Source organism: Pandoraea sp. (assembly GCF_041919235.1).
Taxonomy (GTDB): domain Bacteria; phylum Pseudomonadota; class Gammaproteobacteria; order Burkholderiales; family Burkholderiaceae; genus Pandoraea.
Genome location: NZ_JAYRUC010000017.1, coordinates 1 through 57671 on the forward strand (window position 1 = coordinate 1; position 57671 = coordinate 57671).

Consider the following 57671-nt stretch of genomic DNA (forward strand, 5'->3'; position numbering starts at 1 on the left):
TGCTCTTTGCCATGCAGGAACTGGCCGATCTTGAGCGCGTGGCGGCGCTTCCCGGCTTCGAGGACGCCGGGCTAGATTGCGCCCAGGCCGTGCTCGACGAGGCGGCCCGCTTTAACGCCAACGTCATCGCGCCGCTGAACGTCGAGGGTGATATCAACCCCAGTCGTTTCAAGGACGGCGTTGTCACCGCGACGCCCGGCTTCAAGGAAGCCTTTTCTCAGTTCGTGAACGGCGGCTGGCAGGGCGTTGTCCACCCGGCCGAGTACGGCGGTCAGGGACTGCCCAAACTGATCGCGACCGCCTGCGTTGAAATGCTCAATGCCGCGAACCTGTCGCTAGCGTTGTGCCCGGTGCTGACCGACGGGGCCATTGAGGCGTTGCTCATTGCCGGCAGCCAGGCGCAGAAGGAACGCTACGTGCCGAAGCTGATTTCGGGTGAATGGACCGGCACGATGAACCTGACGGAGCCGCAGGCAGGTTCGGACCTCGCGCTGGTGCGCACGCGTGCCGAACCGATCGGCGACGGCAACTACCATATCTTCGGCACGAAGATCTTCATCTCGTGGGGCGAGCACGACATGGCCAGCAACATCGTGCATCTCGTACTCGCTCGCCTGCCCGGCGCCCCCGAGGGCGTAAAAGGCCTGTCGCTTTTCATTGTGCCGAAATACGTCGTCAATGAAGACGGCTCGCTGGGCGCCCGTAACGACGTGCATTGCGTGTCCATCGAGCACAAGATGGGCATCAAGGCGAGTCCGACGGCGGTGCTCCAGTTTGGCGATCACGGCGGAGCCACCGGCGCTCTGGTCGGGGAAGCCAACCGCGGCCTCGAATACATGTTCATCATGATGAATGCGGCACGTTTCGGTGTCGGTGTGCAGGGCATCGCCGTGGCCGACCGCGCATATCAGCGGGCCGTTGCCTATGCGAAAGACCGCGTGCAAGGACGCGCCGTAGACGGCTCGTCGAAAGCGCCACTGAGCATCATCAAACACCCTGACGTGCGCCGGATGCTCGCGACCATGCGCGCGCTCACGGAAGGCGCCCGGGCGCTCGCCTACGTTGCGGCAGCGCACAGTGACATCGGCCACCATCATGCCGATGCATCGGTGCGTGCCGACCATCAGGCAATCTACGAATACCTCGTGCCGGTGGTGAAGGGGTGGAGCACCGAGTTGGCAAACGAGGTCGCCAGCCTTGGCGTGCAGGTGCATGGCGGCATGGGCTATATCGAGGAAACGGGCGCCGCGCAGCATCTTCGCGACGCGCGAATCCTCGCCATTTATGAAGGCACAACGGCGATTCAGGCCAATGACCTCGTCGGCCGGAAGACGTTGCGTGACGGCGGTACTGTCGTCAAGGTGCTGCTCGCGAAAATCGACGAGACCCTCGCGGCATTGTGGGAGCACAAGTCGTACGAATCGAGCGCGGCGTTCCAGGCGCTCCACAAGCGGCTTGGGGCCGGGCGCGAATCGCTCGCAAACGTGGTCGACTACGTACTCACGCACGCCAAGGACGACCCCAACGCCGTGTTCGCAGGCAGCGTCGCGTATCTGAAGCTGGCTGGCATCGTGCTATCCGGATGGCAGTTTGCCCGCGCGTTGCTCGTCGCCACGGACAAGCGCAACGACGATCCCTCGTTCTATGACGCCAAGGCGGCAACCGCCCATTGCTTCGCGACGCAGATCCTGCCGCTCGCAACTGCACTGGAAGCCGCCATCGTTGGCGCCCACGACGGCAACGAAGGTGCGTTGGCGTTGACCGACGACCAGTTCTGACACAGGGGTTGGACATGCTCAGCACAGCAAGCCCGATCGAACAGGCTGGCGCACGCGAGTCGATGGATTATGACGTCGTGATTGTCGGCGGTGGCCCGGCCGGACTATCCGCAGCGATCCGCCTCAAGCAGTTGTCTGCCGAGAACGGCGTCGAGTTGTCCGTGTGCGTTCTGGAGAAGGGCTCGGAGATCGGGGCGCACATCCTGTCCGGCGCCGTCATGGACCCACGCGCCATGACCGAACTCATCCCCGACTGGAAGGAGAAAGGGGCGCCGCTATCGGTGGAGGTCACCGAGGACAAGTTCCTGTTTCTCACCGAAGCCGGTTCGACGGGGGTGCCCGCCTGGGCACTTCCGGACAACTTCAAGAATCACGGCAACTATGTCGTTTCGTTGGCGAACGTGACGCGGTGGCTGGGGCAACAGGCGGAAGGGCTCGGTGTCGAGATCTTCGCCGGCTTTGCGGCCGCCGAAGTGCTGTTCGATGACGACGGCGCAGTCAAAGGCGTTGCGACCGGCAATCTGGGCATCGGCAAGGACGGCAGGCCGACGGAGAACTTCCAGCTCGGCATGGAGTTACACGCGAAATACACGCTCTTCTGTGAGGGCGCGCGCGGGCAGTTGGGCCGTCAACTGAACGAGAAGTTCAAGCTGAGCGATAACGCTGATCCTCAGGTCTACGGCATCGGCATCAAGGAAGTGTGGGAGATCGAACCGTCGAAGCATACGCCGGGCCTGGTCATGCACACGGCCGGCTGGCCACTCGAGAACGACACGTACGGCGGCTCGTTTCTCTACCACATGGACGATCGTCAGGTGGTCGTCGGCTTCGTCGTGGGCCTGGGGTATTCGAATCCGTATCTGTCGCCATTCGAGGAGTTCCAGCGGTACAAGACGCATCCGGAAATCCGCAAGGTGCTCGAAGGCGGGAAGCGTCTGTCTTACGGCGCGCGCGCGATGACTGCGGGCGGCCTGATGTCCTTGCCGAAGCTGGTGTTCTCCGGGGGCGCACTGGTCGGTGACGACGCGGGCTTCCTGAACGCATCGCGTATCAAGGGTTCGCATGCGGCGATCAAGACGGGCATGTTGGCTGCCGAAGCGGCATTTGAAGCGTTGCAGGCGGGGCGTGAGGGCGATGAGCTTACGGCTTATCCCGAGGCGTTCAAGGATTCCTGGCTGTACGCCGAGTTGCACCGCGCCCGGAATTTCAAGCAATGGATGAGCAAGGGTTTATACGTGGGCACGCTAATGGTCGGCATCGAGCAAAAGGTGTTGCGCGGCAACGTCCCGTGGACGCTGCACCACCAGCATTCGGATCACGAGACGCTGAAACCGGCCTCGCAGTGCAAGCCGATCGAATACCCGAAACCTGACGGCAAGCTCACCTTCGACAGATTGTCCTCGGTGTTCATCTCCAACACCAATCACGAAGAGAATCAGCCGGCGCATCTGACGCTGAAGGATCCGGCGGTTGCACTGAACGTGAATTGGCGGACTTATGCGGGGCCCGAATCGCGCTACTGCCCTGCTGGCGTCTACGAGTATGTGAAGCAGGACAGCGGTGGCGAGCAGCTCGTCATCAACGCGCAGAACTGCCTCCACTGCAAAACATGCGACATCAAGGATCCAAGCCAGAACATCGTCTGGGTCGCACCTGAGGGGGGCGGTGGCCCCAACTATTCCAACATGTAATTGAACCCCGAGCGTGCTTCATAGCGTGAGGCACGTCCGGCGTCCATTGGGAGACACAAGAAATGCAAAGAGAAGTCGTTGTCGTCGGTGGCGTTCGCACGGCTATCGGTAAGTTCGGCGGTAGTCTGAAAGACCTCCCACCGACCGAACTGGGTGCGATCGTGGTGCGCGAGGTACTCGCGCGATCGAAAGTGGCGGGCGCCGACGTCGGCCACGTCGTGTTCGGCAACGTTGTCGCCACTGAGCCGAGAGACCTGTATCTGGCGCGCGTCGCGGCACTCGATGGCGGCGTTTCGGAAGCGACGCCTGCCTTCAATGTCAACCGCCTCTGCGGGTCCGGGCTGCAAGCCGTCGTCTGCGCTGCGCAGTCCATTCTGCTGGGTGACGCCGACATCGCAATCGGTGGCGGCGCCGAGAACATGAGCCGGGCGCCATACATTACGCCCGACACTCGCTTCGGCGCGCGCATGGGCAACGTGCAACTGATCGACATGATGTTGGGCGCGTTGCACGATCCGTTCCAACGGGTGCATATGGGAGTCACGGCGGAGAACGTCGCGCGAAAGTACAGCATCACGCGAGAGCAACAGGATGCCCTTGCGATCGAATCGCACCGCCGCGCCTCGCGTGCCATCGCCGAGGGCCGCTTCAAGGAGCAGATTGTTCCGGTGACCCGACGCGTGCGAGGCAAGGAAGTCGTATTCGATACCGATGAACACGTGCGCCAGGACGTCGAACAGACCGAGCTTGCGGAGCTGCGCCCGATATTCCAGAAGGAAAACGGGACGGTGACGGCTGGCAACGCCTCCGGCATCAACGACGCCGCTGCCGCCGTCCTGTTGATGGAGCGCAAAACGGCGGAGGCGCGAGGTCTGAAGCCGCTGGCGCGCCTGGTGTCCTACGCGCATGCCGGCGTCGACCCGCTCTACATGGGCATCGGCCCCGTACCCGCGACGCGCATCGCGCTCGAGCGTGCAGGACTCACCGTAGGCGATCTCGACGTGATCGAAGCCAACGAAGCCTTTGCTGCACAGGCCTGCGCGGTGGCACAGGCGCTTGGGTTCGACCCGGCGAAAGTGAATCCGAACGGCTCGGGCATCTCGCTGGGCCATCCGATCGGTGCGACGGGCGCGCTGATTACTGTCAAGGCACTGCATGAACTCAGGCGCGTGAGCGGACGCTATGCACTCGTCACGATGTGTATTGGCGGAGGCCAGGGCATCGCCGCAATCTTTGAGAATCTTCAATAAGTTGCGCACGAAACCGCAACCCCAGCCACTGAGAGCAATTATGGAAATTGGGACGATAGGAATTGTGGGTGCGGGTACGATGGGCAATGGCATCGCGCAGACCGCCGCTACCGCCGGATGGAATGTCATCGTGATCGATGTCGCCGAGGCGGCCTTGACGAACGGGCTCGCACTGCTGAAAAGCAATCTCGATCGGCTCGTCGCGAAAGACAAACTCAACTCGGAAGCACGGTGCGCTGCACTCGCGCGAGTCAGGTTCTCGACGGACTATCAGCAACTGTCGGATGCCGATCTCGTCATCGAAGCCGCAACGGAAAATGTCGCCCTGAAGCACCGAATTCTGGGGCAGATCGAATCGGTGGCGCGTCCGGGCGCCATCATCGCGACGAATACCTCGTCCATCTCGGTCACGGCGTTGGCGGCGAGTCTGAGCGACGCTTCGCGTTTCATCGGCATGCACTTCTTCAACCCGGCGCCGCTGATGCCGCTCGTCGAGATCATTCGCGGGCTGCAGACGAGCGACGCCACCGCAGACGCGATTAGCGAGTTGACAAAGCGTCTCGGAAAGACGCCGATTGTCGTCAGGAATTCACCGGGGTTCGTGGTGAACCGTATCCTGGTGCCGATGATCAACGAGGCCTTCTTCGTCCTTGCCGAAGGTGTTGCGAGCGCCGATGAAATCGACGCGGGAATGAAACTTGGCGCGAATCAGCCGATCGGCCCGCTCGCGCTCGCGGATCTGGTCGGACTCGACGTCTGCCTGTCCGTCATGGAAGTGTTTCTGAACGACTTCGGAGACCCGAAGTATCGGCCGGCGCCGCTGCTGCGCGAGTTCGTGGCGGCGGGACGGCTCGGGCGCAAGACAGGTCAGGGTGTCTATCGTTACGACTGAATATCGAGCGGGCCTCAGGAGGGTGCCCGCTCGATGGCAGGTCTGACGCCTTTGCCAAATGGGCAGCCAGGCGCGAATCGATCATCGCTGGCTTGGTAGACTGGGACGTGATGGGATAAAACCAACATCAGATTCAGGAGACAATGATGCAGGACGAGTTGACGAACGGCACCCCCTCGGCATACGCCTATCCCTTGCTGATCAAGCAGCTTTTGCATACGCCGCTGGCTCACGCACCGGAGCAGGAGATTGTTTACCGGGGGCAATTGCGAATGACGTACCGGACGATGAACGAGCGCATCTCCAGGCTCGCTAACGCGCTTGCCAGGCTTGGCGTGCGGCATGGCAGCACGGTCGGCGTCATGGACTGGGATAGCCATCGCTACCTGGAATGTTATTTTGCTATCCCGATGATGGGAGCGGTGCTGCAGACGGTCAATATACGACTGGCCAACGCGGAAATCGCCTTCACGATCAATCACGCGGGCGCCGAAGTGCTTCTGGTGCATACCGATTTCCTGCCGGTGATCAATGCGATCAGAGATCAATTGAAATCCGTCCACACATTCGTTCTCATCGACGAAGATGGCGCCGCCCCGACGACGCACACGATTCCGTTTGCGGCGGAGTACGAGCGCATGCTCGCGGCAAGCGATAGGCATTATTCGTTCCCGGATTTCGACGAAAACACGCGCGCCACCACGTTTTACACGACCGGAACCACAGGGCAGCCCAAGGGGGTGCATTTTTCTCATCGGCAACTGGTACTTCACACGATCAGCGTGATGGCCGGGTTGGCGAGTCCGGCCTCCGGTCAACGGCTTCATCGTGGCGATGTCTACATGCCGATCACTCCCATGTTCCATGTTCATGCGTGGGGCATTCCCTACATCGCAACGGTCATGGGGTTGAAGCAGGTCTACCCGGGGCGCTATGCGCCCGACCGGCTGGTGGGGCTTATCCGTGATGAGGGCGTGACTTTTTCGCACTGCGTCGGCACGATTCTGCACATGCTGCTGAACTGCCCCGAAGCGAAGGCGGTCGACTTCAGCCGCTGGAAAGTTATCATTGGCGGGAGTGCATTGACACAAGGTTTGGCGAGGGCCGCTTTCGAGCGTGGCATCGATGTCTTTACGGGCTACGGTATGTCGGAGACCGGCCCGATCCTCACGCTGGCGCAGATCAAGCCCGACCTTGGCGCGCTCGATGTTGACGAGGAGATACGCCTGCGCTGCAAAACGGGGCTTCCCGTTCCTCTGGTCGAGCTGCGGATTGTCGATGACGCGATGGCAGACGTTCCACACGATGGCAAAGCCTTCGGCGAAGTGGTTGTACGCGCGCCATGGCTGACGCAAAGTTACCTTCACAATCCGGAAGCATCGGAGCAGCTATGGGAGGGCGGGTATCTGCATACCCAGGATATCGCCAGCATCGACCCGGCTGGGTACCTGCAGATTACCGATCGACTGAAGGACGTGATCAAGTCAGGCGGTGAATGGGTGTCGTCGCTCGAAATCGAAAACCTGATCTCTCGACACCCTGCGGTCTCCGAGGTAGCGGTGTTCGGCATCAAGGACGAGAAGTGGGGCGAGCGGCCGGTCGCCCTGGTCGTATTGAAGAAGGACGCGGACCCCGTCGACGACGAAGCGATCAGGCGGCACCTGCTTGCGATTGCCGCGACTGGCGAAATTTCAAAATACGCGGTGCCGCAGATCGTCAGGTTCGTCGACTCGCTACAAAGAACCAGTGTCGGCAAGTTGAACAAGAAGGCGATGCGTGAACAGTTCGTCTGAACGATCATTGTGAGGTGAACGCCAGCCGGTCTCTGTATTCACGAGGCGAGCGCGTGATGATCCGCTTGCAAGGGTGGCTAACGCATTCTCCGAGTAAAAGCTGGGCTGCTGCCGGTCGGGCGGACACCGCCGTTCAAGTGCGAAGGTGAAATGAGGCTATCCTAAACTCGGTACCGATCCGAACTAGAAATTCCGACGCTTCGGGGCGGGCCGAATTGGTCCGGATGACGCACTGACAAGCGCGGTGAACAAGATAGGGCAAAAAATTCCCCACCGCACAAACAAAAATGCCCGCTAGGTTAGCGGGCACTTCTTTGCAAAGCCAGATGCTTGGCGGAGAGGGTGTCCGCCGATCATGTCCGTCTGACATGGTTTTCCGGCCTGCCTTCGCATCCCACCCACCAAACAACCCGCCATAGATTGGGCTGCCGAACATTTGATGCGGTCGAGGCAGTCGCCCATAAGGTCCGCAGAGCGTTTCTCTTGTCGACACGTTCGCTTCAAGCGATGAGTTGTGCACCTTGTAGCGGCGAGGGATGGCAGCGTGAGAAACGGTTGCGTGCCTACCCGTGCCGAAGCGCATATTCCATCAGCCTCCGATAGCGTGCGTCATCGACGGCATTAGGGAACGTTTGACTAATGGCATCCAAACAGACTTGCAACTCGGTTGGAGGCCAAGGTTGAGACTCTATGATGGCATCCAGAAACGCCAAGGCATCTTGTGGGTAGAGGACGCACAGGCGTGATTCCCTCAGGAGTTGGATCACGTAGTATGGATGCTCCAAGGGCTGAAGCCAATCGCCGACAGTGGTGAGGGCTTGCGGGAAGGCGTCGCCAGCGGCGATGGTTAGTCGCGCGACCTGCTCGGCTACCGCTTTCGAAGCGAATGCTAGGGACTTTGGCCATATCTTTTGCCAATAGGGGCGTACGCGGTTGGACCAGTACACTTCGCGCTGCTCGCCGGCACCTTCAAGGGCTTGGACAAGGGCCTGCGCCACTTCCTGTAAGCCCTCTCGTGGCAAGGCGTGCGTGGCTGCGCGCAGCTCGATGACCGTGAAGGTGTCAGCAGGATCAAGCGCGACGTAGGTGAGAACCGCAGCGTACTGGCTTCGGTGCTCGCCCAATTCGACGTAATGTCGAGCCGTCTCGAGAAACTCCGCTTTGAAAGCAGCAAATAGCGGCAGGTACAAACGCGGCGACCATAGGAAACCTTCCCAGGCACCACGCGCTTCATTGAGTGAACGATGCCAGTCGAACAGTGGTAACAGGTATTTCGTAGCCCAGTCGCGGTCTACGCGAAAAAGCGCGATCACATTGGCTGCCAGCAGAACGCGGGCATGGCGATAGTGAGCCACGTCTGGATCGCAAAGCGCAGTCAGGGTGGGCTTCAGGTCGTCGGGAAGCCCTTGGTTGTCTTCCGGGTTACGTCGGAACCACCAGTTCAACAAGGCCTGTGCGACTTGCCCGACTGGGTGATTGATCGCGTTGGTCACCGGTTGATCGCCCAGGGGGTCGGCCTGATAGTCCATTGCAAGAAACCGGCGACAGAGATCGAGGAACGCGGCTTCGTGCTCTTCGTACACCTTGGACGATGCCTGTAGCCACCAGGCGGCACTATGTGCGATCGCATTCAGTATGTCGTCGGGCATACGCTGGAGCGTGGGAGCCAAGTAGTGCCACGATCGGCGCAGGAGTCTTTCCCCACTCCAGGCTTGCAAAGCCTCCCGCCATCGCTCGGCAGGCCATATGCCGTCACTAGCGAGCGCATACAAAGCGCAAGCAGCAGTCGGAAATCTCTCAAGGCACATCTCGCGCCAATCATCTTCGTGCAGAGGGTGCGTGGAGGGCGAGCGCTGGAGCCAATTCATCAGATCGCGCCGCCGACGGGGCGCTCTGTCGAATTGACGCGGCGCTTGATAGTCCGGGTCGCCCGTGCCACTCATCCAGTGCGAGAACTCGTCGCGTTGGTTATTCGCGACCTGCCACTCCGGATGAGCAATAGAGAGCGCTTCCAGTCGTGCCCTTGCTTCCATGTCGAGAGCAGTATTACCGAAGGCAAGTTTGGCTAGGCGCAACCACACAGTGTGATCGACCAGATACTCCCAGCGCTCAGGCTCAATGTCATCCCGAAACATCCTCCGTGGTGGGCCTGCCAGAATGGCCGCTTCCAAGCGCACACGCGTATTGGACGGGAGGCTAGCGCCGCGCAATACTAAGAGGCGCATCGTCTCGCGCTGCGTCTCAACCGACCATAGCCACCAGCCGTCATCGGCCAGCAGCCAATCGACCCACTGGTCATCAGTGACCACGCCATCATGGGTCGCGGCGAATAGCGCCAGCCGCTTGAAGGTGGGGTAGCGTTGAACCACCCATCCCTCAACCACTCGGCGCGCTCGAGTCGGTTCGCTCTCCAGGGTGGCAAGCCACGCGTCGCGTAGGATTTCGATCAGCGACACCCAATCGCGAAAGCCGCGGTTTTGCCAGTGCGGGCTGATGGAAGGCAGATGCCAGTGGGCAAGATCACTCCGGTCGTCAGCCCCGCCCAACTCACGCATCAAGTCGAGTGCATCGCGCAGCAGGCTTTGCATGTCATCGAGGAGATCAGGTAGCGCCGCACGCCACCCTGGCGACTTCGCCAGATCGTTCAGCGTCGAATGAACGTAATCGGTGGATAGCACGATCTCCCAGTCGATCAGATCCTTGAGCTCCTGCGGCTCGCCCGCGTCTTCGCGTTCTTCTCCCCAGCGGAAGGGCTGGCGCAGCGAGACTCGCGGCGAGAGCATCTCACGGAGTTCCAGTCGCAGACTGGACGTCATACCCTCGCGAGTGAAGCGATCGCGCCAGCGAAAAAGGTTGAAGTCCTGCCGTGATGACTTCACTCGCCCCGTGAGTATCTGTCGCCAAAGGGTACGCATCATTGGGCGTGGAATTCCATTGGGTGCGCTGGCCCGAATGCGGTTCAACTCCTCGACGTTCCCTTCGCGTTCAAGCTTGGCGAGTTCGTCTAGTCGGTGTTCCACCAACAACACGAAACGGTCGTACAGTTGCGCACCTCGCTTAATTAGCCACCATACGAGAGCAGGGTCATCCAGATGACGTGTCAGCCACCGCGCCAGATGGAACATCACATCGTCCCACTGACTACCCACTTCACCCGCATAAGCCAGCATCATCCATGGCGCGTGTGTATATGGGCTGGGCCTGCGCGTCAGGCTGAATCTCAGCTTGTCGTCGTACTCCCGGCGGGGCGGCACGCCAAAGCGGGTCAAGTCGGCATGGTCGTAGCGGTCCTCGCATAGGGGGCCCAGCCAGTCCAGCGATGGTGCCGGGTCAAAGTCGGCGAAGCGCTTGGCGGCTAGTCCCATAGGGTCGCCCAGTGCCCAGAGCAAGCGACCCACGAAATCATCCTGCTTAGTACTTGCCAGGGGGCGGGCCATCGCACACTCGACGACAATGCGCTCCTTGCCGCGCACACCGTCGCGGTAGGTATCCGCCCACGCCCGCAAGGTCTTGTGCAGGTAACTGTGACGGTTGTGTTCGCGATAGAGAATAGGCGTGACGTTCTTCGCTCGCCATTCGTTGGCGCGTTCGCCCTCCTTGCCTGCTGAATGGCTGCCGAAAGCAAACATCTCCGGCGGCGATTCTCCTAGCAGACGATCGGCGGCCAGCGCATCCATCATGTAGCGCAGCACCGGATCGTTAATGCTGTAACCGACGAAGCAGACGGTGTAGTTGCGGAACAGTTCGCTGACGAAGCGTGCGGCCCAGCGTTCGGTCAGGTATGCGAGGCCGAAGTCACCACTGGAGACAACCAAGCGGTCCAACTCGCTCCCGGTTGGCGCGGACGACAAGAGGCCGTGCAGATACACAAGACCGTTCCATCGGTTTTTCGGGACGGGAAGTAAAGGTGCTTGAAATAGCTCGACGGCAAGCCGCGTGTTGGCGATCACCTCCTCGAACAAACGGTCGAAGTTGGTTGTAATGAGCCTGATTCGTCCATCGCGGCTCTTGCCGAGTGTCAGCAATGCCTCATGGGTGGTGGTCGCATTCTGCTTGCTAAGGTCGGGCGTAAGGACGCCTGCCATAGCCCTGCGCACCCTTTCCCGCCCCCCGACGATCTCGGCTTCCAGCAAGCCAATGGCTGTGTCGAACTGCCCTGCCTTAATCGCCGCCTGCTGCACGGCATTTGGGGTTTCGCCTAGTGCTTCAAAGAGCCGCCGCACCAAACCGGAAAAGCCGGGCAGACGGGCGGGATACGAAATGCCTGCTCCGCAGAAGAACACCACCCGGCCTTCTTCGTGCGCCTGTAGCAGGCGTTCCGGGATATCGGGACCGTTCTTGATGAACTGCATGGCTAAAGGGAAAAATGGTGGGCATGGCGTTCCTTGTGGATGCGTGAGCATCGCGCCTGGACTAAGACGTCCCTTGGCAGGTCCGTATCCTTGTCGCCAGTCGAGAGTTGCGCATTGCCGATACGTTGATTCATTGACGATTGCGAGGCGCTGAAAAATGAACCTGAATTTTAACAGGAGGGGATGGACGGGCGTGGTCGCCTTGCTCGGTTGTACCTGAGACGCTAGGGGAGGTCTCGATTCCGAAAATATCGATTGCCCGCCTGTGTTTTCACCTACCGCAGGCCAAGACTCGCATTGCCGGTGATTAACGTTCCGCAAAGTCGGCCTGAGGCTCGCCCAAGTCGGTCACTTGCTTGTGGACGTAAGCAGAGAGGGCCGTCGTGACTTTGTCTGCGTCGATGCCCAGGACGGCGGCGAGCATGGGGCCAATCCGGGTGGGCCAATCCAGCCACGCGTCGCGGGCGGCCCGGAACTCCTCAAAAAGGATCGTGCTGGCGGTTTCCATGTCGACGAGGGCGCCGGACTTTTGCTCGAACTCGAGGCGATTGAGACACACCAGATATACCTCCTTCAGGCGCCTCGCTTCGTCAAACGGCATGTCCATGTCGATGTCCCCGACCAGACGCTGGGCGGCGTCTTCAATGGTTTCCCCAGGTAGGATGGTGACCTCTCCAGCGCTCGTCTCTGAGCATCGCCCTGGAATCAACTTTGGGCTGGATTTGTTACCCTGACGGTTACCTGAGTCTGCGAGGGTAACAGTGGGGGTAACAGCCGCGGAGGAGCTTGGAGCACCTCCTTTGCGGTGCCGATCCATAAGCGAAAGCGACGCCTTGACATCGACTCGGTCGCCTTGCATGACAAGCCTTCCAGCCTTTTTCCATTTCGCTAACCGTCTTGCGAGATACGTTGCAACGCCGCGCGAAATCTGCCTGCGATTCGACGGTCATAGATTTCTCCTATCTGGCAACTTTGTTACCTTGTTACCCAAATTTGAAAAGTTTGTACCTAGACGAACATCGCGGCGCGCAGTGCCCGTGTGAATTAGTAGGGGGGAAGGACCCGCGATGGCATCACGGTGGCCGACCGCGGCGACCAAGTTCCCATTTTGCCTGCACGAAGGGGGCAACTTCCTTCCCGCGCGGCCTCTGGACAGCACTCAACTCGGCATAACCCCTGATAATGCAGCGGCCTAGCAATGGCGTGGGTTTATCCGGTGGTGTTCGCCACTTGCTCGCCACTCGCAAATAGGTGCAACCGGTGGATGGCGGCGGGGAATGTCAGGACGTTAGGTTAGGCCGTATTGCAAAGCGATCTTGTCTTGGGCTGCGGCGACACGCTGCATGTCCGGCTCCAGGTAGCCGATCGTAGTGAGTGGGCTCTTGTGTCGCATCACCTTCTGTATCGCCTGAATCGGCGTGCCGTTCTCGCTCAAGAGCGTGGCGAATGTGCCGCGAAGTCTATGAGGCGTAATATGCCCGATTCCGATGGCCTGACTGGCCGACATGATCGGCTGGCGGGTGAATCCGCGACCGTATGCCCGGCCGTCTGCCCGCGAGGCAATAAGCCCGGTGGCGCGTCGGAAGGGACGAAGGTAATCAACCAACCACGGCGGCATCGGGATTGGCTCTGCCTCACGCCCTTTGGTGATGCCAGGTGTATAGGTTTGTCGAGCCGCGTCGATCCACTCCCACCGCGCCGAGGCGGCTTCCGATTCGCGCAGTCCCATGGCCAGCATCAGCCGCACCGCGATTCGGACGGGCTCTGCGGCCTGGCGGTCTATCGCCTGGAGCCACGCAGCAGTGAGTGCAACTGGCAAGGTCGCGCGCACCTTTCTTTGTACCGTCAGCATTTTGACCTTAAACGGCACAGCGGGGATCGTGCCGCGATGCACAGCCCAATGACAGAGCAACCGCATGGTGCGCAGCCAATGATTCGCTGAAATAGGGGCATGAGTCGCCAGGTATTGGTTTCGCGCGGCCTCCACCGACGCGGTACTCAACTGATCGACCGGTACATCACAAAGCGCGAATAGATGCAGGCGCCCGAATGCCTCGACGCCTCGAAGGTGGGAGCGACTCGCGGTCAACTGATGTGCACGCAGCCACAACGCGACAAGCTCACGCAGGGTGGGTACGAGTCGGCCGCCTCGTGACCACAGCAACTGCTCGCGATAGGCATCTTCGGCCACACGACGCGCTCGAGTGCGCACGCGCTCCCCCGTCGTGCGCTGGACGCGCTTGCCGTCGATTTGGAAGCGGTAATGCAAAATACTGCCAACGCGGAAAAGGCTAATGGACATAAATGGGGCGGCAATGGAATTGATATGAGATACATCTTCGAGACATAACGCAAGCCGTGGTGACGACAGTGGGTTACTTCGAATCGGCTTTGAACGTCGATGGCATGAACGCAGGGTGAACGGGGTTGACCTGCGCTGTTAACTCGTCTGCGCGCGATGCGTCTCTATACAGGCGATGTGCCAGCGCCAGTACGGGCAAGCTGCCAGGGAGCGTATAAGTCTTGATTGAGGCCAATGCTGCGCCGCGTTGATTCAGGTCAACAATCACCGCGGCGCGCAACGAACACAGGGCTCCGTATGCGTCGTCTTCGCCTTGATCGCCGGCGACCGAGAGTTCGGCGTCTATCAGCGTCGTTACCCGATCGCGCATGCTCACCGCATCGTCGTGCGAGGATGGCAGATAACTCGCAGATGCGCGTGATATCGATCCAATCGCGGCGCGACGGAACAGCCTTCTCATTGCTTGACCCAAAGTCGCGGATGCTGCGCCGACGACAGAATCATCCGTCTGGCCATCGGCAGTGAAATCCACCATCGTCGAAAGCAGTCGCACTGCGTCAGCTGGTGTTGTAGTTGCCGCCAATACGCTTGCGCTCAGCGATTGGGTTGCGGTTGCAAAGGCTGCTACATTCGATTGATCGAGCGACTGCGCAGCGCTAACGAGTGTGGCTGCCGCAGATGCGACGGCAACTCGATTGTTCGTCGCACTTTCAGTAAGGCTGGCAGACGTAGCGGATACAGACGTTTTGTCAGAACCTGCAAACTTGCTAAACGATGGCGTTGCAGAGCTACCCAGAAACCGGCCGAAATCTCCCGGCAGATTCGTCAACACGTTAAACAAATTGCGTGCGTCGGTGACGACACCCGTAGCTGTGTTAGCCCATTCGAGTGCGGCGTTGAGCTTCTTCGTTGCATCGGAGGCGCTTGAGGCTAGCGCCGAAACCGCGTCCTTCGTGAATGACAGCTCCGCAGACAAATCGAGAGCGTCTGCCGCTCGCTCCACGAGTGACTTGGTCGCGGCAGCCACCGAAGGAAATACCTGCGATCCATTTTCGACGAAGACGAACTGAAACTCGAAATATCTGCCTTTCTCCCACCGTTCGACGCTGTGGAAATTCATCAGACTCACTCTACGCCGGCCAAGCGTCGGATGCACGAGTTCGCCGTCGCCAGCCGTCTCGCACGCTGCAATTAGTGCATCCCTTTGAGCGATCACATCATCGCCGACAACGAAACCAAACATCCTAAACTCGCGAAGTCCTCTTCCCAGATCCTCCACCCACTGCGTGTCTCGCTGAGGGTACTCGTGCACCTGCTTGCGTCGTCCGAATGAGTTGTCACTCCCCAGCGAGACGAAGTGGACACCCCGAAAAGAGGCATTGCGCAACTGGGAAAAATAGGAGGGCGCGGTACCGCCCAGGCGTGTGGCGAGAGAATTTGCGAGATTGGTGATGCCCGTTGACGCGCCCAGCAAGGCGCCAGCTCCACTACCGATGTCCATGTTCATTCCTCAAGATTCGAAAAAATTAGCAGGTAATTCCGAAGGGGCACCCAATCAACCCCGCGCCACAGGCCCACACACATCTCGTCTTCGCCGTGGATCAGAATCATGCGGCTGGCGCTCAGTAAGAGCTCATGTCGAGCGAGAAAAAGTTGCCGGCATACTCGCGCGTCACAGGTCCGACTCGATACCCTGCGCGCTTATCCTCCGGCGGAGCCGACGCATCGATTACGCGCGCAGAGGTGATACCCGGTTTGGGTTCGGGCATCTCGTCCTCGCCATGCACTGCTACCACACGTTTAGCCTGCAGATTCCGAGCGGTCGACTCGTCGAGATAGATGTCCTCGTCCGGGCCGAAGGTTTCGGCTAGCTTCGACGAGATGACCGTGTCCGTCCTGGCATCGCGCAGGACCTTGATTCCAGTGCTCACGGTTCCTCGCAAAATGCGAACTTTCAATTGCCGCTCAGCGACTCTCGCCAGCAGCGGGTCGGTGCATTCCACACCCGCCGTGCGCAGCATCTTCACGAAGTCACAGGTCTGCTGGTCAGAAAATCCTTCGGTTTTCGGGTCTGCCCATGTGGGCAAATACCAATAGTTCGGATAGTCGGGTGTGTACTCGGACGCGACCTTGGGGTCAGCGAGACGAGACGCCGTATGCGGCACCCGCAACCCTTTTTCGCGGATGTCGCTAAGGACTTGGATTCCTCGCGCGGGAAAATCCACCGCACCGATCGCTGGCCGGGCACAGTGCCATGCCCTCTCAGCGGCTACCATCCCGGCTACAGCCTCTTCGAGAGCCACGACAGCCGCTACATAACGGTCGCGCGCCGCATCGTGCTGTGCGACGATCTCATCGCAGATCGTGTCGCGCAGGCGCGTCTTCAGGTCCTCTAGTTCCACCTCAGCAATGCGTTGCCCTTCGGCGATTACCTCGAGCGTGTCGCGCGCAGTTGCTGCGGACTTCTGCGCGGACTCGTGCAGAGCCTCCTCGTTCGAGATCCGTGCATCGATCGTGCTGGTGTTCGCCGTTTTCTTGCTGATCAGCGCTTCGGCGAGCGCGCGGCGTCGCTGCTTCTTCAGTTCTTCGACAGCGGCGGCATGCGCGTTTGCGTTGTCGATCACCTGTTGAGTGGTTTCGTAGTCTTGCGCCAGGCGTTGAACCGACTTCCCTTGCGCCTCGATCTGGTCCTGCAGCTTCTTAATGGTCTTCACTCACAAACTCCTGGTTAGCGAACCGACGTGCGCCGGTTGTTGCCGTTGCCGGCGTCAGCATGCACAGCCGTCAGGACCGTCATCGCGCTCGCCGCGGATAAGCCGGTCTCGAAGGCAAGGGTATAAGCCAGACTCACGTGACCGAGTTCAACGCCGTGCGTCATGATTTGTTTGCAGCGCGTGCGCTCGGAGGCGGCGACTTCCTTGTCGTCGCGTCGCGCTTCGTAACTGTGGGGCTGCTCAATAGCGGAAATGGCAGTCATGAACGGCGTCGAGTCAGCGACGACTTGTTTGCGCTTCGGACTCGCCAGCTTTTTTATGACTTCCATCGATCGGGCGCTTGAAATTCGATGGACCGCATTGACCGCGTGTGACTTGATCGTCGGCAGGCCGAGAAAATGCGCGAATGACGCTATCGCGTGTCCTTTCTGCTTCATCGTGCTCTCACTGGTTTGATGGGGCTCAGGATGTCGAGCCGATGAGGAAAGTTTCAGTGAGCAATCCGGGCAGAACAATCAGCCAGTCGCACGCGGCATAAAGAAAGGCGGCGAAGGCCGCAATCCCTTGCCGCTTCAAGGGATTGCGGCCGAGACGCTTAGGTTTGTTGGGGCGTCGCTACACCGTTCCGTCTTGCGCAATTTGCGCAGACTGCGCCAGCACTGAAAAACGCCACTCTCTGAGGGAATGCCGGCGGATCGTGCGTGGAGACCAGTCCTGCGTGAATGTCGCGTTGAGGTCGCGCGCGATCCCTTTCGATACCGCATCTTCGGACGGAATCGAACCTGTCATATCGAAGCGCTCGCGGGCCCACGCATCGGCGAGACGCGACGCCGTCTCGCGGACCGCCGCATCGCCGGCCGCCTGACGCCGCGCGGGGGTCTCCGGTCGAAAGTCATCGGCGCAGACCTGAACGTCCGTACCGATGGACGAAAGCCACCGGTTTAGCTCCGTAACGGTGACGTCTCCGACGACGAGAGCAGTCATGACCGCGCCAGGCTGGTCCGGATAGATCGGGCGCCGATCGTCGGATCGGCGCAGCCGCAGATCACCTCGAATGAATCCTTGCAGAATTTCTTGCCGCCAGCGCGCGGAAACAACATCCCGCCGCGCTCGGCAGGTCGGCTCGATGACGCGCGCAATCGCAAGCGCAGCGTTCGACAGTCCATTCATGAAAGCCTCCCGCTAGACGTGGCACGTGCTTTGTCTAGGCGCTCGCGAAAGTGATAGAGATCCGGCTGCAGGGTGCTGACCGGCTGGCGCTCAACCAGGAACAGCACGCTCTCGAGCATCTGGTCTGGCCACTGCTCCAGCGCCGCCAGGTCCACGATGGAGGCATCCAGTTCGGCTTGCCATTGCTGCACCTGCTCCAGTGTTGCCGGCGGTATGTAAGGCGTAAACGGGCCGTCCTCGACCGGCAGGCCCACCAATTGGGACACGCAAGCAAACAGAGCATCCCGGTTCGCCCTCATGGCCGGCAGCATGGCCGCGATCGACTCCTCGGGGCCGGTGTACCGCAACTTGTCGCCGTTCATGGTCAACGTCAACGAGCGCCGCCGGCACTCATGCCACAGATTCAGGGCACTCATGGCGCCTCCCTTGCTGAGAGACTGGCGGCTCGGGCGATAGCGAGCATTCCCGTAAATGCCGAGACGAACAGGCGTCTCAGGCGGTGCGTAAGCGGGCATCCAAGTTCGATCAGCAAAAGATTGATCGCTTGGCGCAGCGCAGTTGCATCAGAGTTGATGCCAGGATCCGTGAGGTGCCCAATTGCCTCCAGTACCGCACGCTCGACCAAAATTTTCTCGACTCGATTATTGACAGAAATGGAGCCAATTACTGTCTCAGCGAGGTTGTCGATATATTCAGGGGAGATCACAGGTCGCCTCCCGTGTCGCTCGTCGCATTTTCCGGAAGTCCGCCAGTCTCTGTACGGTGGCGGTCTTCGCGGTCTTCGCGAAATTCCGCGTCAGAAACCTCCTCGGAAACCCCCGTATCTACCGAAGACCGCCAAGCATCCCGAAGGCCGCCACGGTATAGAGTCTGGCGTTCTTCGGTTTCTTCGTGGCGGACTTCGGCGGGGAGTGCCCATACCCAGCCTTCTTTCATGCTGACTTTGCGGGCCTCGACGCTGAGCTCACGCTTGGCTCTCTCCATCGTCCGCCACGAGTATCCCGCGCCAGTCGCGTCTGATCGGATCAACTTCACCGATAAAGGACCGGACGAGAGCAAAGCGCGCAGGAAATCGACCGCCTCACTACGGGCTGAGCGCTCGTCGTCGTCCGGCACGATTTCAACGTCGCCGATGATGTCGCGGGATGTGCCGTCGATGCGCTCCCCCCAGACAACCCGACTTGCCTCGATGCCGTTCGCATCAGCCTGTTCCAACGTATAGCTAATCCCGCCATCGTCGGGCGCGATGTTGCACTTAGCGCGAGCGAGAACGCGGCGTTCCTCGGACTCGTCTTTCGCAGCCACCAGCGTCATGCGGGCTAGGGCGACAAACGCCTGAGAGCCAATCACTCGCTCCGCAGGCGAACTGCCTTTGCTACCCTTGCTGAAGTGCGAGATGCCCAAGACCGCGCATCGATGCGCACTAGCGGTGTCGACGAGCGCCTGAAGGTCGCGTCGTACATCGTTCGCCTTATTGGAATCGCCAGCCACTGCCGACACGATTGGATCGATGATGAGCAGCGCGGCATTGCGGATTTCACCAATGCGCTCGGCGAGTAGAGGGACGTCGCGAGCCGGATCAAACGGCTGGATCGTGCCGTCTTCGTCAGTACGCCCGCTGATAATGTGGATCCTGTCTAGATCAGCACCCGCCGCCATCAGGCGCGGGACGATCGTGTCGGCCGGATTGTCTTCGCCGCTCCAGATCAATACATCACCCTTGCGGCTACAGGCCGTGCCATCCGGCCACTTTCCGCCGTGGGAGATCGTTGCAGCGAGTGCGAGAGCCAAAGTCGTCTTGCCAGTACCGGGCGAACCTGCAAGCAGGCTCAATTTGCCTTCCGGGAGCCAGTGCAGCCAGAGCCAGCGGATAGCCTCAGGGACAATGTCCGATGCGCGCGTGAGCAAGACGGTCGGACGTACTCCCTGTGCCGGCTTGGTGCTGCCGTGCGGTGCCGCTGTACGGTCGACACAGGCCCGCACGGCCGCCAGACCGTCCAGAGCGTGCAGGTCGTTAAAGTCGGTGGCACCCTCCGGCCGGCTTCCGCCGAAGCGAGGCACGGCGACGCCTGCGCCAATCGACTTGGCGGCTTCCGTCGCCTTGGTCAGGCCTGGATTACCGTCGGTCAGGTGGTCGTCGTCCGCGCAGATCACGAGCGGCACACCGGGCAACTTGGCGCGCAGCGATTTCGCCACCGCGAGCAGATTGCCTGCGTTCATCGCCGCAGCCACCGGATAGTCCGTGGCCTCATGCAGGCTGCATGCCGTCGCCCAGCCTTCGCAGATCAGCAGCGGCACAGTGGAACTCGGTTTGCCACCGATCGAGCAGTAATTGCCGGCGACCGTCGCCCCGCTCTTGAATCGCTTGGTGCCGTCTGGCTGGATGAATTGCAGGTTGCGCAACTCGCCCGAGGCATCACGCAGCGGAACCAGGAGCCCGTCGCGCATCTGCTTGGCGGCCGCCGGTTTTATCCGCTTCCGTTTTAGGTAGGCATGTTCGGCGTGGACCGTTCCTGCTCGATCCCAAAGGCGCTGACAGACAGCTTGAGCTTGAGCTGCAACCTCCGCTCGAGCCTTGGCCTCAGACTCCTTTGCCGCCAGGATCGTGGCACGGTGAGCCTGGCGTTCCTCCGGCGAGAGATTGCGCTCGGCCTTGGCGCACCACGTCTCGGACAGACCGGTGCGCCAATCACCAAACGAGCCGGCGGGCAGAGCATCACCATGCAGCACGTACCAGGCAGAGCGCTTACCGCGCTTCTCGTCCGGACCGTCGAAGCGGTGCAGCTTGCCGTCAGCGACGATTTCTGCCGGACACAGGCCGTGTTCGGCAAGCGCCGCCGCGAACCGCTGTTCGAAATTGATGGGGGCGTTCATGCGTGCACACCTCCCTGTCGACGAATGGCGGGGTACTGTTTGGCGAAATAGTCTTTCGCCTGCATCCAGAGCCACAGCGGGACGATTTCCCATCCGGTTTCGCCAGGGCTGGATCGCTCGGCGATCATCTGTCGGGCTTCTTCGGTCGACACTGGTGGAAAATAGGCAGTGCCGGTCGGTGCGACGACAACGAAATCCCGAGGGGAGAGGGCTTTGCGATAGCGCGTGTTACGCATGGCGCACCCCCTCGAACCATTCGCTTTCACCTTCAAAGCGTTCGGAGTACGCCCTGGATAGATCCGCTCCGACCTGGGCCAATGCGGCGATGTCGACAGAAGCGCCGCCGGCCACAGCGTGCTCGATCGCAGCAAACAATGCGCGAGCTTGCGTGAGAACGTCAGATGCTGCGCTCAATTCACGGGATGCGCGCTCCAATGCTTGAGTCGGCTTATGCATGGCGGGCCTCCAACATGGCTTTCGAGCGACGCTCAAAACGCGAGTCGACGTAGGTGCACCCGACTCCTTCCGCATTGGAGCTGATGGCGTCCTCGACGCTCTCGCTAATGCCCCAGATGGCCTCGAAAGCTCGAGCAAGGGTTTCCACGCTGTCCTGCCCGGCTGGCGTCTCAAGGGCCATGAGCGCGAGTTTTGCGATGGCTCGGATTTCCTCAAAGCCATATCGAGCCAATTCGCCGTTGTCGATGACCGTGGTACGCAGTTCCTGGATGGTGACCTCAGCCATGGCGGACCTCCGCTTGGGCGAGTTCAGCCAGGATACGAAGGGCTTCGCCGGTTGCGTCGAGCGCGTCGAAGACGGTCGGAGCAATAGCGGCTTCGCGCAATGCTGCGCGGATGATTTCGATAGGGGATTGCGTTTGCTCAGGACGAGCGAGGTCTTGGCGCATGGTGCGGCCTCCGTTTGTTGCGTTTTCACTCCCGCTCCCCATCGCCAAATGGGGTGGGCGGGCACAAGGCAGGGTTGGCGAACCGGTACAAACGGAAACCGGCCGACCCGAAGGTCGCCCCACCAAGGCCCGCCCATTGATAGTGAAGGCGCGCGAAGGCATACGGACGTAAAAAAACCGCACTGAGGCGGTCGTCCGCCGTTTGATTATCAGGTCGCCAAACCCGTTCGCTGTTGTTTCAGCGACGGCCCAAGAATAAAGCCGGCGGTTTACGAGCGTCAAGGGGTTTTTCATCAGACAACCCCCTTCGGATCGATAGCGCGGCCGGCGAGCATCAGGCCCTGGACGATCTCCGTGAGTTGATCGGGGCGCAATGTGACGCCGGCGCGGCCAGGCTTGAACTCACCGAGTTCGGTTGAGTACCAGGTGCGCAGGTCGATGAACGTGCGTCCGCGGTACTCGCTGATGGTTATGCGCAAGCGTTCGCTATCGCTCTTGCGGATGTCGAGGTAGGTGTTCTCCGTGGGCATTAGGCATCTCCAGTGCGCTTGATGGCGACCTGAAATCCATCCTTGCCGAGACACCTATCAAGCTTTCTCGCCAGCTCGATTACCCGGTCGGACACTTCACGGCGGGCCAGCATTGTCTCGAAGAGGTCACGGTTCTTGAAACCTCGGTCGGAGGCGACGGACAGAATCGCATCGGTCAGCGCCGCCGCACGGCAGCGACCTTCGGGCGTGCTTTCTTCCGCCGGACCGTAGATTGCATCGGCCACGACCAGCAACGTCCCCCCAGCGCTCATGAGGTATTCGTCGCCGTTTTTGACGAAAAGGTCGTTCATGCTGCACCTCCCACCAGGCCGATGATGCCCAGTGCTTCGCGGTGCTGTGCTATCTGCTCGAAGTCGCCTTGCGTGGACTTGCCCACCAGTAAGCGGCTAGCGAAGCCTGACGATTCCACCACTTGGGCACACGTCATCTCGCGAGCGTGAACGACGCCGGCAAACGTGTTGAGGGCCTCGTAAACTTTGCTGTACGAAAGGCGATGTCGGGCAACGATAGCGGCCGCTGCCGTTAGCAGCATTTCCCGATCACAGGTGGTGCTGGGCTCAGAGGCTGCCTTGTCCCAGATCGTCAGGCCGCCTCGGAGAATGTGGTCGATCTGCTGATCGCACCAGACAGCAAAGCGCACGTCGCACCAACGTGCGAACGCCACGCCCAGTTTTGGATGCAACCAGGTGCCACCATTGCGACCTTCCTGCGTTCGAACTAACTCCCTCACATCTGAGGAAGTTTCTGCTTCGACGAGCGCCGCCATGTACTCCTTCGTTTCGGCCAAGCGAAGCCAGTTGTCCACGCGCTTGTTGAAACGCTTTGCAGCCGCCGTCGCGTTGAACCACCCATCTCCCGTGAAGGTGATGGCGATGCCTTCGTACTCGACGACGTGCGTGTTGACCAGGTTCGTTGCGCGGGCCGGTAGATCCGCAGTAAACTTGCTCTGCTTGAGGGCGCTCGATTCGGCTTTGCTGGGTCGGGCGTTTTTCTTTTTGGTCATGCTGCGACACCCCCGTTGAGGATGGCTCGCAGCTTCCCGACATTCCAGCGTGTCGAGCGGCCGTTGCGGATGGGTTGAGGGAGAATGCCGCGCTTCGTGCGCAGCCAGACAGTGCTTTCCGAGCAGCCGAGTAGCGCCGCCACAGTGATGGCATCAACGCCCGCCGCATCCGGCAAGGCATCGAAGTTCTTCAGTTGATCGACCTGCTTCATTCCTATCGCTCCATGTAGAACCTCTTGCGAGGTGGCGATAGGAAATTTATGCCTCAGGAGCGCCGACTTGTAGATCGTCGGCTGGATAACGGAACATGGCGAGCCGACGACGTTTAACGCCAAGCCGCCAACGTTATATGTCAGCCGGTTGACGAGGTATAGCCGCCATCTTTGAGCCAGCCTGAAATAGTTGTAACCGCCTGATCAGGGCTCATTTTGATGCCTTTCTTATTGGCAAATTCGAGCACCGAGTCTTTAATGCCCATTGCGGCATTTCTTCTGCTCTTGTACCTACCCAGATTGGCTAACTCGACCGCATGTTTTTGAATCGGTTCGAAGCGAGCAGCTTGCGCCAACCCCCCAAGCGAGCCGAACTCTTTGCGGATAGCCGCAGGAGATATATCGTTTCCGGCGTTCGCTATCAAGTCAATTGCCCCCGCAATCTCGGTAAGTGCGATGCCGATACAAAGGCTGTCGTGCGGCGTCGACTCTTTACCGCGCAGAATACCCAAAGCATCGTCCAGTGCGTGCAGGAGGATCAGAAGCAACACGTTGAGACTGACCGTTGCTTCGTCATTCTTCGTGGCTTGTAGCGCCATACTGCACAGTGCAGACAGCGACGGACGCTGCTCGTTGTCGATGTGGCTGAGTTCCTTCTCCAAGTCTTCCGCGGCACGACGAAGAACGTCATCGACGATTTGGCGATTCTTTGTCACGATGGTTTTTCGCTGCGCACTGCGAATTCCCCAGCCGGGGTCATACCCCTCGACGTCTGCGGATAAACGGTCTATCACTCCGAACGTAAGTGATATCGCTCCTTGAAGTGGCCGATGTCGCTTGCCAAGTGCTATGGACCAATAGGGGTCCGCCAAGCGCAACGGGGAGATATTCTTGAAAGCGTGGAATTCCATGTTGCCCTCACGTTATGCTTTCTGGATGAGGCAAAATTCAGCCCAATCGGTCATCAACTGCCGCCGCTTCTCCAGCACATCCCCACGCCAATAGGCTGCCTCAGTGGCATCCCCGCGCACGTGAGCCAAAGCGACTTCGGCCAACTCCTTCGGATAGGCTGTATGCTCTCCGACCCAGTCCCGGAACGTGGATCGGAAGCCATGCGGTGTGGCGTCAAGCTTCATGCGCCGCATGATGGCCAGAAGCGTCATGTCCGATAACTTTGCGCCGGCGCGTGGGCTCGGAAATATCAAGTCGACGCCAGCTCGCGTCGGGACGGAACGGAGTAGATCAAGCGCCGACGGCGACAATGGCACGCGGTGCTCCTTCTTCGCCTTCATCTTCTCGGCCGGCACCGTCCATACCGCCTTGTCCAGGTCGATTTCGTTCCAAGTGACCGCCCGTGCCTCGCCAGACCGTGCGGCCGTCAGGACCGTAAATTCCAAGCACCTCGCGCCAATGCCTTCGGTTGATCGCAGCGCCGCCATAAAGGCTGGTATTTCATCGATCGGCAATGCTGGGTGGTTGCGGACGCGCTTGGCCTTGTTGGGGGCCGCAAGTATCTTATCCAGATTCCCACGCCAGGCGGCCGGGTTCGTCCCTTCGTCCCGGTAGCCTTTCACCCGCGCCCAATCGAGGATTGCCTCGATCCGGCCACGCAAACGAGACGCCGTTTCTGTCTTGGTTGTCCAGATGGGCTCAAGAATCTCTGTAATGTGGCCGCGGCTGACGTGGCGGACCATCATCGAGCCGATCAGAGGGTATGCGTATTTGGCGAGGGTGCTTCCCCACTGCGCACTGTGTTTCGTGTTTTGCCATTCGACGGATTTGGCAGCGATAAAACGCCGTGCGGCATCGAGAAAAGTGACTTCGAGGATTTGGCTTGCCCGCAGCGCGCTCGCCGCTTCTAGGCGGGCCATCACAGGATCAATACCGGCCTGAATATCAGCCTTGAGTGCGCGTGCCTTCTCTTGCGCCTGCGACAGCGTGACGTCTGGATAGCCGCCCAGGCCAATCTCGCGGCGTCGAGCGCCCACGGTTGCCCGGAGAATCCATGAACGACTTCCGGAGGGAGATATTTGAAGCGCAAGGCCAGAGACACCGCCGACGGCGTGCGTGCCTGGCTTGGATAGTTTGGATACCGCGAGCGCCTTGAGCTCCTTCGCGACTTTGGGCATTTCCGGGGCCTCCTAAACAACCCACCAATCAACCCGCCAAAAAATTTACGATTTCGTCGGAGTATATCAGAGGCTGTCGGAGCGAACTTTCGGCCCAAAAAACAAAAAAGCCCTGAAAATTCAGGGCTCTTTGCAACTTCTTCGGTCTTTATCAGACCGCTTCAAAGCAGGCTGCTGGCGGAGAGGGTGGGATTCGAACCCACGGTACGGTATAACCGTACACCGGATTTCGAGTCCGGCGCATTCGACCACTCTGCCACCTCTCCAAGCGTTCTTCCTGCTTTGGTACGCCGCCTGAGTGGCCTCAGGCGGCGAGAAAGAGATTATAGCCGAATTTGTTCCGCTGCCAACCCCTTTCCCGAATTTTTTTACGCGGCCGGCTCAAGCAACTCAACGCCCCCCATATACGGACGCAACACATCAGGCACCGTCACCGAACCATCCGCATTTTGATAGTTCTCCAGCACCGCAACCAACGCTCGTCCCACCGCCAGCCCCGAACCGTTGAGCGTATGCACCAGCTCCGGCTTGCCCTGCGCGTTCCGGTAACGCGCCTGCATCCGGCGCGCCTGGAAACTCTCCATGTTCGAACACGACGAAATCTCGCGATACGTATTCTGCGCCGGAATCCAGACCTCCATATCGTACGTCTTCGCACTCCCAAAGCCCATGTCGCCCGTACACAGCACAATTGTGCGGAACGGCAACTCAAGCTTCTTCAAGATCGCTTCCGCATGACCGACCAACTTCTCCAGCGTGTCGTACGATTCCTCCGGACGCACCACATGCACCAACTCGACCTTGTCAAATTGATGCTGACGAATCATGCCGCGCGTGTCCTTGCCATAGCTGCCCGCCTCCGACCGGAAACACGGCGTGTGCGCCACCATGTGCATCGGCAACGCATCGTTCGCCAGCAACTCGTCACGCACCAAGTTCGTCAACGACACTTCCGCCGTCGGAATCAGATAAAAATTCTCGATGCGCTCGCCATCCTCTCCGCCCACCTTGCGCGGCACCTTGAACAGGTCGTCCTCGAATTTCGGAAGCTGCCCCGTACCCCGCATCGACGCCGCATTCACGATGTACGGCACGTACATTTCCGTATATCCGTGCTCGCTCGTGTGCGTATCGAGCATGAACTGCGCCAACGCACGATGCAGACGGGCAATGCCACCCTTCATCACCGAAAAACGCGCACCCGCAAGCTTCGCCGCCGCGTCAAAGTCCAAGCCCAACGCCCCGCCGAGATCAACGTGATCGCGCACCGCAAAGTCGAAAACGCGCGGCGTGCCCCAGCGGCGCACTTCGACATTCTGCGTTTCATCCGAACCGACCGGCACACTCTCATGCGGCAAATTCGGCACCCCCAGCAACAAATCCGACAGCCGTGCCTGAATTTCCTCCAGACGCACCGACGATGCCTTGAGCGTGTCCGCAATGCCACCCACTTCAGCAATCTCTGCCGACGCGTCCTCGCCCTTGCCCTTCTTCATGCCAACCTGCTTCGAGAGCGCATTGCGGCGTGCCTGCAACTCTTCGGTTTGCGTCTGAATCTGCTTGCGCTCCGCCTCGAGTGCAGCAAATGCCGCCACGTCCAGCGCATAGCCGCGCGCCTTGAGTCGCGCAGCAACGCCGTCGAGATCCTTGCGAAGAAGTTGAATGTCGAGCATGGTGGGATGTCTGTCGTTAGCGGTCCACCATCGTGGACCATGAAATTCGCGAAATTCGTTCTCGCCGCCCCGCGCCCTCATGGCGCAAGAGGCAGCAGCAAACCCAGGATTTTACCAAACGCGCCCCGCCATTTCGCCATTTGGCGCGTTCTCAGTCGCAACAAAGCCCGCGTCAGGTCGACTCGTCGTCAGACGGCTCGCCCGCCGACGCCTTGCCAGATGGCGGGCTGCCCGCCCCCGTCGGCTTCGGGGAAGCGTCGGACTTGCGCGTCTTGGCGTTCGCACGACGCCACTCGGCATCGAGCGATTTCAGCCAATTGAGCTTCTCCCCAATCTTGCCCTCCAAACCCCGCGGCACCGGACGATACCAATTCTGAGCCCGCAGGTCGTCGGGGAAATACGTCTCGCCCGCCGCGTAGGCATCCGGCTCGTCGTGCGCATAACGATACTCGTGCCCATAGCCCAGCGACTTCATCAGCTTCGTGGGCGCATTGCGCAGATGGACCGGTACCGAGCGCGACTTGTCCTTGGCGACAAACGCACGCGCCTGATTGTAGGCGTTGTACCCCGCGTTCGACTTCGGCGCCGCCGCAAGATACAAAATGGCTTGCGCAAGCGCGAGTTCGCCTTCCGGCGTACCCAGACGTTCGTATGTCTGCGCCGCATCCAGCGCAATGCGCGCCGCACGCGGATCGGCCAGGCCGATATCCTCCCACGCCATGCGCACAATTCGGCGCGCGAGATATCGCGGATCGGCCCCACCATCGAGCATGCGGCAGAACCAGTAAAGCGCACCGTCCGGCGAGCTGCCACGCACCGACTTGTGCAGCGCGCTGATCTGGTCGTAGAACGCGTCGCCGCCTTTGTCGAAACGTCGCAGGTTCTCGGCAAGCACGCTGGCGAGCAACGCTTCATCGATCGTCTTGAGCGCCTGCCCCATTGCCGCCTGCGAGACGATCTCCACGTTGTTGAGCAGGCGGCGACCGTCGCCATCCGCCGAATCGATCAGCCCCTGCCGTGCCTCGCCAGTAAACTCGATATCGCCCAGCGCGTGTGCCGCACGCGTGATCATCTCGCCAAGCTCGTCGTCGCTCAGGCTCTTGAGAACATACACGGCCGCGCGCGATAGCAATGCGCCGTTCACCTCGAACGACGGATTCTCCGTCGTCGCGCCCACGAAGATGAAGAGCCCCGATTCGACGTGCGGCAGGAACGCGTCCTGCTGCGCCTTGTTGAAGCGATGCACCTCATCGACGAACACCAACGTCTGCTTGCCCTGCGCACGCTGGATCTGCGCGGCCTCGACCGCGTCGCGAATATCCTTGACGCCCGAGAGCACCGCCGACAGCGCGATGAAGTACGCCTTGAAAGCGTCCGCCATCAAACGCGCAAGCGTCGTCTTGCCCACCCCCGGCGGACCCCACAGAATCATCGAGTGCGGACGGCCCGACTCAAACGCCACGCGCAGCGGCTTCCCCTTGCCCAGCAAGTGGCGCTGGCCAATCACGTCGTCGATGGTATGGGGGCGCAGGCGCTCGGCCAAAGGCACCGAAGCCGACAAGGGAGCGTCGTCTGGCATGGTCTCAAGCAGTACGGCCGGGGAATCCCCGGCCGTATTCGGTTAATCAGATGCCCTCATTATGCCAGCCCAGCGAACCGCCCGCCCGCAATGCTCGTCGGGAACGCACGGGAACCCTCCCCTCAACCCTTGATCACGTCGGCGCCCTTGGGCACCGTGAACTTGAAGGTGTCTGCCGGCATGGGCGGATTCGTCTGCATCTTGCTGAACGTCAGCAACGTGACGTTGCCGAACGCGTCGTAAAGCTCCATGGCCGCCAGATTGCCGTCGCGAAAACCGATGCCCACCCGCTGGAACTGCGTGTCCTTTGCCTTCGGTTTGAGCTCCACCCAGTCGATGCCGTTCTTCACGCCGGCATCCTTGAGCGAGAAATTCTTCTCGATGTCGTTGCTGCCGAACAGAATCGCCGCCGGACTCGCGCCCAACGAAGTGCCCAGCTTGCGCTCGGTCACCTGGTTCAGATCCTTGTCATAGACGTAAAGCGTCTCGCCATCGGCCTGAAGCAGTTGATCGTAAGGCTTCACGTAACGCCAGATGAAGCGGCCGGGCCGCGCAAACTCAAACGTTCCCGACGCCATGTTCGTCACCTTGATGGCGCCGTCCTGCTGCCCCTTGACCTGCTTCTGCTCGAACTCGCCCCGCGCGGACTTCACCTGCGCCGCGAACGCCTTGAGCTGTGCCGTGCCGCTTGCATAAGCAGGGGCGACCAGCGCCGCCAGCGTCACGCCGACGGCTCCCGCAATAAGCGGCAAACCCCGCTTGAATCCCAACATGTTTCCTATTCTCCTTCGCGATTCGGCACCAGAATCTCCCGGTTGCCGTTGCTCGCCATCGCCGACACGACGCCGGACTGTTCCATCTGTTCGAGCAGCCGCGCCGCACGGTTATAACCGATGCGCAAATGCCGCTGCACCAACGAAATCGACGCACGGCGCTGCTTGAGGACCACAGCGACGGCCTGATCGTACAGAGGATCGGACTCGCCCCCGCCCTCGCCAGTTCCGCCGCCCGCCCCCTCGATTCCGCCCTCTTCGCCCTCAAGCGCGCCGTCGAGAAGGCCCTCGACGTAATTCGCCTCGCCCTGTTCCTTGAGCCGCTCGACCACGCGGTGCACTTCGTCATCGGCCACGAACGCCCCGTGCACACGCAGCGGCAATCCGGTACCCGGCGGCATGTAGAGCATGTCGCCCATGCCCAGCAACGTCTCGGCACCCTGCTGATCGAGAATGGTGCGCGAGTCGATCTTCGACGACACCTGGAACGCCACACGCGTGGGCACGTTGGCCTTGATCAACCCCGTGATGACATCGACCGACGGCCGTTGCGTCGCCAGAATCAAGTGAATCCCCGCCGCACGCGCCTTCTGCGCAATTCGCGCGATAAGCTCTTCGACCTTCTTGCCGACGACCATCATCAGATCGGCCAACTCGTCGATCACCACGACGATGTAAGGCAGCCGCTGCAGCGGCTCCGGGGCATCCGGCGTGAGCGAGAACGGATTCGGGATGTGCGCCTCGCGCTTCGCCGCGTCGTCGATCTTGTTGTTGTACCCGGCAAGGTTGCGCACGCCCAACTTGCTCATCAGCTTGTAGCGGCGCTCCATTTCGGCCACGACCCAGTTCAGCGCATGCCCCGCCTGACGCATGTCGGTCACCACCGGGCACAGCAAATGCTGAATGCCCTCGTACATGCTCATTTCGAGCATCTTCGGATCGATCAGAATGAGCCGGACCTGCTCGGCCGTCGCCTTGTAGAGCAACGACAGAATCATCGCGTTGATCCCCACCGACTTGCCCGAGCCCGTGGTGCCGGCCACCAGCAGGTGAGGCATCTTCGACAGATCGGCCACCACCGGTTTGCCGCCAATGTCCTTGCCAAGCGCCAGCGTCAGCAGCGACGAGGAATCGTTGTAGATCTCGGAGCCCAGAATCTCCGTCAGACGCACCGTCTGACGACGCGGATTCGGCAACTCCAGTCCCATGAAATTCTTGCCGGGAATGGTCTCGACCACACGGATCGATACGAGCGAGAGCGAACGCGCCAGATCCTTTGCGAGATTGACGATCTGGCTGCCCTTCACGCCCGTCGCCGGTTCGATTTCGTAACGCGTGATCACCGGCCCCGGATAGGCCGCCACGACGCTCACATCCACGCCGAAGTCCTTGAGCTTCTTCTCGATGAGGCGCGACGTGAATTCCAGCGTCTCGGCCGAGACCGTCTCCTGCGCGGCCGGGGCAGCGTCGAGCAACGCCAGCGGCGGAAGAATGGAATCGGGAAGATCGGCAAAGAGCGGCGCCTGCTTTTCCTTCTCGACACGCTCGCTCTTGGGCACGACCTTGACCGGCGGCACGATCTGCACCGGTTCGTGCACTTCGGCACGCACGCGGTTCTGCACGATGGCCCCTTCACGCGCGATCGCGGCCTCCTCGCCCAACCGGCGATCCTGGCGCGCCTCGCGACGACGACGGATCACGGTGCCGGTATCGAGAATCAGCGCGCCGAACTTTTCGGCAACGGAAAGCCACGAGAAATGGAAGAGCAGCGACAGACCGAAGGCAAAGATGAGCAGCAATGTCAGCGTGCCCCCGGTAAACCCAAGCGCGTGCTGGAAGAAACCACCGACGGTCTCGCCAATCACGCCGCCCGAGGCGCGAGGCAATTGGGCCTTTAGCCTGTAAAGCCGCAGCGATTCGATGCCGGCGCTCGAGAGCAACACCATCAGCGACGAGACGATCTCCACCCACCCGCCGCTGGCAAGCCGCTCGCGCAGCGGGGGCGCTTCGCGTCTGGCCGAAATCCGGCGGTAGCCCGAGACCACCCGCCGGGCGATGAACACCACCAGCCAGTAGGCGGACAGCCCCAGAATGAGCAGCAGCATATCCGCCACCCACGCACCGACGCGCCCCGCCCAATTGGCGATGCGCTCCACATGCGCCGCATGCGTCCAGCTGGGATCCAGACGGCTATACGAGAACAACGCCATCAACAGGAATACCATCAGCGCGACTTGCGCCATCCAGCGGATTTCATGGAAGAGGTGCGTCACCCGATTGGGTAACGACGATCCGGCACCAGCAGAATAGGAAGATTTCGTCGTCATCAAGCCATGCGGTTGGGCGGGCAGACGGGTGGCCTGCCGCGAGGCAAGGCTCCATTGTAAACAACTATTACACGGCTTAATGCACGAAAAGGTGACAAGCAGTAACGCCGGGCCTCCCATGGGGGTTCCGGAACGCCGCTGACGGTCTGCCCTCTCGCTCCCCGGTCGCCATCGCCTCGCCCAACTTTGAGAGACATCCCGCCGCCCCGGCCCCCCGGCCGCCGTATGCCCGCCGCCGGCGGATCGCGCGCCCGGCCCGCGCCCGCGCGGGCTATCGCGCCGATTGCAAGGCTCGATCAACGAAACGACGTCGCCCCCTTATAATGTCGCTTTGCACCAATCCCCGCCGCGTTGTCGCGGTGCAGGATCCGGCGCCAGCCCCCATTCCCTCTCCGGTGAGTTCCCGTCCATGTCCGTTGCCAAGCACGCCAAAGTCCTCATTCTCGGTTCCGGCCCCGCCGGCTACAGTGCCGCCGTCTATGCCGCACGCGCCAACCTCAAGCCCGTGCTGATTACGGGCATCGCCCAGGGCGGTCAACTGATGACCACCACGGACGTGGAGAACTGGCCCGGCGACCCGACCGGCGTGCAAGGCCCCGAGCTGATGGCCCGCATGCAGGCCCACGCCGAGCACTTCAACACCGAGATGATCTTCGATCATATCCATACCGTGCATCTGAACGAGCGCCCGCTGCGCCTGATCGGCGACGCCGGCGAATACACGGCAGACGCCCTCATCGTCGCCACCGGCGCCTCGGCGCAATATCTCGGCCTGCCGTCTGAAGAGGCCTTCTCGGGCCGCGGCGTGTCGGCCTGCGCCACCTGCGATGGATTCTTCTACAAAGGCAAGGAAGTCTGCGTCGTCGGCGGCGGCAATACGGCCGTCGAAGAAGCGCTCTACCTTGCCAACATCGCAAGCAAGGTCACCGTGATCCACCGCCGCGACAAGTTCCGCGCCGAACCGATCCTGATCGACCGGTTGCTGGAGAAGGCCAAGCAAGGCGTGGTCGAGCTCAAGTACGACAGCGTCCTCGACGAAGTCACGGGCGACGACTCAGGCGTCACGGGGGTGCGTATCAAGAACGTGAAAACCGGCGCCCACGAAGACATCACGCTGCATGGCGTGTTCATCGCAATCGGCCACAAGCCGAATACCGACATCTTCGCCGGTCAGCTCGAAATGAAGAACGGCTACATCGTCACGCACAGCGGCCTGAACGGCAACGCCACGGCCACCAGCGTGCCGGGCGTGTTCGCCGCGGGCGACGTGCAGGATCACGTCTACCGTCAGGCCATCACCAGCGCCGGCACGGGCTGCATGGCCGCGCTCGATGCCCAGCGTTACCTCGAGAACCTCGACCAGTAAGCACCCGAACGCCCAGACGCCCAAGCGCCCTGCCGCCGCGCCCGCGCCGTGTGACCTGTCATCTGGCCCGGGCGCCGTCGTCGTCAGACATTCCACTGTCCTTGTTCGCACGACCATGAGCAAGAAGCCCCCCAAACTCAGCCTCGGCGATCTTGCCAGCCTGCGCGACGCGCTCGCCAAGGAAACGGCCGCACGAGAAGCCGAGCGCGTCGCCGCCGCCAAACGCGCCGCGCAAGCCAAGCGCGATGCCAACGTGTTTCGCGACAGCATCGGCGACATCGCCCCGATCACCAGCAAGGGCGCGACCAATCGCGTCGAGCATCCACGCCTGCCGCCCGAGCCTGTGCCGCATCAGACGCAGGAAGACGAAGCGGCCGTCCTGTTCGAATCGCTGTCGGACGAGTTCGACCCCGAGGCCCTGCTCGACACCGACGATCGCCTGTCCTACCGCCGCCCCGGCATCAGCCACGACACCCTGCTCAAGCTGCAACGCGGCGAATGGGTGGTGCAAGCGCAGATCGACCTCCACGGCTTGCGGCGCGACGAAGCCCGGGAAGCGCTCTCCGCCTTCCTGCATGACGCCGTGAAACGCGGTCTGCGCTGCGTGCGCGTGATCCATGGCAAAGGCCTCGGCTCCGTGAACCGCGAACCGGTACTCAAGGACAAGGTGCGTGGCTGGCTGGCGCAGAAGGCAGAAGTGCTGGCGTGGGCGCAAGCGCAAGGACACGACGGCGGAGGCGGTGCACTGTTAGTATTGCTCCAGCCCGCGCAAACGAGAGCGCCACGCCGATAATCGACGCCTGCGCCTGCGCCTCCCCGCGCTTCGTCGGCGCGCCTTCACAACGCCGATCACACCGCCGATTACACCACCGATCACGACGTCTCACCGACAGGATTCGCCGATGATTCACGAGATGAGCGCCCAACTGCGTACGATTCTGGCCGTGATGGAGGCCATTGCCGTATTGTCGAGCGCCATTTCCGGCTTCGCCGAAGCCCGCAAGCAACATCTCGACCCGGTCGGCGCGTTCGTGCTGGCCTTTGCCACCGCCTTCGGCGGCGGCACGTTGCGCGATGTGTTGCTCGATCATCGTCCGTTCTACTGGGTGCAGCATCAGTGGTACACGGTCATCATTCTCGTGTTCTCACTGTCGACGGCCGGCGTGTTGCGGCTCGTCTCGCGCGTGGCCACCGAACGCGTGCTGCTGATTGCGGACGCGATCGGCCTCGGATTCTTCAGCGCGTCGGGCACCTCGCTCGCGTTGCAGACCGATATGTCGGCGCTCATGTCCGTGATGATGGGGGTGATCACGGGCGTTGGCGGTGGCATGATTCGCGACATTCTCTGCAACGAAGTGCCGCTGGTGCTGCGGGACACGCGGCCCTATGCCGTGTGCGCTTTCATTGGCGGCTGGATCTATATCGCCCTCACCTACGTCGACCTCGATCCCTTGTATGCGCTGTCGATCGGCGCGCTTTCCGTGATCGTCGTACGCCTGACGACCCTCGCGTTCGACGTTCGCCTCAAGTCCTGAGGCCGTAAACGCCGAAAGGCGACGCCGCTTGCGCAGCCATCGCCCTTTGCGGCTTCACGCCTCACGTCTCGCATCGCACGCCGCCGCAACCGTCCAAACCGTCGAAACCGTCGCAATCGTCGGTAGTGCTCGTTGCGGCGCCCGCGCCGGCCTCAGACGGCCTGTTCGCCCTCTTCGCCCGTACGAATGCGGATCACGCGTTCGACATCGGTCACGAAAATCTTGCCGTCGCCGATCTTGCCGGTGCGCGCCGCGCCCAGCACCGCGTCGATGACCTGCTCAGCCTGTACAGCGCCCACCACGACTTCGATCTTGATCTTCGGCAGAAAGTCGACCACATACTCGGCGCCGCGATACAGCTCGGTGTGGCCCTTCTGACGGCCGAAGCCTTTGACTTCCGTGACGGTCAAACCCGTCACGCCGACTTCGGCCAGCGCTTCGCGGACTTCGTCGAGTTTGAACGGTTTGATGATGGCAGTTACGCGTTTCATTGTCGCCTCGATATCTTGGTTGGATTGTGCTTTGAATTCGCCGGGCTATTGTACCGGTCCGGGGGTAGAGCGCCGAAGACCGCCCGCCGCCCCACCGCCCCACCGCCGCAACACGCTCTCAGGCGTGCGGGTCGTCCGGCACCGTGTCCAGATCTGCGAGCCACACGACCGACTCCGAATCGCTCGGAGCGCGCCAGTCGCCGCGCGGCGAGAGCGAGCCGCCCGTGCCGACCTTCGGCGCATTCGGAATGCACGACCGCTTGAACTGACTGGTGCGGAAGAACCGGTCAAGGAAAATGCGCAGGTTGCGCTTGATCGAGACCAGATCGTACGCGTGACGCGCGAGATGTCCTTCGTCAGGCCAGCGCCCCTGCGATGCGTCGTGCCAGGCGCTCCACGAGAGGAACGCCACCTTGCGCGGGGCATAGCCGAAGCGCAGCGTGTAGTAGAGGTTGAAGTCCTGAAGCTCGTACGGCCCGATGAAATGCTCGGTGCGCTGCTCCGGCGCGCCATTGGCCTTGCCCGGCACCAGTTCGGGGCTGATTTCCGTCTCGAGAATCTCGATCAGCACGTTGCGGCGCTGTCCGGTGTCCTTGGTGGCCCTCGCAGGCTTCGCCGACACCGTGCCGTCCAACTGTCCCGTCTCGGCCACCCATCGCACCAGGTGCATGATGAGCGTCTTGGGCACGCTGGCGTTCACGTTGTAGTGCGACATGTGATCGCCCACGCCGTAGGTGCACCAGCCCAGCGCCAGTTCGCTCAGGTCGCCCGTGCCGATCACGATCGCCCCCAGATGATTCGCGAGCCGGAACAGATGATTGGTGCGCTCGCCCGCCTGCACGTTCTCGAACGTGACATCGTAGACTTCCTCGCCCTGCGCGAACGGATGGTCGAGGTCCTTGAGCATCTGCATGCAGCTCGGGCGAATGTCGATCTCGCGCGCCGTGCACCCGACCGCCGCCATCAGTTCGCGCGCCTGACGCAGTGTCCGCTCGCTCGTGGCGAAGCCCGGCATCGTGTACGCGAGAATGTTCGTGCGCGGCAGCCCCAGCCGGTCCATGACCTTCGCACACACGAGCAACGCATGCGTCGAGTCGAGACCGCCCGACACGCCGATCACGACCTTTTGAATCTTCGACGACGCGAGACGCTGCATCAGCGCCTGCACCTGAATGTTGTAGACCTCGTGGCAACGCTCGTCCCGACGGCGCGGATCGGCCGGTACGTAGGGGAAACGCTCGATCGCACGCGCGAGCGGCAGCTCGGCGGTGCGCGGCATCGCGACGTCGACCTTGATCGTGCGGAACCGGGCGACCTCGTCCGCATGGCGGCGCACGGACACGCCGAACGTGGTCTGATGCATGCGCTCGCGCGCGAGCCGCTCCAGATCGACGTCCGCATAGATCAGATGCGATTCGCCGACGAAACGCGCCGACTCGGCGAGCAGGTCGCCATTCTCATAGATCAGCGCCTGCCCGTCCCAGGCCAGATCGGTGGTCGACTCGCCCTGCCCGGCCGACGTGTACAGATACGCCGCGAGGCATCGCGCCGACTGTTGCCCAACCAGTTGATGACGATAGGCCGACTTGCCGACGACGACATTCGATGCCGACAGGTTGACGAGCACCGTCGCACCGGCAAGCGCCGCGAACGACGACGGCGGCACCGGCACCCAGACGTCCTCGCAAATCTCGCAGTGAAAGCGCAGCAACGGCTGGTCGGTCGCCTCGAAGACCAGCGAGCCGAACGGCACTTCCTCGCCGAGCAGCGTTACGGTATCGACGCCTGCGTCATCGGCGGCGTTGAACTGACGCGCCTCGTAGAATTCGCTGTAGTTCGGCAGGTAAGTCTTGGGCACGACACCATGCAGGCGGCCACGCGCAACGACTACCGCGCAGTTGAACAGGCGTTGTTGCAAACGTACCGGCATGCCGACGATCAGCACGGCGCCCAGCTCACGGCTCGCGGCCACGATATCGGCCAGCGCCGCGTCGCAGGCATCGAGCAAGGCGCGCTGCTGAAACAAGTCTTCGCAGCTATAGGCGGGAATGCCCAGTTCGGGGAAGGCCACGAGCACCGCACCGGCGGCATCGGCCTGCTTCGCGAGCGCGATGGTCTGCGCAGCGTTATGGGCAGGATCGGCGACACGGCACTGCGGCACGCCAACGGCCACACGCGCGAAATCGTGATTGTAGAGATTGAGAAATCGGTTGGTCATGTGGGCGGCTACCATGCATCGTCCGTGCGCCGGTACGTCGGCGAGCGCTGCCGCCGTGGGCGGGCGCGCGCCCGGCGCAAGCGCGCGGACGTGAGAATCGCCAGTATATTACGTGGGGCCTCGCCATGCCCGGCCGCCGCAGCCGCCGCAGCAGCTATGGCAGCTGTGGCATGGCACTGCGGCCTCAGGCCGCTGGGCGCTTGAACGGCGTATGCGCCTCCAGCTCGCCGATATGTTCGTCCATCGCCGAGGTCTCGGCGTCGAGAAATTCGGCAATGGCGTCGGCGAAGCGTGCATCGGCAATCCAATGGGCCGACCACGTGGGCGTCGGGAGCAGACCTCGCGACATCTTGTGCACGCCCTGTGCGCCGCCCTCGAAACTGCGCAGCCCATGCGCGATGCAGTACTCGATGCCCTGCGCGTAGCACGTCTCGAAGTGCATGCCGGAGACGAAATCGGTCGCGCCCCAATACCGTCCGTACATCGTGTCGCCGCTTACCACGTTCAGCGCGCAGGCCAGCGGCTTGCCCTCGCGCTCGGCCACAACGAGCAACAGCGCGTCCGGCATCGCCGCATGCACCTGACCAAAAAAGGCGCGGGTCAGATAGGGCGCGTTCCAGTGCTCGCGATAGGTGTTCTCATAGCACTGATAGAAGAAATCGAGCGCAGCGTCGTCGATATCGGCACCGCGCAGCCACCGGTAGCTCACCCCGGCATCGCGCACGCGTCGACGATCCTGTTTGAGCTTCTTGCGCTTTTCATGATTCATCTGCGCGAGGAAATCGTCGAACGTCGCGAGGCCCGGGTTCTCCCAATGGAACTGCACGCCTTCGCGTAACAGATAACCCGCTTCGGTCAGCGCGGCCAAATCGTCGTCGTGGGCGAACAGTACGTGAATCGACGACAACTCAAGCTGCTTCGCGAACGCGATCGCGCCACGGGCGAGTGCCACCCGGTCGGCGTGAGTGCGCGCAAGCAGACGCGGTCCCGTCACCGGCGAGAACGGCACCGCACACAGCAGCTTCGGGTAGTACGTCAGGCCGTGGCGCGCGAACGCATCGGCCCACGCGTGATCGAAGACATACTCGCCCCGCGAATGCGATTTGACATAGAGCGGCATCGCGCCGGTGAGCACCTCGCCGGCGTGCATGAGCAGATAGGCCGGCTGCCAGCCGGTGCGCTTCGACGCGCATCCGCTCGTATGCAAGGCATGCAGGAACGCGTGCTGAACGAAGGGATTGCCGTGCGCGAGCGCATTCCACGCGTCGGCCGGCACGTCTTCGATCGATGACACTACTCGGATGACTACCTCGCTGCTCACGGCTCACCTCGTCTGCCAGCTTGCGCGCCGATACGGCCGCCGCCAGCGTTGAACGACCCAACGGGCTCCCATTGTCGCCGAACCTGGCACGGCTTTCAGGCGGACAACAAAAACCCGGCACTCGGCCGGGCTTTTCTGGCGTCGACGCGCGGCGCCGCAGGCGAAAATCGCTTACTTCTTGGCGTTGGCCACGCCGTCGACGATTTCCTTGTGGGCGGCTTCGACGCCTTCCCAGCCTTCGATCTTGACCCACTTGCCCGCCTCGAGCGCCTTGTAGTTCTCGAAAAAGTGCTTGATCTGGTCCTTCAGGTAGCCCGGCACGTCGTCGATCGACTTCATGTGCGCCGTCATCGGGCAGATCTTGTCGACCGGCACGACCACCAGCTTGGCGTCCACACCCGACTCGTCGGTCATGTTGAGCAGACCCAGGGCGCGGCAGCGCACGACTGCGCCAGCGAGCAGCGGGAACGGGGTGACGACCAGCGCGTCGACGGGGTCGCCGTCACCGGACAGCGTTTGCGGAATGAAACCGTAATTGGCCGGGTAGCGCATGCCCGTGCCGATGAAACGGTCGACAACCAGCAGGCCCAGTTCCTTGTCGGCCTCGTACTTCACCGGGTCGCTTTGCGCCGGGATCTCGATGATGACGTTGAAATCGTTGGGGATGTCCTTGCCGGCAGGCACGTGGTTGAAGCTCATGATGGCATTCCTGTGTATGAAAAGGGGCGTGCCGTCGCACGGCCTGCACGCCCGCCAACCCGCCGGACGCCACGCCGCCCGACGGCAATCGGGCGCGAAACATTATAGCGGGTTTGCCTGTAACGCCGGCAGCCGGGCGAGCCGCTGCGCCGTGAGTTCGCCGACGCGGGCGCAGCCCAGGAGTTGCATCGTCGTGCGCAACTCGTCGAGCAGCAGCGTCAGCACCCCGGCCGCGCCCTCCCCGCCGCGCGCCGCCACGCCATACAGCGGCGCACGCCCGAGCAGCACGCCCTTGGCCCCCAGCGCGACCGCCTTGGCCACGTCGGCACCGCGCCTCACGCCTCCGTCGACAAAAACCGCCATCTCGGCGCCGCCAGCGCCCAATGCGTCGACGATCGGGAGCAGGGCTTCGAGCGGCGCGAGTGTGCTGCCCAGTTGCCGCCCGCCATGATTGGACACGACGACGCCGTGCGCGCCATGCGCGTGCGCCAGCCGGGCGTCGTCCACCGTCTGGATGCCCTTGATGAGCACTTCACCCGGCCAGTGGCGCCGCACCCAGGCCAGATCGCCCCAACCGAGCGACAGATCCATCTGACGACTCAACATCGCCGCATGCCGCGCCAGATCGGCTCGCTCGCCAACGCTTTCGGCGATGTTGCGCAGTTGCGGCGCGCCGTGGGCCAGCATCTGCCAAGTCCAGTGCGGATGCCGCATGCAGTCGGCAATGAGTCGCGGCGTAACGCGCAGCGGCAGCCTGAAGCCATTGCGCGTATCGTGATCGCGCTTGCCGTGCACGGGTGTGTCGACGGTCAACAACAACGTACGGAAGCCGGCCTCGCGCGCACGATGCATCATGCGCTCGGCAATGCGCCGGTCCTGCTGCACGTATAGCTGGAGCCACAGCTCGCCATCGGGCACCGCCGCACGCACGTCCTCCAGCAGCGATGTCGACGCCGTCGACAACACGAATGGCAGCCCGGCATCGGCGGCCGCGCGCGCGAGCAACTCGTCGGCACCCGGCCAGAACAAACCGTTGAGTCCGGTCGGCCCCACCGCCATCGGGGCGGCCGCGTCCCGCCCCCAGAAAGTCGTGGCGCTCGAACATTGCGACGTATCGGTGAGCACGCGCGGGGCGAAACCCCACTGCGCAAATGCGTCGCGATTGCGACGCAACGCGCCGCCGTCTTCCGCGCCACCCTCGAGATAATCGAACGCCAGCTTCGTCAGGCGACGCCGGGCAGCCCGGCGATAATCTTCCACGCTGGAAAACGCGTGCATGGCTCCTCCTGTTCCCAGATTTCCAGGTTCCCAGATCGACTCGCAGCGCTCGCCACGAGGTCTCAATCGCTTCGTCCCCTGCCGTCGGGACAACTCGTCACTTGCGCACAAACAATTGCATTACAATCACAATCGTTACAATCCGAACATACTGATACCCTCCATGCCGCGCTTGCCCGCCCGGTCGTCCCGCTCTGCCGAAGACGTGCCTGCCACCCCGTCAGCCAAATCCACAGGCGCGACGGATTCCGCGCAATCGGCGCCACGCTCGTCGCTCTTCGTCGGCTCGACCGAAAAGACGTTCCAAGTGCTGCACGCCTTCGACGGCCCGGCGCGCTATATGACGCTCGTCGACATCGCCAAGGCGGCAGGGCTCGATCGCAGTGCGACACAGCGGCTCGTACACACGCTTGAAGCGCTCGGGTACCTCTTTCGCGTTCCCGATACCCGCACCTACGGTCTCACGACCAAGGTGCTGCAGTTCTCGTACAACTACATCCGCGCAAACGATCTCGTCGAAAAGGCCGCACCGTACCTGCTCGACATCTTCCGCCGCGTGGGCGAGACGACCAACCTCCAAGAACTCGACGGCCACGAGATCGTGTATATCGCGCGCTTTCCCGGCCAGCACCTCGTGAATATCGGCATCGTCGTCGGCGCGCGACTGCCCGCGATGTTCACGGCGTCCGGCATCGCAATGCTCTCGCGCCTGCCCGAGGCCCGCGTACGAGAGATTCTGGCGAACACCTCGCTCGAACCGATGACGCCGTACACGGTGACGGACGAGAAAAAGCTGCTCGAGCGTGTCCAGACGGCCGCGCGACACGGCTACGCCATCGTCGAGAGCGAGACCGTGATGGGGGACATTTCGGTTGCCGCCCCCATCACCGATCACGACGGCTGCGCCGTGGCGGCCATCAACATCTCCGTGCCGACCTCGCGCTGGACGCGCGAGCGTGTCGAAGCCGAACTCGCCCCCCACGTTCAGGTCGCCGCAACGTCGATCTCGAAGTCGCGGCTCTCCACGTTCCGGCGCTGAGCAGCGTCCCGCCCAACGCTCAGCGCTCACTGCTCAGCGCTCAGCGCCCTTCGAAAATCGCCAGTTGCCGCGTCAGTTCCTCGCGCAGCGCGGCCGACAGGGCCGGCGCCGGTGGCACCAGCGGTGCGAGCATCGCCGGAGCGTGCACGCCGATCAGATCCATCACCGACTTCATCGGCCCCGGGTTCGTCTCGGCGAACGCCAGGTTCATGAGCGGCATGAGCGAGCGATGCAGCGCCAGTGCGTCGGCCGTCTTGCCTTGCGATGCGAGTGTGAAGAGGCGTTGCCACGCCGTGGGCAGCAGCGACGCCGTCACCACGATGCCGCCGCGCGCGCCCGCCGCCACATGCAGCGGGAACAGCGTATCTTCGCCGCTCAGCACGGCAAAGGAATCGTCGACGCCGGCGACCGTGCGCAGAAAATGCCACATGTCGGTGTTGCAGGCTTTCATGCCGACGATGTTCTCGTGGCGCGAGAGTTCGTGCAGCACTTCCGGGGTGATCGCGATGCGCGTGCGATACGGAATCTCGTAGATCAGAATCGGCACCGGCGACTCGTCGGCGTAGCGCAGGAAGTAGTCGCGAATACCGGCTTGCGTCGGGTTGGTGTAGTACGGCGTGAGCACGAGCAGACCGTCGGCACCTGCCGCGGCGAAGTCGCGGCCGGCTTCGATGGCGTCGTGATACCCCGGGTCGAGCACCCCCGCGATCACCGGCACGTCGCGGCCGTGCGCCTTGACTTCCTGCGCGGTGAGTTCGGCCATGCGCACGCGCTCGGCGCGCGACAGGGCACCGTACTCGCCAGTGCCCCCCAGCGGCACCACGCCGTCGATGCCCTGCCCCAGCAGGTAGCGCATCAGTGCACGCGCGGCATCGGTGTGAATCGTGTCGTCGGCGTTCACCGGCGTGGGAATCGCCGGCAGAATGCCCTTGAGTTGTTCAGAGCGAAGCATGAATTAGACGTCCGTGAATCGTGGTTTCGGAGAAATCGGAGACCGCATCAGGTGGCGAGACTGCGCCGGCGCAGCCGTTCGGCCACCCAGATCAGTGCGGCAATGAAAAGAAACAGGCAGGTGGAGACCGCGGCGATCACTGGCGAGATCTGCATCGTGATCTCATCCCAGAATTGCTTGGGCAGCGTGGTCGAGAGCCCACCCGATGTGAACAGCGCAATCGTGAGTTCGTCGAACGACGTGGCGAACGCGAACAGGAACGACGACAGCAGGCCCGCGCCGAGAATCGGGAACGTGACGCGGCGCAGCGTCGCCCACGGGCGCGCCCCCAGGCTGTACGCCGCCAAGTCGAGTCGCGTGTCGTAGTTGCGCAGCACCGCCATCATCGTGATGACGACGTACGGCACAGCCACGACCGTATGCGCGAGGGTCAGCCCCACACTGGAGCCCACCAGCCCGACCTTGGCGAAGAAATAGAACACGCCGACGGCGAGAATCATGCGCGGCACCACGATGGGGGCGAGCACGAAGGCGAGCATCGCCGACTTGCCGCGCATGCCACCGCGCACCAGCAGGAACGCGGCCGGCGTGCCGATCAGCATCGACAACAACCCCGCACCGATCCCAACGAGCATCGAGCGCGTGACCGCCTGCATCCACAACGGCGAGTCCCAGACCTGCTGATACCACTGCAACGAGAAGCCCTTCGGCGGCCACGCAAGGCCCGACGCTGCGTCGAACGACATCGGAATCATCAGCAGCGCCGGTGCCGCAAGGAACATCACCAGCAGCACAACGATCATGCGCAATACGCGCCCATCGCCCTGCCCGCCCCGGTGGCGCGGCAGCGCACGCAGCAACAGATCGGTGGCATGACCCAGCGCCGCGAGCACGTTCTCACCCAGCACCCGGCTCCAGCCGCCACGTCGCTTGCCCGCCTTCATACTCGCCGAATCGCCAGCACCGCCGGCCATCGTCGACAGTCCGACCATGCGGTCGTAGACGAAGAACACAGCCAGCACCACGGCAAGCAGCAACACCGAGATCGCACCCGCGAAACCCCAGTTCAACGCCTGCATCACCTGATCGATGATGAGCTGGGTAATCATCGTTTCATGGCGCCCGCCCAGCAGCGTTGGCGTGATGAAGAAGCCGATCGACGTGACGAACACCATCAGCGCACCGGCCGCCACGCCCGGCAACGACAGGGGGAAATACACCCGCCAGAACACCGTGCCGGGGCGCGCCCCCAGCGTGGCGGCCGCGCTCGGCAGACGCCGATCGATGTTCTCCATGACGGAGAGCATCGTGAGCACCGCCAGCGGCATGAGCGCATGCACCATGCCAAGCACCACCGCCGGGAAGCTATAGAGCAGCGAGAGCGGCGCGTCGATGAGGCCCAGATCGAGCAAGGTCCGATTGACCACACCGTTACGGCCCAGCAGTACCACCCAGGCAAACGTGCGCACGAGAAAACTTGTCCAGAACGAAAGCAGGAGCCAGAAGAGCAGCCGCTGCTTGCGCGCGCCACTGAGCGTCGAGAGCCGGTAGGCAATCGGATACCCCGTGAGCACCGCGAAGAAGGTCGTGTAGAGCGAGACCTTGAGCGTGATGAGCAGCACCTCGATATACACCGGCGAGGCGAACAGACGCTGATATTCGGCGAGCGTGAAGCCGCTCTCGCCGCGAATGCTCAGCAACAGCAATTGGCCGACCGGATAGATCAGCATGACCGCCAGCAGAATGACGATGGGCGCAGCCATGAGCACCGGACGCAGGCGCGCACGCCAGCGGGGCCGGCGCGACGGCGCCTGGACGGGATGGGATGACGAAGGACGAACCACGGCAGATGCACTCATCGCTTACCCCGCGATCGCCACGGCGTCGTCGGCACGCCAGGCCAGACCCAGCGTCTGCCCGATCTCGAAGCGATTGCCCCGGCGATGCGTCGGGAACGCCGCCACGAGCGCCTTGCCCACATTGCCAGCATTGTCCACTTCGCTCACCCCGCCGCCCGTGACCGGCGAGCGCAGATACAGCTTTGTCATGCCGCCCGTGACCACGATGTCGGTGAGCGTTGCCGAGATCGTCGCCTGGTCGTGGCTGCCGCTCCCATCGCCGTCATCGACCCCATCGCCCCCATCGCGAACGTGCAGGTTCTGCGGGCGCAACAACAGCTTGACCGGACGGCCGCGCTCAATCTTCGGGTCGTAGACCATGGCCCCCGCGCCATTCGTCCCCTCGACGCCCGGCATCGCCACGCGGACCTGGTCGCCCGAGCGCTCGAGCACCGTGGCGTCGAGCAGGTTGGACTCACCGAGGAAGTCGGCAACGAACACACTGTTCGGACGGAAATACAGGTCGTCCGGTGTGCCCAGTTGCGCGATCTCCCCGGCGTTCATCAGACAAATGCGATCCGACATCGTCATCGCTTCTTCCTGATCGTGGGTCACGTACACGATGGTGGTGCCGAGTTCTCGGTGAATGCGCTTGATCTCGAGCTGCATGTGATCGCGCAGCTTCTTGTCGAGCGCGCCCAGCGGCTCATCCATCAGAATGATCGACGGCCGATAGACCATGCAGCGCGCGAGCGCAATGCGCTGCTGCTGCCCGCCCGAGAGTTCGCGTGGATAGCGCTCTGCCACATGCGGCAGGTGCACCATCTCCAACGCGTTCATGACCATCTTGCGAGCCGTCTGCGCGTCGGTGCGGCGCATTTGCAACGGGAACGCGATGTTCTCCGCCACGGTCATGTGCGGGAACAGCGCGTAGTTCTGGAACACCATACCGATGTCGCGCTCGTACGGCGCGCCGTACGTGACATCGACCCCGTTGATGCGAATCGCGCCCGCGTCGGGCTGCGACAGACCCGCGATGAGCGAGAGCAACGTGGTCTTGCCCGAGCCGCTTGGGCCGAGCAAGGTCAGAAATTCGCCCTGGGCGACATCGAGATCGGTCGGTGCAAGCGCGACGAAATCGCCGTAGCGCTTGGACAGGCCCGAGACTTGGAGGTTGGCAACGGTCATGAGATCAGCACTCGAAAAAGCATGAAACGGAACCGCAGGCGAGGATCAGGTCAGGATCCAACGGTTGAATCGCTCAAGCGCCACGCTCTGGTTCTGCTGCCAGAACTTCGCGTTGATCTGCACGCCGCTCTTCATGTTCTCGGGGAACGTGGGGCATTGTTTGGCGATCTCGGGTTTCACGTAGTTGAACGCTTCGGGTTGCGTCAGACCGGCGGGGAAAAATTTGACCAGTTCCGCCTGACGTTTCGGATCGCTCGCGAACTTGATGAACTCGCGGCAAGCCGCAGCGTTCGGCGTGCCCTTGAGGATCGACCAGTTATCGCAGCCCCAGATGTTCTGGTTCCACACGATCTGCACCGGCACGCCGTTGGCCTGCGCCGACTGCGCGCGCGAGGCCCACGTGGCGACCATGTCGACTTCGCCAGAACCGAGCATCTGCTCGACCTGCGCCCCTGTGGTCCACCACACGTCGACATGCTTGGCGATCTTGTCCAGACTCTTGAACGCGCGGTCGAAGTCGCACGGATAAACCGACCCCGGTGCCACACCGTCGGCCAGCAGCGATTCTTCGACGGTGTCGAACGGGTATTTGCGGATCGAGCGGCGGCCCGGGAAATCTTTCACGTTCCACAGATCGGCCCAGGACGCCGGCGCCTTGCGGCCCTTGAACGCGTCGGTGCGATACGCGAGCACCGTCGAATAAATGTTGGTCCCCACGCCGAACGGCGACATGTATTGCGGCGGAATCTTCGCGATGACCGGATCCGACTCAAGACCGTGGCGCTCCAGATACTCCTTGCCGCCCCCCGTCAACAGCAGGATCGCGGGCTGGCTGATCTTGGCCATGTCCCACGTATAGCTGCCCGCCTCGACCATGCTCTTGATCTGAGCGGTCGGCTCCGCGTTAGCCTGCACGCCGACCACCTCGATGCCGGACGCCTTGGCGAACGGCTTGTAGAACACGGCGTCGTACGCCTTGGTGTAGATGCCGCCATCGTCGCGCACGACGATGCGCTTGGTCGCGGCCCGCGAAGGCGTCCACACGAACGGAAATGCCACGGCGGCGGCACCGGCGAGCGCCGTCTTCATGGCCGTGCGACGGCCCGGCTGCGCGAGCGGTGCCGCGTGGTTGTCGGTGGTGTCGAGCGGGCTTGCGAAGGTCTTGCGTTTCATCATGATCTCCGGTCTTGTCTGGGAGGGTGGGCGCGGCGACGGACGGCTACTTCGGTACACCCGCCGCGCACGCAGTTATGGCAAAACAAACAGCAACACGTGAAATGACTCAGGGAACGAGACGTCCCGGATTGAATAACTGGTTGGGGTCGAGCGCCGCCTTCACGGCACGCATGAGAGCCAGCTCCGCCGGCGCCTTATATCGCTGCATGAGCGGCAGGCCCGTCTGCCCGACGCCATGCTCTGCGCTGAACGTGCCACACAGACGCGCGGCGATGTCGTTGATGCAGGCGCGCATGGCGTCGCCCATCGCCGCACTGTCGGGCAGCGCCGCCCACGCGGCAAACGAAAACATCGGGATGAAATGCACGTTGCCGTCGCCCATATGGCCGACGACGGCGATGTCGAGCCCCGGCACGACGGCGTGCACGGCGCGCGTGGCGGCATCGATGAATTCGGACACGCGCGACACCGGCACGGCGCAGTCCGTCGTGAGCCCAACGGCGGCCTTCTTGTTCGCTTCGCTCACGCTGTGGCGCACTTCCCAGAGATCGGCGCGCTGGCCTTCGCTCGCTGCGACGACTGCGTCGTCGACCAGTCCGCGCTCGATGGCCTCGCCCAACGTTTGCGTGAGTACGGCTTCGAGTCCTTGCGCGTCACGCGTGTCGCCCAACTCGACAAGCACATGCCAGTCATGCGCGCCCGCGAGCGGATTGCGGCGATTCGGTACATTGCCCAATACCAGATCGAGCTGGTGACGATTCATGATCTCGAACGCCGACAGACGCGAGCCGCAGGCGTTCTGGAACATGCCGAGAATCTGCTGCGCGGCGGCCGGATCGCGCGGCGCAAACCACGCGAGCGCGTGATGCGTGGGCAGCGGATGCAGCTTGAGCGCTGCAGCGGTGATGATGCCCAGCGTGCCCTCCGCGCCAATGAACAGTTGCTTGAGATCGAGCCCGGTATTGTCCTTGCGCAGCGCGCGCAGGCCGTCCCAAACGGTGCCATCGGCGAGCACGACTTCGAGACCAAGCACGTTCTCGCGCGTGTTGCCGTAACGCAGCACGCTCGTGCCGCCCGCATTGGTCGACAGCGTGCCACCGATCTGACACGAGCCCTCGGCGCCAAGACTCACGGGATACAAACGTCCGACCTCCGCCGCCGTGTCCTGCACCGTTTTCAAAATGCACCCGGCCTCGACGATCATCGAGCCGTTGGCCGCGTCGACCTGCCGGACGCGTCGCATGCGCGCCAGGTTCAGAACGACGGGGGCCGGGCCGTCGGTGGGCGGCACCGCCCCGCCGCACAGGCTCGTGTTGCCCCCCTGCGGGAGGATCGGCACACCGGCGGCCGCACACAGCTTCACGATATCGCTCACCTGCGTAGTGGACGACGGCAGCACCACGCACAACGCCTCGCCCCGGTAGCGGCCTCGCCAATCTTCCGTATATCCGGCGGTATCGGACTCATCGCTGAGCACGGCACCGGTACCGGTACCGAGCGCCGCTTGCAAGCGGTGGATCAGCGTCTCGCGCGTCACTGCGTCTTTCATTGCCTGCCTGCTCCCGAATGCTTTGTTTCAACAACCAAACCGCAGTGCCCGCGACAGCGAGCAGCGCACGGTGGTGCCCGGCCAGACGCCCGTCTGGCGATTCATTACGATCAAGGATAGGCGATAAAAAATTGCAATAAAATCTCTTTAATTGCAATGCACTCATTTTAGGTGTTTATGCGGATGTGCCTCATAGGACGGCCAACGTCCTCGCGAGTTAAGTGATAATGAGGCCCACCCCCACACGAGGTGCCCTCGACATGCCCGAAGCGACACACTTCATCGGCAATCAATGGGTCGCTCCCGCGAAGAGCCCCGCCATTCCCGTCCTTGACCCTTCCGACGGGCAACCCTTCGCCCAGATCGCCCGAGGCGACGCCGAAGACATCGATCGCGCCGTGAAGGCAGCGCGTGCGGCCTTCGACGGTGACTGGGGACACACCAGCGCTGCGGCGCGCGGCCGCGCGCTCTATGCGCTGGCGAACACGCTGGCGAAACATCACGAGGAACTCGCGCAACTCGAGGCGCGCGACACCGGCAAGCCGCTCAAGCAGGCGCGTGCAGATGCGGCGGCCATCGTGCGCTACTTCGAGTTTTACGCGGGCGCCGCCGATAAGCTGCACGGCGAAACCATTCCCTATCAGCAGGGCTTCACTGTCTTCACGCTGCGCGAGCCGCACGGCGTGACTGGCCACATCATTCCCTGGAACTACCCGCTGCAGATCTTCGGACGCAGCGTGGCTGCCGCCCTCGCGACCGGCAACGCCTGCGTCGTCAAGCCGGCCGAAGACGCGTGCCTCTCGCTTCTGCGCGTGGCCGAGTTGTCGCTGGAAGCGGGGCTGCCGCCGGGAGCGCTCAATGTCGTGACCGGCTACGGCGCCGAAGCCGGCGCGGCACTCGCCCGGCATCCGGGCATCGATCACATCTCGTTTACCGGCTCGCCCGCGACCGGCACGCTGATCGCTCAGATGGCGGCCGACAACCATACGCCGGTCACGCTGGAACTCGGCGGCAAATCGCCGCAGATCGTGTTCGCCGACGCCGACATGGACGCCGTGCTACCCGTTGTGGTGAACGCCATCGTGCAGAACGCCGGGCAAACGTGTTCCGCTGGCAGCCGTCTGCTCGTCGAGCGCGATGCCTACGAGAGCGTGCTCGCGCATTTGGCGGAGGCGTTCGCGCACTTGCGCGTGGGACCGTCGCAAGCCGATCTCGATCTCGGCCCACTGATCAACGCCCGCCAGCAGCAACGCGTTTGGGACTTCCTGTCCGAAGCGCAGCATGACGGCATCGCCGTGATGTCGCAGGGCGAAGTCATCGGCAGCGCCCCGCAGGCGGGGTTTTATCAAGCCCCGACGCTTTTGCGCGACGTACCTGCCACGCATCGCCTCGCCCGCGAGGAAGTGTTCGGCCCGGTGCTCGCCGCCATGCCGTTTACCGACGAGGCTGACGCCGTGCGATTGGCCAACGGTACGCTCTATGGGCTTGCCGCCGGCGTTTGGACACGCGACGGCGCACGCCAGATGCGATTGGCTCGCGACATTCGCGCCGGACAGGTGTTCATCAACAACTACGGCGCAGGTGGCGGTGTAGAGCTGCCGTTCGGCGGAATGAAACACTCCGGTCACGGACGCGAGAAGGGCTTTGAAGCGCTCTACGGCTTCACCACCCTCAAGACCGTCGCCATCAGGCACGGGTGATTTGCAGCACCCCGCAGCACGCAACCTGACTTAGATCGAGGCGAAGCACGCAACGCACACCCTGCGTGCGGCGCTTTGCCATCACAAGGCAACTCAGGAGACAAGGCATGCGTTTGCAAGAGAAAGTCGCCATCGTCACGGGCGCCGGCTCCGGCTTCGGCGAGGGCATCGCCAAAACGTTCGCACGCGAAGGCGCGGCTGTCATCGTGAACGATCTGAACCGTGAGGCCGGCGAGCGCGTGGCCGGCGACATCGTCGCGGCGGGCGGACGCGCCGCGTTCGTGTATGGCGACGTATCGCGCGAAGACGACCACGTCACCTTGCTCGACGAAGCCGTCACGCGCTTCGGCCATCTCGACATCGTGGTCAACAACGCGGGCACCACGCATCGCAACAAGCCGCTGCTCGAAGTCACGGAGGCCGAGTTCGACCGCGTCTATGCGGTCAACGTCAAAGGCATCTTCTGGAGCGCACGCGCCGTCATGCCGTATTTCGTGCAACGTGGCGCTGGCGTGATGATCAACATCGCGTCGACGGCCGGCGTGCGTCCCCGCCCAGGGCTGGTCTGGTACAACGGCAGCAAAGGAGCCGTGATTACCGCGAGCAAGGCCATGGCCGCCGAGTTCGGCCCGCACAACATCCGCGTGAATTGCGTCAACCCGGTCATCGGCGACACGGGACTCACGGCCGAGTTCATGGGCGTGCCCAATACCCTCGAGAACCGCGCCAAGTTCGTCGCCGGAATTCCGCTCGGGCGCTTCTCCAAACCTCAGGACATCGCCAACGCCTGCCTCTATCTCGCCAGCGACGAAGCCGCCTTCATCACCGGCGTCTGCCTGGAGGTCGACGGCGGGCGCTGCATCTGATCGGCCCACGATTTTTCAGTCGGTAGCACCCCTAGTTGTCGCACTCACACCATAACGACAGACAACACAACGTCAAACCGGAGGAGATTCTGTATGAACAGCGTTCCGACGCCCCCCTCACACCTTTCCGACGCGCCGTCGGCGGACTTTGAAGCGGCCACCTATCGCAAGGTCGGCTGGCGGCTGATTCCTTTCCTGCTGCTGTGTTATGTGGTCGCGTATCTCGACCGCGTGAACATCGGCTTCGCCAAATTGCAGATGGTCGGCGACCTGAAATTCTCCGAGACCGTGTTCGGTCTCGGCGCTGGCATCTTCTTCCTCGGCTACTTCATCTTCGAGGTACCGAGCAACGTGATCCTGCACCGCGTGGGCGCGCGCGTGTGGATCGCGCGCATCATGATCACGTGGGGCATCATCTCTGGCGCGACGATGTTCGTCACCACGCCAGAGATGTTCTACATCATGCGATTCCTGCTCGGCGTGGCCGAAGCGGGCTTCTTCCCCGGCATCATTCTCTACATCACCTACTGGTACCCGGCGTCGCGGCGAGGACGCATGACCGCGTGGTTCATGACCGCCGTGGCATTGTCGGGCCTCATCGGCGGGCCGATCTCCGGCTGGATCCTCAAGGACATGAGCGGCGTGAACGGACTCGCCGGCTGGCAGTGGATGTTCCTGATCGAGGCTATTCCGTCGGTGGTGATCGGACTCGCCGTGCTGTTCGTGCTCGACGACCGGATTCGCGACGCCAAATGGCTCAGCGATGCCGAAAAGTCGATGCTCGAGCGCAATATCAGCGCCGATGTGCTGAACAAGGAAGATCTGCCGTTGCGCCAGGTGTTCTGCAGCCCGCGGGTGTGGATGTTGAGCCTGATCTATTTCTCGTTCGTGATCGGCCTGTACGGCGTGGGTTTCTGGCTGCCGACGATCATCAAGACCACGGGCGTGACCGATCCACTGCAGATCGGCCTGCTCACGGCGATTCCGTATTTCTTCTCGGTGATCGCGATGGTCCTGGTCGGGCGTCGCTCCGATCTGCGCGGCGAGCGCCGCTGGCATATCGCGATTCCCGCCTTCGTTGGCGCCATCGGCCTGTTCCTGTCCACGACGTGGAGCCACAACACACAACTCGCCATGTTCGCCCTGACCCTCGCCACGATGGGCATCATGATCGTGCTGCCCCTGTTCTGGAGCCTGCCCACGGCGTTTCTGGGCGGCACCGCCGCTGCGGCAGGTATCGCGATGATCAACGCACTGGGCAATCTGGCCGGCTTCGTGGGCCCTTACCTGATCGGCTTTCTCAAAGACGCCACCCAGAGCACCAATAGCGGCATGTTCCTGCTCACCGCTTTCATGATTCTTGGCGCGCTGCTCACGCTCGCCGTGCCCGCGCGGCTCGTCAACAAGTAACGGCCAGTCGGAGCGTGTGACGAAACTTCGTCGCGACCGCCCCGACTGCCCCGAGCGCCTCAACCGGCGCGCCACGCGGCCGCTGACTGGGTAGCCGCCCGAAAGTGACGGCTGAACATGAATAGGGCCTTCCTCATGAACTGACCCCAGAAAGTTGGACAGTTTTCGGCTAGGGCCGTAGGGGCTGTGTTCTGCACATCACAGGACTCAGCCCTTTTAGTTTTGACTTGATGCGTTCGTGTTTGTAAGTCCACATCCAGTCGGCCGCTGCCTGCCGAACCTGCTCCAGGTCTTCCCACAGATATTGCGAGAGCCATTCGTATCGAGCGCTCCGATTGAACCGTTCGATGTACGCGTTCTGCTGCGCTTACTTGCCCGGCTCGGTGTATTCCAGCCGGATGCCCTGCTTCTGCGTCCACGTCACAATGGCGGCACGCAGGTATTCCGGGCCGTTGTCACAGCGTATTGCCTTCGGTTTGCCGCGCCATTCGATATGCTGCTTCAGCGTGCGAATCACCCGCTCGGACGGCAACGAGAAATCCACCGCGATGCCCAGCGCCTCGCGGTTGAAATCATCAATCACGTTTAGCGTTCGGATACTACGACCGTCAACCAACGGGGCGAGTTAATGTCAAGTCTGGTGTATGCGAGCGGAGCATGATCAAGCAGCAAGCGGTTGCTGAGCCGGTGTGCTTTCGATCACCGGGATGCCGTCCTCGAAGGGAATGCCCGTCAGAAGCTGTTCGATTCTCTCGGCGCCGCGAATGCGATGCCACGACTGCTCGGCCGACTCGATGAGCTTAAACGCCACGCAGACGAACGTCGCGCGCGACAGGCAATTGCGTGCACGGCTGGTGCGATGACGCACGGTGGCGAACGTCGATTCGATCGGATTGGTTGTTCGCAGGGGCTGCCAGTGCTTTGCCGGGAAGTCGTAGAACGCAAGCAGTTCGTTGCGGTCCTTGGTAAGCTTCGCGACGGCCTTCGGATACTTGGCGCCATACGTCGCCACGAATCGCTCGAAGGCGGCGAGCGATTCGGCTCGCGTGGCAGCATTCCAATCTGTGCCAGGTCCGTCTTTACACGGCCATGCTGCGCCTTGGGCAACGCGTTAAGCAAGTTGCCTATCTTGCGAAACCAGCAGCGTTGTTGCTTGGTCTGCGGGACCACTTCCTCAAGCGCCGCCCACAAGCCCATCGCGCGTGCTTCAGATCGCGCTTGTTCCACTGCTCAAACTCTTCTGCCCATTGTGCCTTCAGCCGCACCACGACGTTCGGCGAAAGCCCTTTGGCATCGTCGCCCACACCAGCACGCTCAACGCTTCGCTCATGTCGCCTGCGGACACGCCGCGCAGGTACAGCCACGGCAACGCGGCCGACACCCGCGGCGAGCGGCGCACATATGGCGGCACGAGGTTCGAATTGAACTTCACGCCCGAACCCGGGCGATCGCGCACCTTCGGTACTTGAACCGGCACCGGGCCGATAGCCGTGACGATCTCGCGCTCGGGCAAGTAGCCGTTACGCATGACGGCGCGCCGACCCTCCGGCGTCGTCACGTTCGAATACCGTTCGAGCATTCCCGCCAATTCCGCCTCGATGGCCTGTTGGATAATTTGCCGCGCGCCTTGTTCGATCAGATCGTCCAGGCCCAGCAGCCCCTTCATTTCCGTTGCTGCTGTTTGACTGCTGCTCTCTTCCTGCGCACGTTTCGCCACCGTGGTGGAACTCGGTTGCGGGGTTTGTTACCGTGAGAAAGCAACATTCTCCGTCAACCGCCACCGCCCTCCTCATACTCCCCGCTTGCCGCTGTATACCAGTTCTGAGATTAGCCCCCGATACACTGAAGATACCCGACAGTGGGGAGCGAGAATGATCGAAGCACTACAGCAACTCGGTAGAGCGTAATGAAGGTTGTCTACTACACGGCAAACGCGCCTTGGGCCGGTTCAATGAAGTGTCCGTCACGCACACGATTGACGCCTGCATGGCAGTCCAGTGGCATGAGCGAGAGTTTCCCTCACTTTCATTGCGATACCTGCTCAACCGTTGTCCACCGCGAACAAGACAAGGCGCTCGTGTACCCATCAAAGCCTTCGCAAGAACTGCATGACCGCATTGCAGTCACTTTGCAGAAGTGCCCTTGCGGGGGAGATTTTGTCCGGGTGAAAATCCGAAGTGTCCGCACTGTCATGCCGAATTCACTCACCACTGGAATTCTGTTCAGCGCTTGGTAGCCAGCCAAATGGCTTTGCTTGATGGGGCTTGCCTTATTCGAGATCGACTGTATTCATATCAAATTTCTATCGGTTCCAGGCCGAAATGCTGGCTCCGGATACTGCGAAACACCGTGGCGTCTCATTGTGGCAGCCGGTGAATTCAATCATCGACTGGCCGTTTTTCGGCGAGCCCCAGGGCGGCGACCGACCGTTCAGGGTCGGAAGTCGTCGTCCCCACGTGGCGGAAATCTGGACCGGCCAACTACGGACGTTTGCGTCACGTTGGAGGAAAACGGTGTGAATCAGGCGCGAGCCAGATCGACCAGACGCTGCGCACGGCGCACCACCGGACGGTCGACCATTCTGCCGTCGATCGAGATCGCCGCTCCGTTGGCTTTCTCCGATGCATCGAGCACGCGCCTCGCCCACGCGAGCTCCGACTCGGACGGTGCATAGCATTGATTCACGGTGGCGACCTGCTTTGGATGAATGCACAACTTTCCGCCGAATCCTCGCCGCTTGCCATTCCTTGTCTCGGTGGCCAGGCGCTCGACATCGTCGATGGCGGGTGTAACCCCGTCGATGGGCGGATGGATGCCCGCGACTCGAGAAATCATGACGAGTTGGGCGCGGAAGGGATCGAGTTCACCGCCATCGGATTCGATCCCCATGTCTGCGATGAAATCCAGCGTGCCAAACATAAGCTGGTGAACAAAGGGCGCGTTTGCGATCGCCATCGCGTTCCACATCCCCTCGGCCGATTCGATCAACGGAAAGATCGGTAGCTTCGTTTTCGTCAGCGAGACCAAGGCGACCACGTCGGACGCACTCTCTGCCTTCGGCAGCACAATGCCCGTAACACCGCGCAGCCTGGCGAGTTGCGCATCCTCAGTGAACCACGGCGTTCCATTCGCGTTGACCCGTAACAAGACCTGCCGGTCAGGCGCGGCCCATGCAGCGACGGCGCGACGTGCGTCGTCCTTCGCGTCGGGCTTTACCGCATCCTCCAAATCGATAATTACGGTATCCGCGCCGCTGTTGAGCGCTTTATTGAAGCGATCCGGCTGACTGCCCGGGACAAACAGAAGCGATCGGGGCTGCGACATGCTGAGATGTGACATCTGAATTCTCAAGTGGCAAGTTAGGCCGACCGGGCGTCAGAGCGCCGCAATCAGTTCAGGCACAACCGCAAACAAGTCACCGACGACGCCGTAATCGGCGACGCCGAAGATCGGTGCTTCCGCGTCCTTATTTATTGCGACAATCACTTTGCTATCCTTCATACCGGCCAGATGCTGGATCGCTCCCGAGATGCCGACCGCCACGTACAACTGCGGCGCGACGATCTTGCCGGTCTGGCCGACTTGGTAATCGTTCGGGACGAAGCCCGCGTCGACGGCGGCGCGGGATGCACCCAGCGCTGCGCCGAGTTTGTCCGCCAGCGGCTCGAGAACTGTCGTGTAGTTCTCACCGCTGCCGAGCCCACGACCACCCGACACGATGATCGATGCCGACGTCAGTTCCGGACGATCCAGTTTCGTCAACTCGCGGCTCACGAATTGCGAGATACCGGCATCCGCAGCGGCCTCGATCGTCTCGACCGCCGCGCTGCCGCCTTCCGCTGCGACCGGGTCGAAGCCGGTTGAACGCACTGTGATCACCTTGATCGGATCCTGGGATTGCACGGTCGCGATCGCGTTGCCGGCGTAGATCGGGCGCTCGAACGTGTCGGCGGTGGCGACTGCGGTGATGTCGCTGATTTGCGCGACGTCCAGATGCGCGGCGAGACGCGGTGCTATGTTTTTGCCGTAAGCCGTCGCCGGCGCTAGAATGTGCGAGTAATTCTGCGCGATGTTCAGCACTGTTCTGTCGACGTTCTCCGCCAGTCCTTCGGCGAGTTGTGGCGCATCGGCGAGCAGCACCTTGGAAACGCACGGGATCTTCCCCGCAGCATCGGCAGCGCCTCGCGCGTTTGAACCTGCGACAAGTACGTGAATGTCTCCACCGACGAGTTTGCCGACTTCGTGCGCGGCCGCGACCGTATTCAGCGTCGCAGCCCTGATCGATGCGCTGTCATGTTCTGCAATCACCAAAATTGACATTTTCGTTCGTCTCCTTACAGAACCTTGGCTTCGTTTTTCAATTTTTCGACCAGCGTTTTCACGTCAGGCACCATCACGCCCGCGGACCGCTTCGGCGGCTCAGCCACTTTCAGCGTCTTCAGACGCGGCGTCACATCGACACCAAGGTCCGCCGGCTTTAACGTCTCGAGCGGCTTCTTCTTCGCCTTCATTAGGTTTGGCAACGTCACATAGCGCGGCTCGTTCAAGCGCAGATCGGTGGTGATCACGGCGGGCAATTTGAGTGACAGCTTTTCTGCGCCGCCATCGATTTCCCGCGACACCGTGGCTTTGCCGTCGGCTACAACGACCTTGTATGCAAACGTCGCCTGCGGCATGGCCGCCAAAGCAGCGAGCATCTGACCGGTTTGGTTGGAATCATCGTCAATGGCTTGCTTGCCGAGAATGACAAGCGAAGGCTGCTCCTTGTCTACCAGCGCCTTCAGGATCTTCGCCACCGCAAGCGGCTGCAATTCCTCTGTCGATTCAACGAGGATCGCGCGGTCCGCGCCAATTGCCATCGCTGTGCGTAGCGTCTCCTGACATTGCGTCACGCCGCACGACACCGCGATGACCTCAGTCGCAATCCCCGCCTCGCGCAAGCGTACTGCTTCCTCAACGGCAATTTCATCGAACGGGTTCACCGACATCTTCATGCTTGCGATATCGACGCCGCTGCCATTCGATTTCACGCGCACCTTAACGTTGTAGTCGGCGACGCGTTTGACAGGCACTAGAA

Annotated in this window: 49 protein-coding genes, 1 tRNA gene and 2 pseudogenes (1 of these 52 running past the window's edge); 12 read left to right on the forward strand and 40 right to left on the reverse strand. The window is 62.0% G+C overall.

Annotation, left to right across the window (positions count from 1 at the left end):
• The 5 genes from ACE3UG_RS14550 to ACE3UG_RS14570 all read left to right on the forward strand — a co-directional run.
• Positions 1-1778: acyl-CoA dehydrogenase (locus tag ACE3UG_RS14550; RefSeq protein ID WP_374625048.1), on the forward strand; the 1778-nt coding region annotated here is incomplete at its 5' end.
• A 14-nt stretch (positions 1779-1792) separates the two neighbouring features.
• Positions 1793-3469, forward strand: coding sequence for a 4Fe-4S dicluster domain-containing protein (locus ACE3UG_RS14555; protein ID WP_374625050.1), 1677 nt, complete (start codon positions 1793-1795; stop codon positions 3467-3469).
• A 62-nt stretch (positions 3470-3531) separates the two neighbouring features.
• Entirely contained in the window at positions 3532-4719 is a 1188-nt protein-coding gene (bktB, locus tag ACE3UG_RS14560; RefSeq protein ID WP_374625052.1) for a beta-ketothiolase BktB, read from the forward strand.
• A gap of 40 nt (positions 4720-4759) precedes the next feature.
• Positions 4760-5611, forward strand: coding sequence for a 3-hydroxybutyryl-CoA dehydrogenase (locus tag ACE3UG_RS14565; protein ID WP_374625054.1), 852 nt, complete (start codon positions 4760-4762; stop codon positions 5609-5611).
• Positions 5612-5757: 146 nt separating this feature from the next.
• Positions 5758-7404 carry a fatty acid--CoA ligase gene (locus ACE3UG_RS14570; RefSeq protein WP_374625245.1) on the forward strand — a complete coding sequence of 549 codons (1647 nt, stop codon included), beginning with the start codon at positions 5758-5760 and terminating at the stop codon, positions 7402-7404.
• Between the two features lie 563 nt (positions 7405-7967).
• Here ACE3UG_RS14570 and dsr1 read toward each other — a convergent pair.
• The 25 genes from dsr1 to ACE3UG_RS14695 all read right to left on the reverse strand — a co-directional run bounded on the left by dsr1 (position 7968) and on the right by ACE3UG_RS14695 (position 31968).
• The gene (dsr1, locus tag ACE3UG_RS14575; RefSeq protein WP_374625056.1) at positions 7968-11756 is read right to left on the reverse strand and encodes an anti-phage defense-associated sirtuin Dsr1; all 3789 of its coding nucleotides are present in this window, start codon (positions 11754-11756) and stop codon (positions 7968-7970) included.
• Positions 11757-12063: 307 nt separating this feature from the next.
• Positions 12064-12363: a hypothetical protein gene (locus ACE3UG_RS14580; RefSeq protein WP_374625058.1), complete on the reverse strand. Its 300-nt coding sequence runs from the start codon at positions 12361-12363 to the stop codon at positions 12064-12066.
• A gap of 681 nt (positions 12364-13044) precedes the next feature.
• On the reverse strand, positions 13045-14058 hold the full coding sequence (locus ACE3UG_RS14585; protein ID WP_374625060.1) for a tyrosine-type recombinase/integrase: 1014 nt from the start codon (positions 14056-14058) through the stop codon (positions 13045-13047).
• Positions 14059-14131: 73 nt separating this feature from the next.
• The gene (locus ACE3UG_RS14590; protein WP_374625062.1) at positions 14132-15559 is read right to left on the reverse strand and encodes a DNA circularization protein; all 1428 of its coding nucleotides are present in this window, start codon (positions 15557-15559) and stop codon (positions 14132-14134) included.
• 121 nt (positions 15560-15680) lie between these two features.
• Positions 15681-16772: a hypothetical protein gene (locus tag ACE3UG_RS14595; protein WP_374625064.1), complete on the reverse strand. Its 1092-nt coding sequence runs from the start codon at positions 16770-16772 to the stop codon at positions 15681-15683.
• Between the two features lie 14 nt (positions 16773-16786).
• Complete coding sequence (locus ACE3UG_RS14600) at positions 16787-17287, reverse strand: hypothetical protein (protein WP_374625066.1); 501 nt, start codon at positions 17285-17287, stop codon at positions 16787-16789.
• Between the two features lie 100 nt (positions 17288-17387).
• Positions 17388-17942, reverse strand: coding sequence for a hypothetical protein (locus ACE3UG_RS14605; protein ID WP_374625068.1), 555 nt, complete (start codon positions 17940-17942; stop codon positions 17388-17390).
• A complete protein-coding gene (locus ACE3UG_RS14610; protein WP_374625070.1) occupies positions 17939-18358 on the reverse strand; it encodes a hypothetical protein in 420 nt (139 codons plus the stop codon). Before ACE3UG_RS14610 ends, ACE3UG_RS14605 begins: the two co-directional genes overlap by 4 nt.
• Complete coding sequence (locus tag ACE3UG_RS14615) at positions 18355-18648, reverse strand: hypothetical protein (RefSeq protein ID WP_374625072.1); 294 nt, start codon at positions 18646-18648, stop codon at positions 18355-18357. Before ACE3UG_RS14615 ends, ACE3UG_RS14610 begins: the two co-directional genes overlap by 4 nt.
• Complete coding sequence (locus ACE3UG_RS14620; protein ID WP_374625074.1) at positions 18645-20816, reverse strand: AAA family ATPase; 2172 nt, start codon at positions 20814-20816, stop codon at positions 18645-18647. The genes ACE3UG_RS14615 and ACE3UG_RS14620 overlap by 4 nt, the downstream gene beginning before the upstream one ends.
• Positions 20813-21052 (reverse strand): hypothetical protein, encoded by a 240-nt coding sequence (locus tag ACE3UG_RS14625; protein ID WP_374625076.1) that lies wholly within the window; start codon positions 21050-21052, stop codon positions 20813-20815. Before ACE3UG_RS14625 ends, ACE3UG_RS14620 begins: the two co-directional genes overlap by 4 nt.
• A complete protein-coding gene (locus tag ACE3UG_RS14630; RefSeq protein WP_374625078.1) occupies positions 21045-21272 on the reverse strand; it encodes a hypothetical protein in 228 nt (75 codons plus the stop codon). The genes ACE3UG_RS14625 and ACE3UG_RS14630 overlap by 8 nt, the downstream gene beginning before the upstream one ends.
• Complete coding sequence (locus ACE3UG_RS14635; protein WP_374625080.1) at positions 21265-21558, reverse strand: hypothetical protein; 294 nt, start codon at positions 21556-21558, stop codon at positions 21265-21267. The genes ACE3UG_RS14630 and ACE3UG_RS14635 overlap by 8 nt, the downstream gene beginning before the upstream one ends.
• On the reverse strand, positions 21551-21721 hold the full coding sequence (locus ACE3UG_RS14640) for a hypothetical protein (protein ID WP_374625082.1): 171 nt from the start codon (positions 21719-21721) through the stop codon (positions 21551-21553). Before ACE3UG_RS14640 ends, ACE3UG_RS14635 begins: the two co-directional genes overlap by 8 nt.
• A gap of 293 nt (positions 21722-22014) precedes the next feature.
• Complete coding sequence (locus ACE3UG_RS14645; RefSeq protein WP_374625084.1) at positions 22015-22251, reverse strand: transcriptional coactivator p15/PC4 family protein; 237 nt, start codon at positions 22249-22251, stop codon at positions 22015-22017.
• Positions 22251-22562 (reverse strand): hypothetical protein, encoded by a 312-nt coding sequence (locus ACE3UG_RS14650; protein WP_374625086.1) that lies wholly within the window; start codon positions 22560-22562, stop codon positions 22251-22253. Before ACE3UG_RS14650 ends, ACE3UG_RS14645 begins: the two co-directional genes overlap by 1 nt.
• Entirely contained in the window at positions 22559-23275 is a 717-nt protein-coding gene (locus tag ACE3UG_RS14655) for a KilA-N domain-containing protein (protein ID WP_374625088.1), read from the reverse strand. The genes ACE3UG_RS14650 and ACE3UG_RS14655 overlap by 4 nt, the downstream gene beginning before the upstream one ends.
• A complete protein-coding gene (locus tag ACE3UG_RS14660; RefSeq protein WP_374625090.1) occupies positions 23272-23487 on the reverse strand; it encodes a helix-turn-helix transcriptional regulator in 216 nt (71 codons plus the stop codon). Before ACE3UG_RS14660 ends, ACE3UG_RS14655 begins: the two co-directional genes overlap by 4 nt.
• Before the next feature lie 140 nt (positions 23488-23627).
• Entirely contained in the window at positions 23628-24398 is a 771-nt protein-coding gene (locus ACE3UG_RS14665; RefSeq protein WP_374625092.1) for a hypothetical protein, read from the reverse strand.
• A 12-nt stretch (positions 24399-24410) separates the two neighbouring features.
• Positions 24411-25616, reverse strand: a complete 1206-nt coding sequence (locus ACE3UG_RS14670) for a tyrosine-type recombinase/integrase (RefSeq protein WP_374625094.1) — start codon at positions 25614-25616, stop codon at positions 24411-24413.
• A 175-nt stretch (positions 25617-25791) separates the two neighbouring features.
• Positions 25792-25882 (reverse strand) — tRNA-Ser (locus ACE3UG_RS14675).
• Positions 25883-25984: 102 nt separating this feature from the next.
• Positions 25985-27289, reverse strand: a complete 1305-nt coding sequence (gene serS, locus ACE3UG_RS14680; RefSeq protein ID WP_374625096.1) for a serine--tRNA ligase — start codon at positions 27287-27289, stop codon at positions 25985-25987.
• Between the two features lie 172 nt (positions 27290-27461).
• Positions 27462-28868, reverse strand: coding sequence for a replication-associated recombination protein A (locus ACE3UG_RS14685; RefSeq protein WP_374625098.1), 1407 nt, complete (start codon positions 28866-28868; stop codon positions 27462-27464).
• Positions 28869-28990: 122 nt separating this feature from the next.
• Complete coding sequence (gene lolA / locus ACE3UG_RS14690) at positions 28991-29641, reverse strand: outer membrane lipoprotein chaperone LolA (protein ID WP_374625100.1); 651 nt, start codon at positions 29639-29641, stop codon at positions 28991-28993.
• A 5-nt stretch (positions 29642-29646) separates the two neighbouring features.
• On the reverse strand, positions 29647-31968 hold the full coding sequence (locus ACE3UG_RS14695; RefSeq protein WP_374625102.1) for a DNA translocase FtsK: 2322 nt from the start codon (positions 31966-31968) through the stop codon (positions 29647-29649).
• 409 nt (positions 31969-32377) lie between these two features.
• Between ACE3UG_RS14695 and trxB the strand changes: the two genes are divergently transcribed.
• The 3 genes from trxB (at position 32378) to ACE3UG_RS14710 (ending at position 34869) form a co-directional block, all read left to right on the forward strand.
• The gene (gene trxB, locus ACE3UG_RS14700; protein ID WP_374625104.1) at positions 32378-33334 is read left to right on the forward strand and encodes a thioredoxin-disulfide reductase; all 957 of its coding nucleotides are present in this window, start codon (positions 32378-32380) and stop codon (positions 33332-33334) included.
• Between the two features lie 115 nt (positions 33335-33449).
• Positions 33450-34127, forward strand: a complete 678-nt coding sequence (locus tag ACE3UG_RS14705; protein ID WP_374625106.1) for a Smr/MutS family protein — start codon at positions 33450-33452, stop codon at positions 34125-34127.
• Positions 34128-34248: 121 nt separating this feature from the next.
• Positions 34249-34869 carry a trimeric intracellular cation channel family protein gene (locus tag ACE3UG_RS14710; protein ID WP_374625108.1) on the forward strand — a complete coding sequence of 207 codons (621 nt, stop codon included), beginning with the start codon at positions 34249-34251 and terminating at the stop codon, positions 34867-34869.
• Between the two features lie 152 nt (positions 34870-35021).
• Here the strand turns inward: ACE3UG_RS14710 and ACE3UG_RS14715 are convergent, their stop codons facing one another.
• The 5 genes from ACE3UG_RS14715 to ACE3UG_RS14735 form a co-directional block, all read right to left on the reverse strand.
• Entirely contained in the window at positions 35022-35360 is a 339-nt protein-coding gene (locus ACE3UG_RS14715; protein ID WP_374625110.1) for a P-II family nitrogen regulator, read from the reverse strand.
• Positions 35361-35478: 118 nt separating this feature from the next.
• Positions 35479-37578 (reverse strand): NAD(+) synthase, encoded by a 2100-nt coding sequence (locus ACE3UG_RS14720; RefSeq protein WP_374625247.1) that lies wholly within the window; start codon positions 37576-37578, stop codon positions 35479-35481.
• Between the two features lie 184 nt (positions 37579-37762).
• Positions 37763-38899: a GNAT family N-acetyltransferase gene (locus ACE3UG_RS14725; RefSeq protein WP_374625112.1), complete on the reverse strand. Its 1137-nt coding sequence runs from the start codon at positions 38897-38899 to the stop codon at positions 37763-37765.
• A 171-nt stretch (positions 38900-39070) separates the two neighbouring features.
• Positions 39071-39598 carry an inorganic diphosphatase gene (ppa, locus tag ACE3UG_RS14730; RefSeq protein ID WP_374625114.1) on the reverse strand — a complete coding sequence of 176 codons (528 nt, stop codon included), beginning with the start codon at positions 39596-39598 and terminating at the stop codon, positions 39071-39073.
• Between the two features lie 102 nt (positions 39599-39700).
• Positions 39701-40876, reverse strand: a complete 1176-nt coding sequence (locus tag ACE3UG_RS14735) for an alpha-hydroxy acid oxidase (RefSeq protein WP_374625116.1) — start codon at positions 40874-40876, stop codon at positions 39701-39703.
• A gap of 163 nt (positions 40877-41039) precedes the next feature.
• Here ACE3UG_RS14735 and ACE3UG_RS14740 point away from each other — a divergent pair, with 163 nt between their 5' ends.
• Entirely contained in the window at positions 41040-41915 is an 876-nt protein-coding gene (locus ACE3UG_RS14740) for an IclR family transcriptional regulator (protein ID WP_374625118.1), read from the forward strand.
• Between the two features lie 40 nt (positions 41916-41955).
• Here the strand turns inward: ACE3UG_RS14740 and ACE3UG_RS14745 are convergent, their stop codons facing one another.
• From ACE3UG_RS14745 to ACE3UG_RS14765, 5 genes are all read right to left on the reverse strand, one after another.
• The gene (locus tag ACE3UG_RS14745) at positions 41956-42867 is read right to left on the reverse strand and encodes a dihydrodipicolinate synthase family protein (protein WP_374625120.1); all 912 of its coding nucleotides are present in this window, start codon (positions 42865-42867) and stop codon (positions 41956-41958) included.
• Positions 42868-42914: 47 nt separating this feature from the next.
• A complete protein-coding gene (locus ACE3UG_RS14750) occupies positions 42915-44630 on the reverse strand; it encodes an ABC transporter permease subunit (protein ID WP_374625249.1) in 1716 nt (571 codons plus the stop codon).
• Positions 44631-44729: 99 nt separating this feature from the next.
• On the reverse strand, positions 44730-45893 hold the full coding sequence (locus tag ACE3UG_RS14755; RefSeq protein ID WP_374625122.1) for an ABC transporter ATP-binding protein: 1164 nt from the start codon (positions 45891-45893) through the stop codon (positions 44730-44732).
• Positions 45894-45938: 45 nt separating this feature from the next.
• Entirely contained in the window at positions 45939-46982 is a 1044-nt protein-coding gene (locus ACE3UG_RS14760) for an ABC transporter substrate-binding protein (RefSeq protein WP_374625251.1), read from the reverse strand.
• 193 nt (positions 46983-47175) lie between these two features.
• Positions 47176-48618, reverse strand: coding sequence for an FAD-binding oxidoreductase (locus ACE3UG_RS14765; protein ID WP_374625124.1), 1443 nt, complete (start codon positions 48616-48618; stop codon positions 47176-47178).
• A 260-nt stretch (positions 48619-48878) separates the two neighbouring features.
• Between ACE3UG_RS14765 and ACE3UG_RS14770 the strand changes: the two genes are divergently transcribed.
• The 3 genes from ACE3UG_RS14770 (at position 48879) to ACE3UG_RS14780 (ending at position 52594) form a co-directional block, all read left to right on the forward strand.
• Entirely contained in the window at positions 48879-50318 is a 1440-nt protein-coding gene (locus ACE3UG_RS14770; RefSeq protein WP_374625126.1) for an aldehyde dehydrogenase family protein, read from the forward strand.
• 107 nt (positions 50319-50425) lie between these two features.
• Positions 50426-51184, forward strand: coding sequence for an SDR family oxidoreductase (locus tag ACE3UG_RS14775; protein ID WP_374625128.1), 759 nt, complete (start codon positions 50426-50428; stop codon positions 51182-51184).
• A gap of 93 nt (positions 51185-51277) precedes the next feature.
• The gene (locus tag ACE3UG_RS14780; protein WP_374625130.1) at positions 51278-52594 is read left to right on the forward strand and encodes an MFS transporter; all 1317 of its coding nucleotides are present in this window, start codon (positions 51278-51280) and stop codon (positions 52592-52594) included.
• A 169-nt stretch (positions 52595-52763) separates the two neighbouring features.
• Here ACE3UG_RS14780 and ACE3UG_RS14785 read toward each other — a convergent pair.
• The 5 genes and pseudogenes from ACE3UG_RS14785 to ACE3UG_RS14805 all read right to left on the reverse strand — a co-directional run.
• Positions 52764-53210, reverse strand: a pseudogene (locus tag ACE3UG_RS14785) (integrase core domain-containing protein); the annotation flags it as partial.
• 45 nt (positions 53211-53255) lie between these two features.
• Positions 53256-54311 (reverse strand): annotated as a pseudogene (locus ACE3UG_RS14790) (transposase).
• Positions 54312-55114: 803 nt separating this feature from the next.
• Positions 55115-55918, reverse strand: a complete 804-nt coding sequence (locus tag ACE3UG_RS14795; protein WP_374625253.1) for a CoA ester lyase — start codon at positions 55916-55918, stop codon at positions 55115-55117.
• 51 nt (positions 55919-55969) lie between these two features.
• Positions 55970-56914 (reverse strand): electron transfer flavoprotein subunit alpha/FixB family protein, encoded by a 945-nt coding sequence (locus tag ACE3UG_RS14800; RefSeq protein WP_374625132.1) that lies wholly within the window; start codon positions 56912-56914, stop codon positions 55970-55972.
• A gap of 14 nt (positions 56915-56928) precedes the next feature.
• On the reverse strand, positions 56929-57671 hold the 3' portion of the coding sequence (locus tag ACE3UG_RS14805; RefSeq protein ID WP_374625134.1) for an electron transfer flavoprotein subunit beta/FixA family protein. The gene runs 7 nt beyond the window's last position; only the last 743 of its 750 coding nucleotides appear in the window; its start codon lies off the right edge, out of view — the gene reads right to left on this strand; the stop codon is at positions 56929-56931.

Bases quoted from the DNA above. Each gene is read 5' to 3' on its own strand.
- ACE3UG_RS14760 (WP_374625251.1), bottom strand. From the start codon at position 46,982: ATGAAGACGGCGCTCGCCGGTGCCGCCGCCGTGGCATTTCCGTTCGTG.
- ACE3UG_RS14770 (WP_374625126.1), top strand. From the start codon at position 48,879: ATGCCCGAAGCGACACACTTCATCGGCAATCAATGGGTCGCTCCCGCG.
- bktB (WP_374625052.1), top strand. From the start codon at position 3,532: ATGCAAAGAGAAGTCGTTGTCGTCGGTGGCGTTCGCACGGCTATCGGT.
- ACE3UG_RS14780 (WP_374625130.1), top strand. From the start codon at position 51,278: ATGAACAGCGTTCCGACGCCCCCCTCACACCTTTCCGACGCGCCGTCG.
- lolA (WP_374625100.1), bottom strand. From the start codon at position 29,641: ATGTTGGGATTCAAGCGGGGTTTGCCGCTTATTGCGGGAGCCGTCGGC.
- serS (WP_374625096.1), bottom strand. From the start codon at position 27,289: ATGCTCGACATTCAACTTCTTCGCAAGGATCTCGACGGCGTTGCTGCG.
- ACE3UG_RS14720 (WP_374625247.1), bottom strand. From the start codon at position 37,578: ATGACCAACCGATTTCTCAATCTCTACAATCACGATTTCGCGCGTGTG.
- ACE3UG_RS14655 (WP_374625088.1), bottom strand. From the start codon at position 23,275: ATGACCAAAAAGAAAAACGCCCGACCCAGCAAAGCCGAATCGAGCGCC.
- ACE3UG_RS14660 (WP_374625090.1), bottom strand. From the start codon at position 23,487: ATGAAGCAGGTCGATCAACTGAAGAACTTCGATGCCTTGCCGGATGCG.
- ACE3UG_RS14665 (WP_374625092.1), bottom strand. From the start codon at position 24,398: ATGGAATTCCACGCTTTCAAGAATATCTCCCCGTTGCGCTTGGCGGAC.
- ACE3UG_RS14580 (WP_374625058.1), bottom strand. From the start codon at position 12,363: ATGGACATGCCGTTTGACGAAGCGAGGCGCCTGAAGGAGGTATATCTG.
- ACE3UG_RS14555 (WP_374625050.1), top strand. From the start codon at position 1,793: ATGCTCAGCACAGCAAGCCCGATCGAACAGGCTGGCGCACGCGAGTCG.
- ACE3UG_RS14715 (WP_374625110.1), bottom strand. From the start codon at position 35,360: ATGAAACGCGTAACTGCCATCATCAAACCGTTCAAACTCGACGAAGTC.
- ACE3UG_RS14645 (WP_374625084.1), bottom strand. From the start codon at position 22,251: ATGCCCACGGAGAACACCTACCTCGACATCCGCAAGAGCGATAGCGAA.
- dsr1 (WP_374625056.1), bottom strand. From the start codon at position 11,756: ATGCAGTTCATCAAGAACGGTCCCGATATCCCGGAACGCCTGCTACAG.
- ACE3UG_RS14625 (WP_374625076.1), bottom strand. From the start codon at position 21,052: ATGCGTAACACGCGCTATCGCAAAGCCCTCTCCCCTCGGGATTTCGTT.
- ACE3UG_RS14670 (WP_374625094.1), bottom strand. From the start codon at position 25,616: ATGCCCAAAGTCGCGAAGGAGCTCAAGGCGCTCGCGGTATCCAAACTA.
- ACE3UG_RS14750 (WP_374625249.1), bottom strand. From the start codon at position 44,630: ATGGCTGCGCCCATCGTCATTCTGCTGGCGGTCATGCTGATCTATCCG.
- ACE3UG_RS14740 (WP_374625118.1), top strand. From the start codon at position 41,040: ATGCCGCGCTTGCCCGCCCGGTCGTCCCGCTCTGCCGAAGACGTGCCT.
- ACE3UG_RS14705 (WP_374625106.1), top strand. From the start codon at position 33,450: ATGAGCAAGAAGCCCCCCAAACTCAGCCTCGGCGATCTTGCCAGCCTG.
- ACE3UG_RS14755 (WP_374625122.1), bottom strand. From the start codon at position 45,893: ATGACCGTTGCCAACCTCCAAGTCTCGGGCCTGTCCAAGCGCTACGGC.
- ACE3UG_RS14570 (WP_374625245.1), top strand. From the start codon at position 5,758: ATGCAGGACGAGTTGACGAACGGCACCCCCTCGGCATACGCCTATCCC.
- ACE3UG_RS14635 (WP_374625080.1), bottom strand. From the start codon at position 21,558: ATGGCTGAGGTCACCATCCAGGAACTGCGTACCACGGTCATCGACAAC.
- trxB (WP_374625104.1), top strand. From the start codon at position 32,378: ATGTCCGTTGCCAAGCACGCCAAAGTCCTCATTCTCGGTTCCGGCCCC.
- ACE3UG_RS14710 (WP_374625108.1), top strand. From the start codon at position 34,249: ATGAGCGCCCAACTGCGTACGATTCTGGCCGTGATGGAGGCCATTGCC.
- ACE3UG_RS14610 (WP_374625070.1), bottom strand. From the start codon at position 18,358: ATGAGTGCCCTGAATCTGTGGCATGAGTGCCGGCGGCGCTCGTTGACG.
- ACE3UG_RS14620 (WP_374625074.1), bottom strand. From the start codon at position 20,816: ATGAACGCCCCCATCAATTTCGAACAGCGGTTCGCGGCGGCGCTTGCC.
- ACE3UG_RS14640 (WP_374625082.1), bottom strand. From the start codon at position 21,721: ATGCGCCAAGACCTCGCTCGTCCTGAGCAAACGCAATCCCCTATCGAA.
- ACE3UG_RS14765 (WP_374625124.1), bottom strand. From the start codon at position 48,618: ATGAAAGACGCAGTGACGCGCGAGACGCTGATCCACCGCTTGCAAGCG.
- ACE3UG_RS14565 (WP_374625054.1), top strand. From the start codon at position 4,760: ATGGAAATTGGGACGATAGGAATTGTGGGTGCGGGTACGATGGGCAAT.
- ACE3UG_RS14630 (WP_374625078.1), bottom strand. From the start codon at position 21,272: ATGCATAAGCCGACTCAAGCATTGGAGCGCGCATCCCGTGAATTGAGC.
- ACE3UG_RS14590 (WP_374625062.1), bottom strand. From the start codon at position 15,559: ATGGACATCGGTAGTGGAGCTGGCGCCTTGCTGGGCGCGTCAACGGGC.
- ppa (WP_374625114.1), bottom strand. From the start codon at position 39,598: ATGAGCTTCAACCACGTGCCTGCCGGCAAGGACATCCCCAACGATTTC.
- ACE3UG_RS14800 (WP_374625132.1), bottom strand. From the start codon at position 56,914: ATGTCAATTTTGGTGATTGCAGAACATGACAGCGCATCGATCAGGGCT.
- ACE3UG_RS14775 (WP_374625128.1), top strand. From the start codon at position 50,426: ATGCGTTTGCAAGAGAAAGTCGCCATCGTCACGGGCGCCGGCTCCGGC.
- ACE3UG_RS14605 (WP_374625068.1), bottom strand. From the start codon at position 17,942: ATGAATGGACTGTCGAACGCTGCGCTTGCGATTGCGCGCGTCATCGAG.
- ACE3UG_RS14650 (WP_374625086.1), bottom strand. From the start codon at position 22,562: ATGAACGACCTTTTCGTCAAAAACGGCGACGAATACCTCATGAGCGCT.
- ACE3UG_RS14585 (WP_374625060.1), bottom strand. From the start codon at position 14,058: ATGTCCATTAGCCTTTTCCGCGTTGGCAGTATTTTGCATTACCGCTTC.
- ACE3UG_RS14745 (WP_374625120.1), bottom strand. From the start codon at position 42,867: ATGCTTCGCTCTGAACAACTCAAGGGCATTCTGCCGGCGATTCCCACG.
- ACE3UG_RS14795 (WP_374625253.1), bottom strand. From the start codon at position 55,918: ATGTCGCAGCCCCGATCGCTTCTGTTTGTCCCGGGCAGTCAGCCGGAT.
- ACE3UG_RS14695 (WP_374625102.1), bottom strand. From the start codon at position 31,968: ATGACGACGAAATCTTCCTATTCTGCTGGTGCCGGATCGTCGTTACCC.
- ACE3UG_RS14685 (WP_374625098.1), bottom strand. From the start codon at position 28,868: ATGCCAGACGACGCTCCCTTGTCGGCTTCGGTGCCTTTGGCCGAGCGC.
- ACE3UG_RS14735 (WP_374625116.1), bottom strand. From the start codon at position 40,876: ATGCACGCGTTTTCCAGCGTGGAAGATTATCGCCGGGCTGCCCGGCGT.